Here is a 56107-nt window from a genome sequence, read left to right as displayed (position 1 = left end):
TGGTCGCCCGGCGTCCGTCCAGCAGGCCGGCGGCGGCCAGCACGAACGCCCCGGTGCAGATCGACATGATCCGCGCGCCCCGCTCGTACGCCGACCGCAGCGCCTCGGCCACCTCCGGCTCGATGGTGCCCGTGGTGAGCGCCGCGCCGTCGTGGATGCCCGGGACGATCACCGTGTCGGCGGTGTCGAGCAGCTCCAACCCGTGGTCCGGGAGCACCTGGAAGCCGGCGGTGCTGCGGACCGGCCGGCCGCCCGGGGTGCACACCCGTACGTCGTAGCGGTACTGGTCGTCGACACCGCGGGCGGTGCTGAAGACCTGGGACGGGGTGCCGAGGTCCAGGCCGACGACCTGGTCGAGGGCGAGGACGGCGATCCGGTGCGGGCCACTGCTCATGGCCCGATTATTGCGCACGATGGCTTTCCGGCCACTCGTCGCCGCCGGGGGCGCAACCCAGACTGGTCGCGTGAGCAAGACACGTCGCCTGCACCCCGCCTGGCTCGTGGCCGGTGTCGCCTTCGTGGCGCTCGTCGGCGCGGCCGGTTTCCGCGCCACCCCGTCGGTGCTGCTGCACCCGCTGCACGCCGAGTTCGGCTGGCCGCTCGCCACCATCTCCGCGGCCGTCTCGGTGAACCTGCTCCTCTACGGGCTCACCGCGCCGTTCGCCGCCGCGCTGATGGACCGGTTCGGCATCCGTCGGGTCGTCTCGGTGGCGCTGCTGCTGGTCGCCGCCGGCAGTGGCCTGACGGTCCTCATGACCGCGAGCTGGCAGTTGCTGCTGTGCTGGGGCGTCCTCGTCGGCCTGGGCACCGGCTCGATGGCGCTCGCCTTCGTGGCGACCGTCACCGGACGCTGGTTCGTCCACCGGCGTGGGCTGGTCACCGGGGTGCTGACCGCGGGCGGGGCCGCCGGGCAACTGATCTTCCTGCCGCTGATCGCCGTACTGGTCCGCGACCACGGCTGGCGTACGGCGGCACTCGTCGTGGCCGGTGCCGCCCTGGCCGTCGTACCCCTGGTGGTGTGGCTGCTGCGCGAACACCCGGCGGATCTCGACCTGCCCGCCTACGGCGCGACCGAGGTCGTCGCCGCGCCGCCGGCGACCGGTGGCGCGGCGACCCGGGCGATGGGCGCGCTGGCCGCCGCCGCCCGCACCCGGCCGTTCTGGCTGCTGGCCGGCGGGTTCGCGATCTGCGGGGCGACCACCAACGGCCTGGTGGGTACGCACTTCGTGCCGGCCGCGCACGACCACGGCATGGCCGAGACCACGGCGGCGGGCCTGCTCGCGCTGGTGGGGCTCTTCGACATCGTCGGCACGATCGCCTCCGGCTGGCTCACCGACCGGGTGGACAGTCGCCTGCTGCTCGGCGCCTACTACGCGCTGCGCGGGCTGTCGCTGCTGGTGCTGCCCAGCCTGTTCACGGGCACCGCCGAGCCGAGCATGCTGGTGTTCATCGTCTTCTACGGGCTGGACTGGGTGGCCACGGTGCCGCCGACGGTGGCGCTGTGCCGGGAGTACTTCGGCAGCGGCGGTGCGGTCGTCTTCGGTTGGGTGTTCGCCGCCCACCAGTTCGGTGCGGCGCTCGCGGCCACCGGCGCGGGGCTGGTCCGCGACCAGCTCGGCGACTACGCGGTGGCCTGGTACGCGGCCGGCGCGCTGTCGATCGGCGCGGCGGGTCTGTCGCTGCTGCTGCGCCGACGGCCCGGTCGACCGGTGTCGGAGGCCGTCCTGACCGCCGCGACCGCTCCCCGGGCGTGGAGCTTCCGGGGCTGAGTCAGCTCACCGTCCACTGCTGGGTGGCCCGGCCGTCGCAGGGCCGCTGCCGGATGTCGTCCCCGGCCTCGGCGCCGTCGTCCTCGGCCTGCGCGCACTTGCCGCTGTGCACCGCCACCAGCAGGATCGGGCCGGCGCCGGTGGGAGTCAGCCGCCACTGCTGGTTGGCCTGACCGTGGCAGGGGAACTGCATCATCCGCGCACCGTCGTCGCCGCTGCCGCCCTCGACGTCGAGGCACTGCCCGTGGGCGGCGTTGGTCATCGTCACCGCGCCCGTCCCGACCGGGTTGAGCACCCACTGCTGCTCCGGGCCGCCGGTGCAGGCGGCCAGCTCGGCCTCGGCCTTCTCGTCGTCGCCGTCGAGCCCGAGGCAGAGCCCGGCGGGTGACCGCAGCACGTGCGAACCGCTGGTAGGAACCGCCGGGGTGGCCGACGGGGTCGGGGACGGCTCGACCGAGGGCGTCGGGCTCGGCTCGGCCGCCGGGGTGGTCGGCTCGACCGCGCCGGTCGGGGTCGCGACGGCCGCCGGCACCACCGGCTCGTCGTCGCCGTCGAGCAGGCCGGTGGCGAAGACCACGCCGAGGAGTACGCCCACCAGCCCGACAGCCAACGCCACCCGCAGCAGCGGATCGGCCAACGGTCCGGGGTCGGCACGGCGTCGGCCACCGTAGACGGTGCCGACGGAGTCGGGGCGTTCCTCGGGCGCGGGCATAGCCGCCATCCTCACCCAGGGCGGCGTGCGGGAGCCAGCCGGACGACGGCGGCAGCGCTCAACGGGCGGGCTGCGGATCGGTGACGTCGGCCACAGTGGCGTCGAGGGCGGCGATCACGGCGTCGGCGTCCACCGCGACGGCGAGACCCCGCTCGCCCGCGCCCAGGGTGATCTGCCGGCCGCGCAGTCGCTCGTCGGCGATCACCGGCCAGGGGGTGCTCGCGCCGAACGGGGTGATGGTGCCGCGCTCGTACCCGGTGGCGGCCAGCGCGCCCGCCGCGTCCGGCATGGAGATGCGCTGCACTCCGAGCAGGGCACGCAGCTTGGGCCAGGAGACGACCCGGTCGCCGGGGGTGAGCACGAACAGGTGGTCGTCCGCGGCGCGGCGGACGACGATCGTCTTGACCACGTCCGGGATGGCCACGCCACGGGCGGCGGCGGCCTCCGCGAGGCTGCCGACCGCGCCGTGACTGACCAACCGGTACGGCAGTCCGGCGGAGTCCAGGGCGGCGATCGCGGGCGACGGCATGACCGCCACGGTAACCGTCGGACCTGCCGTCGGACGGGAAACGGCAGGCGAGGACATCCCACGATTTCCCGGGTGCAGGCGTAAGGTGATCACATGCGCGCTGAGCGTGTGGATCACCCCATTGACCATGATGAAGCGGTGGACACGCTGCGGCGGTCGTACGCCGCGGTGCCCACGGGCGAGCCTGTCCGGCTGGCCAAACGCACCTCCAACCTGTTCCGCCCCCGATCCGCTCCCCGCACCCCGGGCCTCGACGTGAGCGGCCTCAACGGGGTGCTCTCGGTCGATGAGGCCGGGCGTACGGCCGACGTGCAGGGCATGTGCACGTACGAGGACCTGGTCGACGCCACCCTGCCGCACGGGCTGATGCCGCTGGTGGTGCCGCAACTGCGCACCATCACCCTGGGCGGCGCGGTGACCGGCCTGGGGATCGAGTCGACCTCCTTCCGCAACGGCCTGCCCCACGAGTCGGTCCGCGAGATGGACATCCTCACCGGCTCCGGCGCGATCGTCACCGCGCGCCCGGACGGCGAGCACGCCGAACTGTTCCGGGCGTTCCCCAACTCGCTGGGCAGCCTCGGCTACGCGACGCGGCTGCGTATCGAGTTGCAGCCGATCGGCCGGTACGTGGCGTTGCGCAACATCCGGTTCACCCGACTGGAGGCGCTCACCGACGCGATCGCCGAGGTGACCGCCACCCGGTCCTGGGCCGGCGAGCAGGTCGACGCGCTGGACGGGGTGATGTTCAGCCCCGGCGAGGCGTACCTGGTGCTGGGGCGCTTCACCGACACGGCCGACCCGCCCAGCGACTACACCGGCCAGGAGATCTACTACCGGTCGCTGCGCCGGCGCACCCGCGACGTGCTGACCGCGTACGACTACCTCTGGCGCTGGGACACCGACTGGTTCTGGTGCTCGGCGGCGTTCGGCGCGCAGCATCCGGTCGTCCGCCGGCTCTGGCCGGCGCGCTACCGGCGCAGCGACGTCTATCACCGACTGGTCCGCCTCGAACACCGGCACCAGGTGGCGGCCCGGATCGACCGGCTGCGCGGCCAGCCGGCCCGGGAGCGGGTCGTGCAGGACGTGGAGATTCCGCTGGACCGCACGGCCGACTTCCTGCGCTGGTTCGCTGCCAACGTGGGGATGACCCCGGTGTGGCTCTGCCCGCTGCGGTTGCGCGAGCCGGAGGGTCCCGGTTCCGCGCGGTCGTGGCCGCTGTATCCGCTCCACGAGGGGCAGGACTACGTCAACATTGGGTTCTGGGGGAGCGTGCCGATCGCGCCCGGCGCCGCCGACGGCGACGTCAACCGCACGATCGAACGCAGGGTGTCGGAGCTGGGTGGGCACAAGTCGCTCTACTCCGACGCGTACTACGACCGGGACGCCTTCGATCGCCTCTACGGCGGCGAGACCTGGCGCGCGGTGAAAGACCGCTACGACCCGGACCACCGGCTGACGGGACTGTACGAAAAGGCGGTAGCACGAGCATGAGCCTGACCGACCGAGACCAGGGGGCGGCGAGCGTCCCCGCCACCCCGCCGGCGGGGGGCCGGCGCACCGGTCCGACCGTGGCGGACGTCGTCCGCGCGGTCACCGCCGGACCGTTGCCGATCCGCATCACCGGGTACGACGGCAGCGCCGTCGGCCCGGCCGACGCCGGCATCACCCTGGCGATCCGTTCCGAGCGGGGTCTGTCGTACCTGCTCACCGCCCCCGGCGACCTGGGCATGGCCCGGGCGTACGTCAGTGGCGACCTGGCGTTGCAGGGGGTGCACCCGGGTGACCCGTACGAGGCGCTGCGGGTGCTCAAGGACGAGCTGCGGCTGCGCCCGCCGTCGGTGGCCGACGGTGTCGCGCTGGTGCGGGGGTTGGGTTGGGAGCGGCTGTTGCCGCCGCCGGCCCCGCCGCAGGAGGCCCAGCCCCGCTGGAAGCGGGTGATGAACGGGCTGCGGCATTCCCGGGTCCGCGACAGCACGGCGATCTCGCACCACTACGACGTCTCGAACGCCTTCTACGAGAAGGTGCTCGGCCCGTCCATGACGTACACCTGCGCGGTTTTCCGGTCCCCGACCGACACGCTGGAGCAGGCCCAGGCGGCGAAGTACGACCTGGTCGCCGGCAAGCTGGCGCTCAAGAAGGGCATGCGGCTTCTCGACGTGGGCTGCGGCTGGGGCGGCATGGTCCGGCACGCCGCGCGCGAGTACGGGGTCAAGGCGCTCGGGGTCACCCTGTCGAAGGCGCAGGCGCAGTGGGCGCAGGCCGCGATCGAGCGGGAAGGGCTGACCGAGTTGGCCGAGGTGCGACACCTCGACTACCGGGACGCGCCCGCGGAGCAGTTCGACGCCATCTCCTCGATCGGGCTGACCGAACACATCGGCGTGCGCAACTACCCGTCGTACTTCGGGGCGCTGCGGTCGCGGCTGCGTACGGGTGGACGGCTGCTCAACCACACCATCACCCGCGCCGACAACCGGGCGCCGCACCGCTCGGGCGCGTTCATCGACAGGTACGTCTTCCCGGACGGCGAGCTGGCCGGCCCGGGTCGGCTGATCAGCGAGGTGCACGACGCCGGGTTGGAGGTGCACCACGAGGAGAACCTGCGCCAGCACTACGCGCTGACGCTCGCCGCCTGGTGTCGCAACCTGGTGGAGCACTGGGACTTCTGCGTCTCGGAGGTGGGCGCGGGGACGGCCCGGGTGTGGGGCCTCTACATGGCCGGTTCGCGGATGGCGTTCGAGCGCAACGGCATCCAACTGCACCAGGTGCTGGCCACCCACAACGGTCCGGACGGCGCGAACGGCTACCCGCTGCGACCGGACTGGTTGCCCTGATCATCCGCTGAGCGTCAGCTGAGGCTGACTGCCGCCTGAAGCCGCGTCGAGAAAGTCGGCGCGGCTTCTCGCGAAGCGATTGACAAACAAGTTTTGTACGTACAAACTGATTTTGCCATGAGAGACGTCCTGTACCTGGAGCAGATCGAGCAGGCCGAGGTCCTGCTCAAGCCGCAGCGCGTGGAGGTGCTGCGGCAACTGGCCGAACCGCGCACCTGCACCGAGGTCGCGGCCCGACTCGACCAGACGCCACAGCGCGTCTACTACCACGTCAAGCAGCTCGTCGCGGCCGGCCTGGTCGAGCTGGTCAACGAGCGCAAGGTCCGGGGCATCACCGAGGGCATCTACCAGGCCGCCGCCCGGTCGTACTGGCTCTCGCCCCGGCTGGTCGGCCGGATCGGGCTGCGGCGGGCCCGCGACGAGCTGAGCCTGGGCTACCTGCTCGACCTGATGGAGGAGGTCCAGGCCGACATCGCGGCCCTGGACCGGGCGGCGCCCGAGCTGCCCTCGATCGGGGTCTCCGGCGAGATCCGGGTGCCCGCCGAGCAACGCCAGGAGTTCCTGCACGACCTGCAAACCGCACTTCAGGACCTGTTCACCCGCTACGGCGGCAGCGAGGGCGACGCCTTCAAGCTGGCCGTCGCCTGCTATCCGAAAGGGAACGACAATGAGTGAACCGTTGAAGGTGCAGGCCCGCCTCGCCGCGCCCGTGGCGCGCGTCCGCCAGGCGCTGACCGACCCGGCCGAGCTGCGCGTCTGGCTGGCCGAGCACGCCGAGGTCGAGCTGCCCGAGCGGTACGAGTTCTGGGGCCGCTACACGCCCGAAGGTGACGCCCCGCACCAGCGGCTGCTGCACGTCCACGACGACTCGCTGAGCTTCGGTTGGCTGCTCGACGGCGTGGAGACCACCACCGGCTTTCAGTTCGCCGCCGACGGCCCGGACGCCACGGTGCTCACGCTGACGCAGAGCCACTTCGACTTCGCCGAGGCGATGAGCGGCACCAGCATCCGGGGTGTGCTCCAGACGTACTGGGCGCTGTCCATCGCCAACCTGGCCGCCCACCTGGAGGGCAAGCCGCTGCTGCCGCGCACCGACTTCACCTCCGCCGACCTGCGTGGCGAGCTGGTCATCGCCGCCCCCGCCGACAAGGTGTGGGAGTCGCTGACCGACTCCGAGCAGGCCAGCGCCTGGTTCGGCTACCCCATCGGGATCGAGCCGTGGGTCGGCGGCCGGTACGCCATGGGCGGTTTCGAGGCCGGGTACGCCGCCAAGATCGTCGACCTGGAGCCCGGCCGGCGGATGTCCGTCGACTGGGGGCCGACCGGCGTCACCAACTGGGAGCTGGCCGAATCCGGTGGTCGCACCACGCTGACCTTCGTGCAGAGCGGCTTCGACGAGACCAACCCGCCGTACGGCGCCTGGAGCGGTACGGTCGCGGGGCTGTTCGAGCTGCGCCGCTTCCACGAGATGACGGCCTGGCAGCCGATCTGGCTCGCCGAGGAGGTCCCCGGCCTGGACCCCCAGCCCACCTTCTGACCGTCCGGCCTTGATCGTGATCGTGCTCGATCAGGGATGTAGTGGCCTCGTTTGCGCCGGAGGCCACCACATCCTGGATCGAGCACGATCTTGTGTGCGGGGAGAGATGGCTGCCGGCAGGGCGGCTCACGCGATGGCGGCGATGTCGCCGTCGTCGAAGTAGATGGCCTGGTGAAGTCGACCGCCGAGGGCGATGGCATACCGGGCCACCACCTCCTGACCGGAAATCCGGCCCTGCTCGATCTGGGAGATCCGCCCCTTGGTCACCCCCATCCGCTCGGCCACCTGCTGCTGAGTGAGGCCGCGTGCTCGTCGTACCTCGGCGAGGCGGTGCCCCACGACCTGCGCGAGCATTTCCTGCTTTCCCGCTTCGACGGCTTCCTCGCCGCCGGCCCGCTGTACGTACTCCGACCGGATGTCCGACCACCGCACATGTCCACTCATCGCCGGCCCCCCTCCTGCTGCGCGCGTTCCTTCAAGTAGATCTCGTAGCGTTGTTCGGCGAGCGGGATGGCCTGCTGATACCAGCTCTGCCACTGGCCTGCCTTGTCGCCCGCGACCAGCAGAATGCTGGCGCGCCACGGGTCGAAGACGAAGAGTATGCGGACGGTGCCGGGTCGCAGCTCCTTGAGGTTCGCCAGCGTCGACCCGCTGATCGTGTCGACCAGAGGGCGGCCCAGGCCGGGTCCCACGTCGGCGAGCGCGTCGATCGCCTGAACGACCCGGACGAAAGTCGCCTCGTCCAGGCTGTCGATCCAGGCGCGGACCTCGTCGACGACGAAGACCTCCCACTCATCCTGCGACATCCGGGAAGTATACCAATCGCTATACCGTGCTGCGCCGCTGTTGTAGTGATCGGTGGGCCGGGGTCGGTGACTTTTCGGGGTGGAGTGGGTACTGCCGGGCGATGTTCTTCATCTTTGGTCTGCGTACCAAGGTCGACCGGTCCGGTGTCGTGCAGGAGGTGTGCCGTCACTGCGGCAACCACGCCGCACAGGTGATCACCCGCCGGTCGACGAAATTCACCCTCTTCTTCATCCCGCTCATCCCGATCCGCACCAGGTACGCGCAGCAGTGCACGTTCTGCGGGGCGCAGTACGAGATCGCCAAGTCCGACGCCCAGCGCCTTCCGGTCGGCTGAGCCGCAGATGGCCCGCTTCCTGTGCTGGTTGATCGGCCGACCGTCGTCGTCGGCCGTACCCGTGGTGCACACCGCCGCCCGCCCGCCGTGCACCCCCGGCCGGCGTCGCCGCCGACCCGTGCGCCGCCCGCTGGCCGGCACCGCGTTGCCCCGCTCACCCTGGAACCGCTCCGCCGGCCGCTGACCCGACCCGTCGGCCGGCGCGGAACGCTGGCCGGCACGAACGCCCGGGAAGACCGCACCGACCTGGATGTTCGGCTCTGGCGGCGGTCCGGGGCGCTGGCTAGGCTTTCGGGGTTTGCCGTGGACCGGTCCGCCGACTGTGCACACACGACGAAGAGCCGGAGCGACCGTGTCGCGACAGGACGTGAAGCAGGCCGGGGGGCAGCTCAAGCCCATCGGCCCGATTGTCGCGGTTGCGGTCCTGGTCGTGGAGGCCGGCTGGTTGGCCGCCGCGCTGCCCGGCGCCGCGTTGGTCAGCGACGTGGGCGCGCTGCTGGTGGCCGGCTGGGCGACGGTCGCGTGCGCGAAGGTGGCCCGCCGACACCCGGCCCCGCTGCGCAGGTTCTGGACGCTGCTCGCCGTCACCATGGCGCTCGCCGCGCTGGGGCGGGGGATCTGGACGGTGCAGCGGCTCGTCGGGGACGACCTGCCGCACAACGCACTGATCGGGGTGGTCTTCAGCGCCGGCATCCTCACCGGCACCGCCGCCCTGCTCAGCTCCCCGTCCGGGCCACGCACGGCGGTCGGGCGGGCCCGGACGCTGCTGGACGGTGTGATCGTCGCGCTGGCGCTGGTACCGGTCGGCTGGGTGCTGGTGTTTCGGGGGGTGGCCTCCGCCGAGCTGGCCGATCCGGCGCGCACGCTGGGGCTGCTCTACCCGATGTTCGACCTGATGCAGCTCACCATCCTGGTGGCGGTGGCCGGTCCGGCGCGTCCGCTGTGGCGGCCGATGAGCGTGCTCGCGGCGAGCCTGACCATCCGGGTGGTCGCGGACGTGGTGTACGTCTCGCTGGTCGCTCGTGGTGCGTACGCCGCCGGTCACCTCATCGACCTGTGCTGGCCGCTGAGCTATCTGCTGATCGGCCTGGCCACCGGGAGCGGTCCGCCGCCGGACTGCGACGGCACCGACGAGACCGCCGAGTCCCCGCTGCCGCCGTGGTGGCGGGTGGCGCTGCCGTACCTGCCGGTCGGTGGGGCGATCATCGCGGTGCTGCTGGCCCGCCGGCCGACCGGCCAGACCCCGCCGTTGGTCTTCGTGACCATGATGGCGCTGCTCGCCGCCCTCGCCGTACGCCAGGGGCTGGCCGCCAACGAGAACCTGCGCCTGGTGGCGCGACTGCGCCGGCTCGCGTACGGCGACCAGCTCACCGGCCTGCCGAACCGGCTGCTGTTCAACCGGATGCTGCGGCTGGCCCTGCGGGACGGTCGGCCGGTGGCGGTCCTGCTGCTCGACCTGGACGGGTTCAAGCAGGTCAACGACCGGTTCGGGCATGCCACCGGTGACGCCCTGCTGACCGGGCTGGCGGCCCGGATGCGGGCTGCCGTGGACGGCGACGGCACGATCGCCCGCCTCGGTGGCGACGAGTTCGCGGTGCTGGTCGAGAGGGACCGGCCGGTGTCGCCGGAGCACCTGGCCGAACGGTTGCTGGACGCGCTGCGCCCGTCCGAGGGGGAGGAGGGTGTGGGTGTGCACCCGTCGGCGAGCATCGGCATCGCCGAGTACGGGCCGCAGCACGCCTCGCACAGCGACCTGCTGCGCGACGCCGACATCGCCATGTACGCGGCGAAGGCCGCCGGTAAGTCCGCGTACCGGACCTGCACGCCGGCGCTGCGTGAGTCGGCCGTGTCCCGGGCGGAGCTGATCGCCGATCTGCGCCGGGCCGTCGACGAGGAGCAACTGCACCTGGAGTTCCAGCCGATCGTCGACCTGGCGACCGGTGCGGTCCGCAGCGCCGAGGCGTTGGTGCGCTGGCGGCACCCCCGACTGGGGATGTTGCCGCCGGCGCGGTTCCTGCCGCTGGCCGAGGAGACCGGCCTGATCCTCCCGATCGACCGTTGGGTGATCCACGAGGCGTGCCGGGCCGCGGCGACCTGGCGGGCCCGCGCGCCGGAGGCGACCGTCGCGGTGAACATTGCCGCGGCCCACCTGCGCCGGCCGGACCTCATCGCCACGGTCACGGCGGCCACCGCCAGCGCCGGGCTGGCACCGCGGGCGTTGACGCTGGAGCTGACCGAGTCGGCGTTGATCGAGGGGACCGACGCGGTGTTGGAGCGGCTGCACCAGCTCCGGGAACTGGGCATCCAGATCGCCATCGACGACTTCGGCACGGGTTACTCGTCGCTGAGCTACCTGCACCGCATCCCGGCCACCGAGTTGAAGATCGACCGTTCGTTCGTGGCCCGCCTCGGCACGGACGAGCGGGCGTACGCCACGGTGGAGATGGTCACCCGGCTCGCCGGCGCGTACGACCTGGCGGTGATCGCCGAGGGGGTGGAGACGGAGCGCCAGCACGACGCGGTCACCGCCATCGGCTGCCCACGCGGCCAGGGCTATCTGTACGGGCGCCCGGACAGCCCCGCCACGGTGGGTCAGAATCGGGCTTGACCCTGACGTAGCGGCAGGCAGGAGCCTGGTTTCCGGAAGGGAGGGGAACCATGGCGTACACGGTGGGTCAGGTGGCGAAGATCGCCGGCGTGACGGTACGGACGCTGCACCACTACGACGAGATCGGTCTGCTCTCGCCGAGCGGCCGGACGTCAACCGGCTACCGCCGCTACGACGACACGGACCTGCAACGGCTGCAACTCGTCCTGTACTACCGCGAGCTGGGTTTCCCGCTTGAGGAGATCACCGCGATCATCGACGACCCGGCGGCCGACCCGGCCGCGCACCTGCGCCGCCAGCACGAACTGCTGACGGTACGGATCAAGCGGTTGCAGGAGATGGTCACGGCGATCGAATTCGCGATGGAGGCGAGCAAGTTGAACATCCAACTGACACCCGAGGAGCGGTTCGAGGTCTTCGGCGACTTCCGGCCGGAGGAGTACGAGGCCGAGGCGGAGCAGCGTTGGGGCGACACCGACGCGTACCGGGAGTCGAACCGGCGGGTCGCCCGGTACACCAAGGAGGACTGGCTCCGTAACAAGGCGGAGAACGAGGACTGGGGTCGGCGGATCGTCGCGCTGCTCACCTCGGGGGTGCCGGCGGACAGCGCGGAGGCGATGGACCTGGCCGAGGAGCACCGGCAGCTGATCAGCCGCTGGTTCTACGAGTGCTCGTACGAGATGCACACCGGGCTGGCCGACATGTACCTGGCCGACGAGCGGTTCACCGCGTACTACGAGAACATCGCGCCCGGCCTGGCCGCCTACGTGAGCGAGGCGATCCACGCCAACGCGATCAGCCGGGCCTGACGCGGCTCACTCCTCGACCGCTCCGTCGGATGGCGTGACCAGGAAGTCGTAGACGGTCCTGGCCATCCGGCGGACGGTCTCGTCCCCGGTCGCCATCGGCCCGGCGGTGAGGAACGCGACGGCGGTCTCCGTGCCGGGGATCAGGTAGTAGCCGACGTCGTGGGAGGCGTCCGGCAGGTCACCGGTCTTGTGGGCCACCGGGACGCCGGGCGGCAGCGCCGCCGGGATCTTGGTGTTGAGGGTCTGCTCGCGCATGAAGCCGATCATCAGGTCCCGGGAGGCGGGGGTGAGGATCTCGCCGTCCCAGACCGCGCCGAGCAGCGACACGACGTCGTCCGGGCTGGTGTAGTTCTCCTCGCCGCGCTGCGCTGCCGCGCTGTCGAGCATCCGCCGGGCCAGGATCGTCGAGCGCTGGTTCATCGAGTCGATCAGCGCGTTGACCGGGGCGAACCCACCCAGGTAGGTGATCAGTACGTTTGCCGCGACGTTGTCGCTGTACTTGATCAGGTATCGCGCGAGCCGGTACAGCGTGACCACCTGCGGGAACGTCTCGAACTGGAGCTGACCGGTGCCGCCCACCACGTCGGCCGGGGTGACCAGCACACCCTCGTCGAGGGAGACCTGTCCACAGTCGACCCGGCGCAGGAGTTCGACCAGGATCCAGAGCTTGATGACGCTCGCGGCCTTCGGGCGCAGCGCGCCGTTGACCGAGACCTGCTGATCGCCGTACCGGCCGGACAGGTCCCGGACGGTGGCTCCGGCCGGGTTGAGGCTGGCGTCGGCGACCACCCGGGCAAGCTGGTTGCTGAGCGGGAACAGTCGGGCGCCCGCGACCGGGTCGGTGGGCGGCTGCGGGCTGGTCACCACCACGCCGGTGAGCGTCGTCGGCGGGCGGTGCCGCTGGATCACCTCAAGCGTGCCCTCGCTGCGCCCGACCAGCGGCACCCGGTAGCGGTAGGCGGTCCCTCCGACGACGACCGCCCCACTGGCCACCCCGGCGGCGACGCGCATGCCCGGGTCGGCGACCCGGCCGGTGTCGCCGTCGCAGGCCCGGTACCGCACGGTGTGCCCGAGCGAGTCGACCGCGAACGCCCCGCCGGGGAACGACAGCCAGGACACCTCGCTGGTCGGCGCCCGCTCCGGGGTCGGCTCCACGCCCGGCTCGTCGCTCCGCCCACCCTCGTCGTCCGGCCCGTCCGTGTCGTCAGGCCCGTCCGTGTCGCTCGGCCCGTCGGCGAGCCCGTCGTCGGCGGCGGGCCCGTCGGCCGCGTACCCCAGGGTTGTCTGGTGGTCACGGCCGGGACCGCCGGCGGTGGCCTGGCCGGTCGTCGCCGCGACGACCAGCGCGACCACCACCGCGAGCAGGGAAGATGAGCGCTTCTTGTCGCTTTTCCTCACGTTTGTACGATAGGAAGCGCCAGCGGTTGGTGGGGCTGCCGGGGCTTGAGTCACCCGTCCGGGAGGGCAGCGGCCGTAGAGGCGTGATGCCCCAGCGGCATCAAGATGACTCAGAGGCATCACGCTCAGCGCCGAACGGCCGGCCCGGTACCGGCCTGCCGACGATCGAGCCTGCCGACCGATCGAGCCGGCTGACGACCGCGTCGGCTGATGATCGAGCCCGCTGGTGATCGAGCCAGGTGACGATCGAGCCGGCTATGTCATCGGTCCCGGCGTGGGTGGCTCGGCGGGCAGGCCGGGTGCCAGGCGGCGCATCGAGGTGAAGGCCGGCACCAGCGCTTCGTACAGCTCGGCGAAGAGCGGCAGCAGCGAGGCGTAGGTGGCGGCGGCGGCCGGATCGGGGCGGATGACCTCCTCGATGCGGACCAGGTCGGCCGCCACGTCGATGCTGGGGATCAGGCCCAGCGCCTGCATCCCGAGCAGCGCCGCGCCGAAGCTCGACCCCTCGCGGCCGGCGGGGAAGCTCACCGGCATGCCGAGCACGTCGGCGAGCATCTGCCGCCACAGGCCGCTGCGGGCGAAGCCGCCACCGGCCCGGATCTCGCGCACCTCGTTGCCGGCCGCGCGCACCGAGGCGAGCACCAGGGCGAGCTGCTGGCAGACCCCCTCCATGGCGGCCCGGACGAGGTGTTCCCGGCGGTGCCCGTGGGTCAGCCCGACGTACGCGCCGCGGGGCAGCGCGCTCCAGTGTGGAGCCCGTTCGCTGTGCAGGTACGGCAGCATGATGAGCCCGCCCGAGCCGACCGGCGCCCGGGCCGCCAGGGCGACCAGGTCCTCCTCGGAGTGCTCGCCCAACTCCGGCGCGAGCGCCGCGCCCGCCCACTTGAGGACGATGCCGCCGTTGTTGATCGCACCGCCGACCGCCCAACGCTTCTCGGTCAGCGCGTAGCAGAACACCCCGCCCAGCGGGTCGACGCCGGGGCGTTCGACCATGACCCGCATCGCGCCGCTGGTGCCGATCGAGCAGGCCACCATGCCGGGGTGCACCGCGCCCAGACCCAGGTTGGCCAGCGGCCCGTCGCCCGCCCCGACCACCACGGGTGTGCGCTGCGGCACGCCGATGGCGGTCGCGGCCCGCGCGGTGAGGCCGGGCAGGACGGCGGTGGTGGCGACCAGTCGGGGCAGCCGCTCCTCGGTGATGCCGGCGATGGTCAGCGCCTCGGCGTCCCACCCGAGGGTGTGGATGTCCATCAGCCCGGTGGCCGAGGCGATCGAGTGGTCGGTGACCAACTCCCCGCAGAGGCGCAGCAGCACCCAGTCCTTGATGCCGACCCAGTGCACGACGCGCTCGAAGAGCTGAGGTTCCTGCTCGGCGAACCAGAGCAGCTTGGGCAGCGGCGACATCGGGTGCATGGGCGTGCCGGTACGCCGGTGCAGCGCCAGCCCAGACGGCACCGCCCGCAGCCGCTCGGCCTGCCGGACGGCCCGGGAGTCGGCCCAGGTCACCGACGGGGTGAGCGGGTCACCGGCCGCGTCGAGGCCGATCAGGCTGTGCATCGCGGAGCAGAACGCGAGGCCGGAGATCGGTGCGGCCACCTCGGACACCACGGTCCGGAGCGACTCGACGACGGCGGCGAGGATCACGTCCGGGTCCTGCTCGGCGTACCCGGGGTGCGGGCCGTCGAGCGGATAACCGACGGAGTGGCTGGCGAGCAGCCGCCCGTCGGTGTCGTACGCCATGGTCTTGGTGCTCGTGGTGCCGATGTCGATCCCGATCACCACACCGGGCGGGGTGTCTGGCGGCATGACCGTCAGTATCGCCCTATCGTCCGGGTTGCTCCACCGTTCGGGTAGTTCGCCCATCCTGGCGTGTCCGGGCGGACCATCACGACTGTTAATCCGAGTGCACCCCAGATTGGTGGCCTACGCGGCGAAGGAGTCGGCGTGGCAAAGACTGATTCGACGGGTTCCACTTGGCGGTACCGCTGGGCGCAGCGGCAGAACGTGCGACGGATCAGCACGTACCGCGGCGCGGAGACGGCCTGGCGGCGACGCGATGACGAGTTACGCCGGCTGCGCGCCCTGGCCGCCGACTTTCACGGTTCCGCCGCCGCCGGCACGGGCCTTCCACTCGAACTCCTCGACGACGAGGTGGTGCTCTGGGCGCTGCCCGCCGCCCAACTGGTCGAGGTGCGACACACGGCGGTGCTGCCCGCGCCGGACCTGACGGTCGCGGTGCCGGCCGCGCCGCTGCGGCCGCGCCGACCCGACGGCGTACGCGTCACCGACGCCGGGATGGCCGTCATCACCAGCCGCCGGTTGGTGCTGCTGGGCGGGCGCGGTCGACGTGACTGGGCGTACGGCCGGATCACCGGCCTGGCCCACGACCCGGCGGCGCCGGTGACCCTGATCCAGGTGCTGGACCGGCGGCGCACCTCCGGACTGTTGCTGCCCACCGACGCGGCGGCGGACTTCCGGTTCAAGCTGACGCTGGCCTTCGCCGACTCGATCGAGCAGCGCGCCGCGGTGCTCGAACAGCTCGACGAGCTGATCGCCGAGCATGACCAGCTCAAACCGTTCCGGCCGGCGGTGGCCACGCCGGGCCAGGCCCGACTTTCGTCCCTCGTGCCCGGTGGCCGACGGTCGATCGCGGTGGCGGCGGCCGCCGCGCTGCTCGTGCCGGCGGCGCTCGTCGACTCGGGCCCGTCGCACCCGACGGGTGGCGCGGAGGTCGCCGTGGCGGCCACGCCGGCCCCGACCGGCAGCGCGTTCCCCGCGCTGCTGCGGCCGGCGATCCCGTCGCCCGCGCCCACCGGCGGGGTCAAGCGGAAGCCGTCGCCACGTCCGTCGCCCAGCGCGACGTCCGGTCCGCGCTGCGGTGCGCCAGAAAATCCCCTGGGGTACGACTTCTGCGGCGGGACGCGGATCCGCCGGCCGGCCGCCGAGGTGTGCGACTGGTTCGACTGCGTGCCGCAGTTCTGGGCCGGTCGGGGCTACCTGGTGCAGTGCCGGGACGGCTCGGTGAGCCTCGGGGGCGGCCGGGCGGGCGCGTGCGCCGAGCACCGGGGCGTCCGGCGGACCGTCACGAAGTAGCGCGTTTGGGCCATAACGATCGTTCAGGTCGGCCAGAATGATTGAGTGGAGATCCGATCCGACGACGGCGCCCGGGTGCGGATTCGCCCGGTCGGCTACCAGCCGGGCATCGACCCGCCCGACGACCCCGACCTGGCCGCGCCGGGCTGGCAGGACTGGCTGCTCATCGAGGTGGACGCCCGCACCGCCGACGGTCAGCTCTGGTCGCACCACTACCCGAGCCTGCTCGTCGAGGAGGCCCGCGCGCTGGGCAGTTGGCTGCACGGTCAGGCGACCGCCGCCCTCGGGCCGAACCCGCCGCCGGCGATGGTCCGCTTCACCGAACCGAACCTGGCCCTGCGCACCCGGGTGATCCGTCGTCGCCGGCTGGAACTGATCGTCGAGTTCTCCGCCGAGTCGCTGCCCCCGTGGATGCGCCGACCGGCCACCGCCATCTACCCGCTGATCCTCACCGTCTCCGCGGACGCGCTCGCCGTCGCCGCCGACCAGTGGGCCGGGCACTGTGCGGCGTACCCGCCGCGTACGTCATCGCGGTTCCCGGTCGACGACCCGCTGCTCGGTCACCTGCCGCGCCGGCGACGCGTGGGCTGACAGCTATTGCTGGCTGACCGCTATTGCATCAAATCAGTTTGATGTAATCTGCGGACGTGACGTCAACCGGCATCAGCACGCCGCCCGAGTTCGCAACCGCGGCCGGGCACCCGGTGCGGTGGCGTCTGCTCAGCGAACTGGCCGGTGGTGACCTCGCCGTGCACGAGTTGACCGCGCGCCTCGGTCAGCCGCAGAACCTCGTCTCGTACCACCTCGGCAAACTCCGCAAGGCGGCACTCGTGACCGCCCGACGCAGCAGCGCCGACGGCCGCGACACCTACTACTCGCTCGACCTGGTCCACTGCGCGGACCTGCTGTCCGGCGCGGGCGCGGCCCTGCATCCCGGGCTGCGGCTCGGCCCGCCGTCGCCGGCCACCCCGGTGACCGGACGAGTGCTGTTCCTCTGTACCGGCAACAGCTCCCGCTCGCAGATGGCCGAAGCGCTGCTGCGGCACCGCACCGCCGGCGCCGTGCGGGCGTACAGCGCCGGGAGCCGACCGAAGCCGGTCCACCCGCACGCGGTGCGCGTCATGTCGGCGCGCGGCATCGACCTGGGCTCGGCCCGGCCCACGCACCTCGACGAGTTCACCGGCCAGCGGTTCGACGTCGTGATCACCCTGTGCGACCGGGTCAAGGAGGTCTGCCCCGAGTTCCCCGGACGCCCGCGCAGCGCGCACTGGAGCATCCCGGACCCGGCCGTGGACCCGGACGGGCTGCCCGCGTTCCACCGGGTCGCCGACGACCTCGCCGGACGCATCGACTTCCTGTTGCACACGCTCGGCACACCAGAAGAGAGGGCATCATGACCAGCCCCATCGATGACAGCACGGTCAGCGTGCGCTACCTCGTCGACGACGTGGCCGCCGCGATCGACTTCTACACCGTCCACCTCGGCTTCACGTCGGCCAGCGCCTTCCTGCCCGCGTTCGCCGACGTGCGGCGCGGCAACCTGCGGCTGCTGCTCTCCGGCCCGGCCAGCTCGGCGGGCCGGGCACTGCCCGACGGCAGCCGTCCGCAGCCGGGAGGCTGGAACCGCATCCACCTGATCGTCGCCGACATCGACGCCGAGGTCGCCCGGCTGCGTACGGCCGGAGTCGCCTTCCGCAGCGACGTGGTCAGCGGACCGGGCGGTCGGCAGATCGTCCTGGACGACCCGGCCGGCAATCCGGTCGAGCTGTTCGAGCCCGCCCAGGGCTGAACCGAGCGCGATAACGAATGCCGCGTGCAGGTCGCGGCGCAGGGCTTGGGTAGGGTGATCGTCGTCAGCCATGAGAGGAGGTGAGCCCGGTGACCACCCACCGTCATTCCTGGGCGCTCCTTTCGGCCGTCCCCCTGCGCTGACCTCTCGCGTCGGGGAGCGCCCTCCTTTACCGGAGGACAAATGTCTGTCTCCTCGTTCCGCATCGACGTCTCCGCTGCGGTTCTCGACGACCTGCGGGCTCGACTGGCCCGTACCCGCTTCACCGACCGCAGCGGTACCCGACCCTGGCAGGGCGGCGTCGATCCCGACTACCTGCGGGACCTGGTGTCCTACTGGCACGACGGGTTCGACTGGACAGCTCGCCAAGCCGAGCTCAACGCGTACCCCCAGCACCTGGCCGTCGTCGGCGGCCGGAAGCTGCACTTCCTGCATGTCCGGGCCGCGCGCCCGGCGGGCGCGCCCACGCCGTTGCCATTGATTTTCAGCCACGGCTGGCCCAGCAGCTTCGTCGAGATGCTGCCGCTGGTCGACCGACTCACCGACCCCCACCGGCCCGGCGGCGCGTTCGACGTGGTGGTGCCCTCACTGCCCGGCTTCGGCTTCTCGGCGACACCGAATGAGCCGGTGACCCGGGCGCTGCTGGCCCGGACGCTGCACGAGCTGATGACCGACGTGCTCGGCTACGAACGCTACGGCGCGTTCGGCGGTGACGTCGGGGGCGTGGTCACCGGTTGGCTCGGCGCCCTCTACCCGGAGCAGGTGGCCGGCATCCACATGATCCATCCACCGTTCCCGGCCAGCTTCGACGCCCACCCGCTGTCGCCCGCCGAGCAGGCGTTCCTGGACGCCGAGGCCGCGTACGACGAGACCGACGGCGGATACAGCGCCATCATGGGCACCCGCCCGGACACTCTCGCAGCGGCGCTCGCCGACTCACCCGCCGGGCTTGCCGCGTGGATCGTCGACAAGTATCGGGACTGGAGCGACAACCACGGCGACCTGGCGAACAGCATCGACCGGGACACCCTGCTCACCATCATCACGCTGTACTGGGTGACGGGCACGATCGGTTCGTCGTTCCGGCAGTACGCCGACTTCGACCACAACACGCCACGACCCGACATCACCGTGCCCGCCGCGTTCACGCTGAGCACCGAACCTTCGCAGGCAAACTTTCCCCGCTCGATCGCCGAGCGGGCCTGCACCGACATCCGGCACTGGAGCGAGCCCGGCCGGGGCGGGCACTTCATGCCGCTGGAGGAGCCGGATCTGCTGGCCGGTGAACTGACGCAGTTCTTCACCTCGCTGCGCCCGTAGTGCTGTCCCGGCGGCTGCTCCGGTTCTCCGCCGGAGCAGCCGCCGGCGTCCGTCAATTCTCTCCTTTGCGGACCAAAGGGATGCATCGATTCGATCGGCGTTGCCTGTCACGTACGTGAGCGGTTGTACCGCGTGTGACCGCTTTGGCATCCTCTCCCTGGCGGCTGGCCTGGGCCGAACGCGAGAACGAGCGGCGTCAGCGCGCGTACCGCGACGCCACCGCCGCCTGGCAGCGCCGCGACGACCACCTGGTTCGGCTCCGCATCGAAGCCGCCGGCTTCATCGGGTGTACGCAACCCCGCGCCGGCCTGCCCGTCGACCTCGACGAGGACGAGCTCGTCTTCCGCGTCCTTCCCGTCGCCACACTTGTCGAGGCCGAGGCGCGGCACGTCCCCGGGCTGCCCACGCCGGGTTCGTGTTCCTTCGCTGAGCCGTCTTCCGAGGCACTGCCACCGGGCCTGCGGGCCGTTGACACCGGCATGGCCGTGGTGACCAGCCGGCGGGTGGCCTTCGCCGGCGACCACCGGCGCGAGTGGCGGTACGCCGACCTGCTCGGCGTCGCCCACCACCCGGACGTGCCGGTCACCCTGCTGCACGACGACGGTCGGCTGTCCGGCCTGCGGGTCCCGGCGAGCGCCGCCGTGAACGTCCGCTTCTACCTCACCCTCGCCGCCACCACCGATCGTGCCGCTCTCGTCGGACAGCTCGACGCCCTGCTGGCCGCGCACCGGGCCGCCCCGCCCGTGCCACTGCCGACGGTCGGGCCGGCCGACGCGCCGCTGACCGCGGTACGCCCCGACCGCCGTGCGCTCGCCGTCGCCGCCGTCGCCACGGTGGTGTTCGCGACGCTGGGCCCCGGCGCGGTGGGACCGACGCCCACCGGGCCGATGCGGGATGCCGGCTTGAGTGCTCCGCTCCGGACGCCTGCTGCCCTGACAACGCCGCGGGCGCTCGCGGTCGGGCCGGCGCTCGTGGTCGGGCCGAATCGTGTGGGCGGGCCGGCTCTTGTGGGCGGGCCGGCTTCTGTGGTCGGGCCGGTGCGTCCTGCGGCGGCCAACCCGTCGCGGCTCGCTGCGAACCCCTCCGTGGTCGTGGTGCCCTCGACGTCGCCGGCTGCTGCCCTCCGCTCGACGTCGCCGGCGGTCGCCGCCGCGCCGTCCACGTCGCCGGCCGTCGCCCTCACGTCGCCGACCGCCGAGGCGTTGCCCTCGGTTGCTCCCACCCCGTCGTCCTCGTCCGACCCGGTGCCGACGGCCCTGCCGACCGGGTCACCGTCGCCCAAGCCCACCGTGACGCCCGACCCCGCGCTGCTGACGGTATGTCTGGACCCGTCGTTGCCGCTTGTGGAACGGCTACTCTGCCCATCGGCCGGCCCTTGATCCTGGTGCCCCTCGACGTGTGACCGCCGTGCCGTTCGGCGCGTGTTGGACGTGCCCCGTGTTGTTCCGTGCCCGTGGTTCGGCGAACGGTGGTCGGATCAGGTGGTGCTGTTCGTATCGCGCAGAGATCTTGGACAGTTTCCGTTGTCAGCACAGTTAGCTGCTAACGGAAACTGTCCAAGATCTCCCGATATTGGGGTCAGGTCGCGGTGTCGAAGTCGGGGAGGGTGAGAGTGCCGTCCGGGCCCAACGTGAAGCCAGGATTCCAGGCGATCTCCCAGACGTGACCGTCCGGGTCGGTGAAGTAGCCCGCGTACCCGCCGTAGAACGTCTCCCGCGCCGGCTGGGTCACCTCGGCACCGGCCTCGGCGGCGGTCGCGATCACCTCGTCGACCTCGGTCCGTGAGCGCACGTTCTGGGCCAGGGTCAGCCCGCCGAAACCGCCGGTGTCCGGGTTGGGCACGCCCGCGTCGGCGGCCAGCTTGTCGCGACTCCACAGGACGAGGGCCAGGCCGCCGGCCTGGAAGAAAACCGTCCCCTCGACCTCCTGACCACGCCAGCCGAGATGCTCGTAGAAGGCCTTGGCGCGCGCCAGGTCCGAGACGCCGAGAGTGATCAGACTGATCCGCTGCTCCATTTCCGTAACCTAACCTGCTGGCAGTCGCTAGGCCGCGATCGCTCTGGCCGTGGCGTAGACGTCGGCGGGTAGGGCGTGCCGGAGTCGCCAGAGAATCCGCATCGGCCGGTCGCCGGTGTGCGACTCGTACGTCATCGTGCCCGCGTAGAGGTACGGCGGTGCGCCCAGGTCGCGGTCGGCGACCCGGGTCTCCCGTACGAAGAGGTGCACGGTCGAGGTGCCCGACGTGTAGCGCTGACCGGTCGCCGACGCCGCCGAGGTGGTGCTCTGCGACTCCCACTGGAAGAGCGTGTCGGTAATGGCCCGGTCGGCGTACATGGTCGTGGGGGAGTAGTGCGCCTCCGACTTGACCAGCGTGACGAAGAACAGGTCGGCCTGGGCGTCGGGCAGCCACTTCACGCCCTCGCGCAGCGAGCCCGGATTGGGCATCCCGAACGCGGCGCACGCCTCGTTGCGGCTGTACCGGGCGTGCACCCGCAGCGGTACCGCACCCGGGGCGGCAGCCGGGGTGACCCGATGGATGCGGTCCCGCAGCACCTCGGCGACCTGCCGTAGCTCGGCGCAGCGCGCCGGCTCCTTCCACAGTCGCGCCAGCCGCTCTTCGCGCGTGGCGAGGGGTGCGGAAGGCCCCCAGAGACTGAAGTGCAGCATGTCGAGCAGGCGACCATTGCCCGCGTACACCTGCTGACCTGGCGCGGGCGGTCCGGCCGCGACCTGGGCCAGCAGCTCGAGCCGGTCGGTGTCGTCGGTGTGCAGCATGCGACCGATGGCGCGGCCCAGCTCGCGATCATCTTCGCCGGGCGCGGACGTCTCGATGCCGGCGAGGCGGCGCAGACCGGTCCAGCCGCCGAGGCTGGCCGACCGGTATACATCCTCGATCTCCAGGCCGGTCTCCCGAAGGAACGTGGCCAGGCTGACGTCGCCGAGGCGCCGCAACTCGGACATTAAGCCGGCCTTGGAGTTGGGCAGCGCCGACTTCAGGTTGGCGAGCACCTTCTCCTTGGCCACCCGGTCCAGCTCGACGTGGCAGCCGCTGGGCAGGCTCGGGAAGTCGTCGCGGACCGCCTCGGTGATCGCCCGCCGGCTCACCCCGGTGAGGGCACGCCAGCGCAGGTCGAAGCGGAAGTTGGCGTGCTGCCCGCCGATGAAGTCGAGCACCGTGAGGCAGGGCTTGTCGTCGTCGAGTCGCAGACCACGACCGAGCTGTTGCAGGAAGATCGTGGCGCTCTCGGTGGGTCGCAGCATGAGGATCGTGTCGACCATCGGCAGGTCGACGCCCTCGTTGAACAGGTCCACCGTGAAGAGCACCCGCAGCTTGCCGGCCTTGAAATCCCGCAACAACCCGGCCCGATCGGTGCCGGCGCGGGACGTCACGGCGGCCGACGCCACTCCGTGCTGGTTGAACCAGTCGGCCATGAACTCGGCGTGTCTGATGCTCACGCAGAACCCGAGCGCCCGCATCCGCCCGACGTCCACCTTGTCGCGGACGGCGTGCAGCACCAGCCGTGCCCGGGCATGGTCGGCGGTGTAGAGGGTGGTGAGTTCGGCAAGGTCGTAACCCTGGCCGCGCTTCCAGGCGACCTGTGACAGATCGACGTCGTCGTGCAGCCCGAAATACTGGAACGGCGCCAACAACTGCCGCTCCAACGCGTCCCACAGATGCAGCTCAACGGCCGTGCGGCCGTCGAACCACCGGCGTACGTCGCCGCCGTCGGCCCGGTCGGGGGTCGCCGTCAGCCCAAGGAGTACGCGCGGACGCAACCGCTCCAACAGCCGCGTGTACGTGGGCGCCTCGGCGTGGTGGAACTCGTCCACGATCACCATGTCGTACGCCTCGGGGTCGACCTCCCGGCGGTGCAGCGACTGGATCGAGGCGAAGACGTGCCTCCAGCCATTCGGCCGCTCGCCCGCCACCAGGATCTCGCCGAAACTGCCGTCCCCCATCACCTGCCGGAACGTCGACAGGCTCTGCCGCAGGATCTGCTCCTGATGCGCGACGAAGAGCAGCGAATCCGCCCGGTTGGCGCGGTGCAGCCGGCGGTAGTCGAGGGCGGCGACGACGGTCTTGCCGGTACCCGTCGCCATCACCACGAGGTTGCGCCACCGCCCGTGCACCAACCGCTCGGCGTCCAGGTCGGCCAGGATCTCCGCCTGATACGGGTACGGGCGCACGTCCAGGTTCGAGATCGCCGTTGGTGCGTCGTTGCGGCGCTCCCCGGTGAGTGCGTGCCGTAGCCGATCGGCGTCCCTGGTCGCGTCGTACGCCTCGAACGCCGGGTCGTTCCAGTAGTCCTCGAACGTCGCCGTGAACGTGTCGATGACGTGTGGCTGCTCGATGTTGGAGATGCGCACGTTCCACTCGACGCCGTCGACAAGCGCGGTCTTCGACAGGTTCGACGAGCCGACGTACGCGGTGGTGGTGCCGTTGTTGCGGCGGAACAGCCACGCCTTGGCGTGCAGGCGGGTGGTCCTCGTCTCGTACGAAACTTTGATCTCGGCGCCGAGTTCGCTGAGTCGGTCGAGCGCTCGCTGATCCGTTGCGCCCAGGTAGGTCGTGGTGATGACGCGGACCCGGCCGCCTCGGGCGATCAGCTCGCGGATGGGCTGCTCGACGATGCGCAGGCCGTACCACTTGATGAACGCGCAGAGCAGGTCGACGCTCTCCGCCGACGCCATCTCGTGGTTGACCTCGTGGCCGATGCGCGGCTGGTGGCGGCCGTTAACCAGCAACGCGCCGGTGGAGAGCGGGGTGCTGGGTCGATCCGGGAAGGTGGGCTGTGCCGGTGGGATCGGCGGGGCGGCGATGGCGTGGAGCAACTGCTTGGTGTCGGTGACCTGGTCTTGGTCGGTCGCTGCCTTGGGGCTCAGGGTGGTGATGGCGTCAGCGATCTGGTTCGCCATCGCAATCTGGTGATGGAGCTTGTTGTCGCCGTTGGGGACGGACTGAAGGGCTCGGGCGGTCAGGGTGGCGATGTGCCGGGCGAGGGCGGTGTGCGCGTCAGCCGGGTCGAGGTCGTGGCGTTGGATCAGTGCGGGGTCAACGTGCTGGAGGCGGTTAGCCAGCTCACGGGTGATCAGGTGCTCGAAGACGCCCCGCTCAAAATCCGTCATCGTTACAGCCAATCAGCTAAGGCGCGTAGGCGGCCGGCCTTGACATGGGGCCTCACGTCGTGGTCAGCCTCGTGCCGACCATGCTGCCGGCGAAGAGCTTGCCCACGGTGAAGATCGCCGGCGGATTCCCAATGTGAGTGAAGTGCAGAATCTTGGTTTGCCTGGCTAATTGGCCGTCCAGGCATGGATCAGTCCAGATCAGTCGGATCGATGCGGGCCTTAACTGCTGCGTGCTCGGCCAGTAGATAGAGCAGATTCGAGCCGTCGATCAACTCTAGTGGCTTGCCGGAAGCGAACTCGTATGAAGCGGGGCCATATCCGCTTGTTGTCACCAAGATTCCCTTGGACGCGCCTTCGTTTTGAAGGGTTCCATATAGGTCGCGGACAGAAGAAACGTCTACGGTGTTACGGTACCGCTTGGCCTGAATGACAACCTTGCCACCGAAAATGGGTCGAGGATCGAAGGCAACACAGTCCACGCCGCCGTCCCGCGACGCACGTGTCTGCTTAGTTTCGAGGCCCATCTTGGCGAATAGGTTCTGGATAAGACTCTCGAACTCGTTCGGTGTCAGCCTCAGAAGATTTGGTCGCTGGTCGAGGTCGGCCAACACGTCAACCTCGTCAATGAACCGCTTGTCCACCATGTCGAACTCAAGTACCGGTCGAACCGGGGCAAGGGCCTCGGGTCGCTTCGATACCGAAGCATTCAGGTGTTGGAGACATGCGGCCGGATCGACGCTGCGGAGCGTGAGGGCGGTAAATATTTCACGTGTCGTTCGTAGTGTCACAAGGCAAGGTTGAACGGCGGCGCCAGTGCGCGGGTCGGTTGTGTCAACGATGCCGTTAAAGACGATTGTCTGCACCAGTCCGGCTCGGTCGGACTCAAAGAGTTCGTGGATGGTCCGCAGAGTCACTTGGCTCACGATGCTTGCATACCGTTCCTTCACTTCTTTCGCTGGCCGTGCCACGGTGCTGATCTCATCACGGACTTTGACGTAGCGGTACTCTCGCACTGATGGAATTACGTCTATCGTCGGCAAATGGTACTCTACTACGAGCTGCCGGGATTCGGGCACGTATGCTAGTCGATAGTGCTGAGGGAAATCGTCAGGGTAAACCGAGTTGCCGAGCACCATCCCGAAGTAATCCACTACTGCGGCGGGGTCTCCGGCGGCAACTGCGGCTGCAAATCGATCGACCTCGGCGTTGTGTGCCTTCGTCTGGGCATCAACTTTTGCCTGGTCCTGTTGGTATCGCTGATAAGCGAGAGCCAGCCGGCGCTCCCGTTCGGCCTCTGCGGCTGCGTGCTGTGCCTGAGCCTGCCCGAAGGCATGATGCGCCTGGGCAAGTTGTTGCTGATACTTGGCCTGACCACCGAATAGCTTCCCGATCCCCGAGGGGGCAAGCGGTTCGAAACGTCGCCAATCCGGTGGTGGCAAAGGAGTGCCGAGGGGCCCCGGCTGGAAGGGTGGGTGTTTTACAGATTTGCGAAGCCGCCGAAAATCAATGTGATCGTCCACGTCAAGTGTGGCCAGCAGCAAGACATCGAGCTCGTCTATGCGCGCCTGTAGGTCAGAGTTGTTAGCCGCGACCTCGGCATTGCGCGCCTCCGCGTAGAGTCGCTTGCGCTCTCGTTCATTAGCTGCGGACGCACGCTCTGCGGCCTTCCTGGCGCGATCTGCCTCACGGCGGAGGTGTTGCTGATGCCGGTAGGCGGCGGCCTGGGCCTGCCTCTGTGCACGCTCATGGCGAGCTTGCGCTCGCTGCATTTCCTTGAGGATCCCCACGCCATTCCTAAGGTCGCGACGACTGCGGTTCGGACACCATAGCCAGCAACCGGGCGTTCCGACACCCGCCGTGCGGCTGAAACCAAAATTTTCGGACCGAACCTTATGTCCTTCCTTGTTCGTGTTCATTGGCGTTCTCGGTGTCGGATCCCGGACAGATGCATCCGCATGATGCGGGCCACGGGCAGCCCTGGTTGCTGCACTTGGCTGGCGTATGACTCGATGTTCGACCTGCCAGTCAAGTTTGCGCGGAGTGGCGTTATTGCCAGCCGCGGACAGGCTGCCGACTTACTCCGTGCCTTGTACCCATGGTCCCTGGACCATTAGAGTCAGCCACTCGAGAAGGTGCGGCTCCCTGAGGCGTTACGAACCAAGACGTCGAAGATTGGTCCGCCTTCCCAGTCTGGCTGCAACTTGGTGACCTTGCACCAGCCCCAGGAGCGGTACGCGCTCTGAGCGGCGACATTGTCCGGCCGGGCCAGCAGCGTGGTCCGGCGCTCTTTCCGGGCTGACAACAACTCATCGTGCAGCGTTGCAGCGATGCCTCGACGTTGCCAGGCAGGGTGGACCATCAGCTCGCTTATCGCGAATGTGCGCGTCCCATCCTCGTCGGTGAACCCAGGCGGGACGGGGTCATGGATGCCTTCCCACCATCGCGTCTCGGCGGGAAGTGGAAACCCGTAGATGTAGCCGACCAGGCTAACGTTCACCTCGGCGGTGACCAGCTCCCACCCCGCTCGCTGCATGTGCAGGTCGAGCTGACGCCGGTAGCGGTCCTCGCTGTGGAACTCGCCTCCGCCCGCGTAGACCTCCAGATAGAGACTTACGAGCTGGTCCAGGATGTCCGTGGCCTCTCCGGCATCTCGATGGCGGAGTTGCACGCCCTCCATCACACGGTTACTACTTGGTCGTAGGCGTCGACGAATTCGCGGGTCGTTGCGGTGGCATTCCCTGGTGCCGCAAGCTTCGCCCGCACCTGCGCAAGATTCCGGCTCACCCGCCCAGACTTCATCTGGCACACCGCCGGCAGGACGTCCAGGGCGATGCGCGCCGCTTCGTTGGTGTCACCCTGCTGGTACGCCGCGTCGGCGAGGTCGATTGTGTAGAGGACCTGATTGCGCCGATAGCCCGGCGATGGGCTAATAGTGATCGCGCGGAACGACGAAGCGGCGCGTTCGGGTCTACCCAGGGCGAGGTAGGAAAGTCCTTGGATGCCGCTCAATTCCTGCTCGTCCACGAAGTCGACAAACCCCGGATCGTCGTCGTGCGGCCCGCGATCCAGCTCGCGGCGAGCCTTCGTCATCTCCCGGCTGAACCCGCTTGCGTCCCTGAGGACGGCGTAGGCGTGTGCCTTCCGCAGGTGCAGCAACGTGCTGAGTCGAGGCGTGCCCCATCCGGCGGAGACGCGCATCGCCGCCTCGGCGCAGTGCAGTGACTCGCCCGGTTGGCTCTCGCGTAGTAACAGAGACAACAGTGCCAATGCTCTCACCTCCACCCGTGGATCGTCCGCGATGCGGGCGCGCGTGATGGCCTCGTTGAGGAAAGGTCGGGCTTCCGGACGGCGTTCGGCGTCGATGGCGAGCCACGCCGCCTGGATGCCGAGGTCAGCCAGGGCGCCTTGCAGGGCGTCCCCGACCTCTCGGCTGTAGTTCGCCTTGGCGGCCCAGACCGACAGTCGGGCGTGCACCTGGATGGCGACGTCGCAAAGTTGGCCGGCTCCTACTGCGGCATCCGCCTGCCGGAGGTCATTGACCAGCGAGCCGGCCAGCCGCACCTGTTCCGTGCCCATGTTCCCGGGTACGTCGGTGGGGCTTGTGAGCAAGTAGGGATGGCCCGCCGCGGCGAGTCCGGTGAGCGCGGCCAAGATGTTGAAGTGTCTGCGGTCCGTGACGCCACCCCCTTGGCTTGGTGCCTGTTCCACGTTAACTGCCACGGTCGCTGGATCGCCCCGCTCGACCGCCTGCTCGTCGCGACGCACGCAGACCACTTCGCCGTCCGAAGGGCTTGCATCGACCCAGCACTGCTGGCCGGGAAGGCGGAACCAGAGACTGCCCGCCGGTATCCCGAGGACCTTCGCCCAGTGCGCCAGCCGGTCCAGGTGCACGAGCGGCGGGCCGTTCTCCACCCGACTCAACTGCGCCTGCGTGATCCCCAACCACCCCGCCACCACGGTCTGCGGCAACGCGACCCGCCCGTGGTACGGATGGCAGCGGTACGCCCGGATCACCCGCCCCAGATGCCGCTCGGCCAGCGCGAGTCGCACCGGTTCGTGGTCCCAGAAGTTCGCCGGCACCACCGGCGGCGCGCTCAGCCTGTCCCGTTCGGCGGCCTGGCACGGCGTACACCGTCCGGTGTCGTTGTCCCGGGCCAGCCGTCCGCCGCACCGAGGGCAGTTCGCGTGAGTCACCGGCGGCTCCGTCCGTCTCGCCACATCGAGCGTATCCATTGAACACGCTGCGTGGAGCGCTGGTATACGCGCGACGCATATCGTCAGGGGACGGCCGGATGAGCGAACTCAGGACTGGCGCACCGCCCGCAGCGCCTCGATGACCACGCCCCAACGCCCCGGCCCGTTCACCGAGTTCAGCGGCTTGCCGTCGGCCACGATCACGCCGGCGGCGCGCAGAACCGCCAGGTGACCCGCGTAGGCGGGGTGCGCGGCCAACTCCTCCTTGGTGTGCGGGAACGCGATGATCGGCAGCCCCGCGCCCAGCGACTCGTTGAGGACGCCGAGCGCCAACGTGTCGTTGATGCCCAACGCCCACTTGGTCACCGTGTTGAACGTGACCGGGGCGGCCACCACCACATCGGCGGGCGGGTGGGGCTCGGGGTCGCCGGGCATCCGCCACTCCACGCGTACCAGATAGCCGGTTTTCTCTTGCAACGCCGCTCGGTCGAGCCATCGTGCGGCGGTCGGGCTGACGATCATGCAGACCCGCCACCCGTCGGCGATCAGGAGGTCGACCAGCTCGTCGATATTTTCCGCCGGACCCGCGGCGCAGACGACCAGGTACAGCACCGGGCGTTCCGTCATGCCCGCAGTCTGCCCGATTCGAGAGTCGGAGCGTGGAGCGCATACCGATCCCGTATGCCGTCGACGATCACCGTGACATGCCGTTGTGCCTGGTCAGGCGTGACAGTCGCTGCATGGTCCGGGGCGGGTGCTCGGCCTCGGAACTGTGCCGGCCCTCATCGGCGCAGCTCCTCCCGCCCCGGTGCCAGCCCACGATTCAACGACTTGGAGCCGGTATGCCCACCGTGATCGACGACGACCACCCGGCCTGCGCGAGTCTGGCCGCCGCCTGGGCGTCGGTCGACGCGCGTGCCGCCGCCGACTTCTGGTGCACGGTCGAAGACCGCCGGACCGGTCTGCTGCCGCACCGCGACGCGCCACTGTTCTTCACCGCGCTGGGCCGCCTCCTGGCCGGTGGTGACGCCCCGGCGAACCGGGCGGCGCTGCTCCGGGTGCTCGGCCGCGCGTACCGTCACTTCGACCTGCTTCCGCACGCCACCACCATTGGCGACGCGTTGCTCGCCACCCTCGCCCGCCACGCCCAGCCAGTGTGGACGCCACAGCTCACCGTCGTCGCCGAGCGCGCCCTGTGCCGCGCCACGCACGCCATCCGCCGGGCCGCCGCCCACACCGGCAACGGCCGGGCCTGGTGGCATGTCGAGGTGATCGGCCACGATCGGCCGTCGCCCGACATCGCCATCCTGACGGTACGTCCCTTGCGACGCCTGCCCTTCCAGCCAGGTCAGGCCGTGCCGGTCTGCACGCCGCGTCTGCCGGGGCACTGGCGCTGGCTCTCGCCGGCCAACGCCCCGCGCGCCGACGGCACCGTCGAGCTGCACGTCCGTGCCGTGCCTGCCGGCACCGTCTCCCACCGTCTGGTCCATCAGGTACGCCCCGGTGAGCTGCTCTGGCTCGGCCCGCCCGTCGACACCGGCCTGAGCCTCGACCCGGCGGGCACCAACGATCTGCTGCTCGTCGCCGGCGGCACCGGGCTGGCGCCGCTGCGCGCCCTGGTGGAGCAGGTCGCCGCCGCACGGAACGGTCAGGGGGTGACGTTAGTGGTCGGCGCGCGCACGTTCACCGACCTGTACGACGCGATCGCCCTCGACAAGCTTCAGTGCGCTCACGACTGGCTGACCATCGTGCCGGCCTTGTCGGCTGACCCCTGCGCCGAGCCGGCCGAGCAGGGCGGTGCCCTGACCGTCGCCCTCGACCATCACCAGCCCGGCCAGGACATCTACGTCTGCGGCCCACCCGCCATGGTGGCCGACGCGCGGTCACGGCTGTGCGCCCTCAACATCCCCTCGGCCCGCATCCACCTGCCCGAAGGGTTCACCCACTGACTGCCGTGCCTTCTCATTGATCGATCACCATGAGAGGCTTAAACGCCTGAGAGTGTTCGTCTCGGTGCGGGGGGTAAGCGGCGTGCGGGGTGCTGACGGTCCGTCCGGGTGGTCGGTCGAGAAGTTCGGGCTGCCTCTGGCAACCTCCCTGCGCACTCTGGTCCCGGCGGCGCTGGGCCGCGCGGTCGAGCTCGCGCAGGGTGCGCGCGACGCATCGGAGTTGGACACCGACCACGCCTTCGGCCCCGTCCGGTGGAAGCAGCAGTACGAGGTGTTGCACGAGTACCTGCGCGACCTCCCCGACGTGGTCGGTGTCCATCCGCCCGGTGCCCAGGTGCGGGTCACCATCTGTCGGGGGCATCTTCTGTTGCCCTGGCGGTACGCGACTCGGAGCGATGTCGACATGCGCGACGCTCGTCCGGGGCGTGACCTCAACCGGCTGATCCGAGACCTGCTGATCCTCTTCGGGCCTGAGCCGGGTCATGAGGAGGTCACACTCCCGCTGATGCCGCTCACACCGGAGGAGGCTCGTGACCGCTCAGCTCAGCGGGAGGCCGTGGAGCAGTTGACCGACGAGCCGAGGGTGCTGCTCGTCGGGTTCGCCTGCAACTCCGACGACGGTCTGCTCCGGGTCTCGTGGGGCGAGGCCGCTCTGCTCAGCGGCAACGAACTCAGATGGGGCCACGTCGAGGACCTGCCAGTCGCGCGAGCGCGATGACAGCGACACGGGACCGCGAAAAATGATTCAGGTCAGTAGCGTCTGGGCGTGCCCGACATCCCTTCCGGCGATCCGCTGTCCGGCTTCAGCTCCGCGCGTCCCTACACAAGGGACGCCGCCGATGAGGCTCCACGCATGCCCGGCGTTCACGTGGTCATCGAGGACGGCACGGTCGTCTACGTCGGCTCGACGGGAGATCTACGTCGACGTCTTCGCCAGCATCTGACCGGCAATCGGGGCTCATCGGTCCTGCACGAACAGGTCGGCCGATTGCTCGACCAGCGCGGTGCCCGGGCGGGTGCTGCCGACGTCGCAGACTGGCTGTCGCACTGCGACCTCCGCTGGCTGCGGACAGACGCTACGCATGAAGTGAAGGATGCGCTGGTCGCGTCCCTTGGACCTCGTTTCAACAGGCAGGTGCCGAAGGAGTCGGGGTTGCCCGGAGTCTCCGCGAAGCAGCGCCAGTTCGATCGCCTGAAGTCCAGCCGGTACTACGGTGGAGTGCTCGATGCGGTCCGCGCGTATCTGCACGTCGCTGTGCCCGACGCCGCTGACAAGGAGCGGGAATATTGGGCGCTGTCCTGCCTGCCGGCGACCTTTGCCGGCCGACTCGCCGCAGTCAGCATGAAGCGGATGGAGACGTTCGTTCTGGCCGAGCCCGCCGAGCCGGCCGAGCACTCGCTGATCAGTGGCTTCGTCATCGTCAGATGGTCGGCCCTACGCCAGCACTGGCCGACGTTTCAGGCGTTCGTGGACGCCTTCCCCGATCTGGCCATCGGCGACTCCGACTACGCGGACCCTGGGCCGGACCAGGTCCGGGTCGATGGCTGGCATCACGACCTGATGGCCGCTTTCCGCGACGACCGATTCGCCGCGGCCGTGCGTGCTCTCACCGAGCCGCTGCTGAGAGTCCGAACCCTGCACGCCGCTGGACACAACGACCAACTCGCCGAGCAGGTGTTGAACAAGGTACGGCCGGCGCAGCCCGACAACCTGGATAGGTCCCCGGACGACAGCAGCGCCGGCGAGTCGGACGATGCGTCCGAGGGGCGGCGTAGGAGGCTGGCCGAGGTCACCGCACGGCAGGGGCAGGCAGACTTCCGCCGCCGGCTCATGACGGCGTACGGCAACCGCTGCGCGATCACCGGGTGCGATGCTGAGGCCGCGCTTCAGGCGGCACACATCGACCCGTACGACGGACCGGCCACCAATCAGGTGAACAACGGCCTCCTGCTCCGCGCTGACCTGCACAACCTGCTCGACCGAGGGTTGATCTGGATCGACGAGTCGTACGTCGTGCACGTGGCGGCAGGTATCGCGCACTACTCCGGCTACCACGGTCAGCAAATCCGCCTGCCGGAGAGTGCCGATGACCGGCCAGACCTCGAAGCGCTCCTTCGGCACCGACGGGCCGTCGCTCGCATTCCCTGACCCGTGCGACGCCAGAGCCAGTGGGCGGGACAGTCGGGAGTAGGTCCCCGTGAAGCGATATACCTGTGAGTCATAACTGTGACTCACAGGTATATCGCTCGACAGGGCATGGCCCGCCGGACCGGCCGCACTGGCCGGTGCGTGGTCAGGACGACGTGTCGCCGAACTCGCGTACCCCGTCGACGTCGAGCGTGATCCGCCCGTTCTCGGCCCACTGGCCGCTGGCGGCGAGCCAGCTCGGGTCGTCGCGCTCGTCGATGTCACTCCAACTGTGCCGGTGGTGGCGTAGCTGGATCGGTCCGGTCGAGGCACCCGGGGCGAGCGTCCCGCTGGTGAAGGTCAGCTCGACCCAGCCCGGAACCGTGGTGCCCGGGACCGGATAGCCGGGCGGCGTTCCCGGTGGCACGAAGAACACCAGCGTCTGCCGGACCTGGTCGCAGCCCAGCGCGGCCCAGTCGCAGTTGGTCACCAGCGACGTGTTGCCGCCCTCGAAGCGCAGGTGATACCGCACCCGTACGGTGCTCAGGTCAAGTGGTCCGTCGCCGGTGTTGGTGATCCGGAGGACGTACTGGATCTGGTTGTTCGTCGGTGACCAGTCCAGGTTGCGGTAGCTGACCGTGGCGCGGCCGGCGGCGGTGCGGACGGTCGTCGTGGCGGAGCTGTCGGAGTAGCCGCCGGGCGCGCGGGCGGCGACCGCGATCCGGTACGTGGTGCCGGGGGCCAGGTCGGTGAGCGTGAGGGTGGTGGCGGTGGTGGTGCCGAGGAGGCGGTACACGTGGGGGCCGAGCGGCACCTGCACCTCGTAGCTGATCGGGCCGTCGCCGGTCGGTTCACCCGCCCAGGCGGCGGGTGTCCAGGTCAGGGTGAGCTGGTGTGGCTCGTTGGTCAGCACGGTTGGACTGCCGGGGGTGGTCAGCGCCGGGATGTCGTCGGCGCGGGCGGGGGCGGCGAAGGACAGGCTCGCGAGCGCGGCGAGGAGGACGACGGCGGTGGCACGGCGGGAGCGCATGACCCGAATCGTATCCACAATCAATAATGATCAATGCCTATTCCCACGTGGTGGCGCTATGGCTTAATGGGAAACGCATCGGCACCGCCGTGGCGCATTGTCGGAATGTTGTGCCGACTCCACCTGGCGATTAATCGTGGTTTCTTCATACGCTGATTCGACTGCGCCCACATCGCGAGGTGTCGAATGGTCATTCCTCGTCCTGTTCGCACGCTGCTCGCCGCCGTACTCAGTGGTCTTTTGATCGTTTCTTCGGCGCCCGGCCCCGCTCGCGCCGCGGCGGTTGTCGGTCCGGAAATGGCGGCGTATCTGGCCGCGCATCCGGGCGGAAAGGCGATCAGCGACAACGAGATCAGCTACGACGGCGGGATGTTCGTCGTCAGCCTGCGACGGCCGATCGGCACGTTCGTCGCGGCCGACTGCCCCTCGGGTTGGTACTGCTTCTACGAGTGGCCGAACTACGGCTACCCCCGGGGTCGGCTCTCCGACTGCGGCCGGCAGAGCCTCGCCACCTGGCAGTGGCAGTTCCGGGTCGAGTCGGCGCACTACAACCTCGGCAGCGGCTCGGTGTCGTTCTACTACTACGACACCCGGCTCTTCGACATCGGTGCGGCCAACCGGGTCCGTAGCGACGCGGCGCCCTACCGGAACTGGCCGAACTACGTGCAGCGTCGCTGTTGAGGTCCGCCGAGCGGTCAGGCGCAGCCCGGCCCGGCGGTCCGATCGGTCCGCGCCTTGCTGCGGATGAGCACGTACTCGACGATTTGGTTGCCGGCCACCGTCGTCGTCTCGTGGCTCAGCAACTCGCCGGTGTGCGGGTCGAACTGCACCGTCTCCCGGCGGCCCAGGCTGTCGTCGGCGCTGAAGGCCAGGCCGGGTCGGTCGTCCCAGTCCGGGTACACGCCCCGGTCCTGGATGTCGGGCGTCGCGGCCAGCTCGGACAGCAGCGCCGAGACCTGAGCCGGGCTCAGCAGGTGGTAGCGGAAGATGCGGCTGACCACCGTGAGCATCCCGGCGGCGGTGCGTAGCTCCGGCGGCAGTTCGCCCAACTGGTCGGCGAGTTGCCGACGCAGCTCCACCGGGTCGGCCGAGGGCACCGGCGGAATCTCGGAAAGGTCGCCCCGACCGTAGGGGGCCGACATGGGCTTGCCGGAGGGATGGCCGCCCTTCACCACGGTGACGGTCCGACGGCCGGAGAGGGCGGGGGTCCACCACAGCTGTTCGTCCCGGTAGCTGTCCCGATCGACCCCGGGCGCGAGGTCCGCGGGTGACCAGGTCCGCAGACAGGCGACGGTGTACGACCCGTCCGCGACCGTCGCGGTCAGCCCGGCCACCGCCAGCGCGAGGTCCGCGAGACGCCGTCCACCCCCGGTGTACGCCGGGGTGCTGCCCGCCGACGACCGGGCACCGGGTGGGGACTCCGTCGTCGGGGCGACCCCGGTCTCCCCGCGTCCCCGGATCGCGGAGCTGCCGACCGCGACCAACGGGGTCAGCGACACCCCGCCGAGCAGGATGGCCAGGACGGCTCGCCGCAGTTTGGGCGGCAGTCGGCTGATCCGGCTCGGACCCGGCGGCACCACCGAAGGCCCCTCGCCCACTGGGCAGCGGGGTCGCGGGATCGCGTTCGTCCGCGCGGCGACGACGTGCCGAGGTGCCGGCCGGTTGACGCGCCGTTCTCCGTCACGCAGGACCGGCCGGCCCGACCCACCGGCGCGGGACGCGCTGGGGGCGTTCCCCGTCGGTGCGCCCGACCGGTTGCCGGTCGGGGCGTTGCCGGTCGTTGCGGAGCCGGGTCGGCCGCCGTCCGGCTTCGGGGTCGTCCGGTTGCTCGCCGGCGTGCCTCCCAACGCGGCGGGGACACCGGGGTGGCGGTGCGACGTGCCCTCGTCGGTGCCGGCGGCCGGCGAGGGCCGGGACTTCCCGTGCCAGCCGCCGGGTGTCGGCCGCTGCTGGATCGGGATCGTCCCCCAGGGCCACGCCGGCGCTTCCGGGTCGGCGGGAGGTCGGGCCTGGTCGGCAGGAATGCGGTCCAGCGTCACGCCGCGGTTCTGCTGGCTTGGCAGCGGCCCCACCGCGTCGAACCGGGCCGACTGGTCGTTGCTGGACGACGGCCACGCCAGGGCACCGGACAACGGCAGGGTCGGCAGGCCGGCCGACGCGGGCGGTACGAGCCCACGGCGGAACTCCCGGTGGTAGGCGCGTGCCGCGTGTGCGGCCAGTCGGAGGTACCAGGCGCGCCCCTCGGTGCCAGCGTCGTCGTAGGTGCAGCAGATCAGCGCCTGGCTCAGCAGGCTGAGTAGGTACTGTGCCCGCCAGATCGACGCCCAGCCGTTCTCCTTGGCGAGGGCTGACCCGACCGCGCAGCTCGCCCTGATCACCTTGGCGGTCAGGGCGGGTAGCCGCTGCGAGGCGCGACCGGCCGGATCGATCAGCAGGGCGCGCAGGGCGTCGGCCTGGACGGTGCGGGGACTCTCGGCCACGTCGGTCAGGGCCAGATCGAGGAGCAGGCTGCACAGGTCACGGGTGAGCGGCGCGTCGACCGCGAAGCGGTCCATGTCGACGAGGCAGAACTTCTTGACCTGCACGTGGCCGGCGAGCGAGCAGGGGTAGAGGACGTTGCGCCCGTGCAGGTCGCCGTGCGATGCCCCGCAGAGCTGGTCGAGCTGCCCGTCACCGAAGAGAGATCCGGCGGCGACGAAACGGAGCGGGTTGGGCACCACCACACCGCTCGCCGAGTCGTACAGCCACTCGGCGGCGAGATCGCCGAGACCGAGCGCCATGACGGCTGCGTACACCTCGGCCTCGGCGTCGACCAGCTCGCGGCGGACGAACCGGCTGACGGTGGTCGGGGTGATCCGCCGTGCCGGGCGGTGCCACCGCCACACCCCGTCGAGCAGGGCGCGGTAGGCATCCTTGGAGTACTCGTCGTCCACCTCGGCGAGCGGTACGACCTTCTCGGCGCCGCGCGCGATGGCCTGGAACATCAGGTACCGGCCGTCGCCGACCGGGTGCGGCGGGTACGGCTGGGGGACCAGGTGGCGCTCGGCGAACTCCGCGTCGAGCCGGAACGCCCGCGCGTGCCGGGCGGTCTCCTCGCGCGCCTGACGGGCCGACAGGAGCTTCACGTACAGCAGTTCGGGGTCCTGGCCGTCGCTGCGCTGCACGATCACCGGGATCAGCTGCGCCCCGCTGCGCCCGCGCAGTCGGATGCCGTTGCTCGGCGCACGGACCGTGGCGTCACGCCCGGTCGCCCAGTCCAGCAGCGCGACCGAGACCGTCGCATCCAATATGTACTCTTCGAACTCGTCGCCGAGGCCGTCGCCCATGTCCGCCGTTGGACCTTCCACGAGTGGTGAAAGTGGACGCGGACGAGCAGGGGTGGCACGTCCGAGTGAGGGATGCGCGGGTGGGCGCGAGCCTCAAGCTACCGCAATTTTCGGGCGAACGCGGTATTAATTCGCAGCCGGTCCCGCATCTACTTAAAGGTAATAAAGCATTACTTTGCGCGTGTGCGGCAGCGCATTCCGTGACATCAAGAAAGGTGGATATAGGATCGTCACGGAAAGGGAGGTGCCGGTGACTGAACGCATGGAACCCCTGCTCCAGCGGCAGCGCCGTCCCGACATGATGGCGCTGCTGCACGCCATGTCGGTCTGCCACCGGCGCGCGCAACGGCTCGACAACCTGCGAATGGCACTCTCCGTCGCGATCGGAGTCGGCGGTGCCGTCGTCGCGGTCACCGGCGTGTCGGCGGTCGGCATCACCGCCGCAGGCGCCCTCTGGGCCGTCGTCAACGCGATCGGGCTCGGTACCTGGTCGACCGGCCAGATCCGCCGGGCCGCCACCCTTCAGGAGATGTTCGACGTACGCCTCTTCGACCTGCCCTGGAACACGGTCGCGGCGGGTGAGCCGCTCGGCCCGGAAGAGGTGAGCCGGCTGGACCGCGCCTACCGGGGCGACGAGCGCTATCTCCGGGACTACTACGAGGTGCCGCACCTGCCCCGCCCGTACGACGTGCTCGCCTGCCAGCACCAGAACCTGGGGTGGGGCGCGCGGGTCCGCCGACGGTACGCGTACACCGTGCTCGCCGGAGTGGCGCTCTGGGCCGCCGTCGGCGTCGTTTTCGCGGTGTCCGCCGAGCTGACCGTCGCCGACCTGCTCACCCAGTGGTTCGTCCCGTCCCTCGGCGTCCTCCTGCTGGGCGTGGAGATCTACCGGGGTCAACGCGACGTCGCCGCCGAGCGGCACCGCGCGCTCGCGATTCTGCAGAGGCAGATAGTCGCCGCCGTGCAGGGCGAGGATCCCGACACCGAGTCCCGGCTGCTCACCCTCGCCCGGCAGACCCAGGATCTGATCTTCCAGAGTCGGCGGGGGCAGGCACGCGTACCCGACTGGTTCTTCCGACGGTTCCACGCCGCCGACCGGGTCGACTTCCAGGCCGCGATGGTGAGCCTCGCCGAACTGCTGGGCGCCCGTCCGCCGGCTGCCCGCACCGACTGAGCAGTCGGGGCCACGGTACGGCGGTACTCGCCTCCCATGCGTTCCCAAGATGCGCGCGCGGCAGATAGGCGCGCGATACCGCGATATGGCGTCAGCGGACGGCGTGCGCGAGTGCCCGACCGTAGCGTCCGAACGGCGCAGGTCTTCAAGCGCCCGACCTGAGGGAGGTAGCCATGCCGAGTCCGTTACCGGGGGAGCAGGCCCCGATCATCGTGCAGCTAGACCGGTGGCGGGCGGGGGTACCGCCGGACGCCTGGCCGGACAGTCTGCCGGCGAGCGGCGAGATCTGGCGACAAGACGTCTTCGCGGTGGCCGATGCGTACCGCACTGGCTCCGCGAGCCCTCGCCAACTGCTGACCGCTGTGCTGGTCTGGGGTTACGGACCCATCGGGTACGGGCCGTGGCGCGCTGCCAGGTCGCTCGACGCCGACCCCGATGGCAAACGCCTGGCGTACGCGCTTGAGGCGGTGTCCGCATCAGCGCCCGACGAGGCGGCGCTGGGCACCGCGTACCGCCGTTTCCGCGATCCCAACCACGCTCGTCTGCCGTGGCTGGGACCGGGACTGTTCACGAAGGTCCTCTACTTCGTCGGCTACCGGCGTGGGCTGGGCGGTGTGCAGCCGCTGATCCTCGATCACGTGGTGGCCGGTCGCCTCCCCGCCCAGGCCGGGGTGACCCGGCGCAACGGTTGGTCGCCCGACGAGTGGCTGGCCTATCTGCGCTGGGCCACCGAGCAGGCGCAGCGCAGGGGCGTCGAGCCGGACGCGGTGCAGTTGGCGGTCGTGCACGACACCGAGGCGGCTAGGACGTAGCGCCGAGGCGGGCGTCGAGGGCGTCGAGGTCAGGTACGAACCAGATGTGCTCGCCCCGGTTCGACTCGTGTACGAGAGCGCGCAGCGCCGAACTTCCCGCGAGCTGCGTCGAGATGTCGCCCACCACGGCGAGCCGCAGCCGGTAGTTGACGAACTTCTGCATCACCTCGCCCGCGAAGCGGGTGCCGAGCGAGAAGAAGCGGGCGTCGAGTCGGTTGGCGGGTACGGCGACCACCTGTGCGCCGAGGAAGGCCGCGCCGATCAGGTCCAGCGCGTCCTGCTCGGTGGCGATCGGCGGGCCGGCGGGGTCGCAGACCAGCACGTGGACCCCGGCGCGTTGCTGCAGCTCGTCAGGCATCGGTGACCTCCCGGTTGAACAGGCCGTTGTCGGCGGTGAGGACGGCGTCGAGCAGGTGCAGCAGTTCGGCGGTGCCGGCGGGATCGCCGATGATGATGATCTTCAGCCGGCGTCGCTGGTCGTCGTGCACGGTCTGCACCCGCAGCGGGTTGGCGGGGTCGTGGCCGGTGTTGGCGCTGGCGAGCACGAGCGTGCCGAGCCGGTCGGCGGCGGCCCGGTCGACGCCGTCGACCTGCACGATGCTCGACACCTCGGCCGCTGCGGTGGTGGTCGCGGCGGCCGGGGTCTGCCCGGTGAGGGCGTTGAGGTCCCTGGCGGCGATCCGGTACTGCTTGCCGATCCGTACCGCCTTCAGCCGGCCGGACCGGATGTAGCCGCGCACGGTGCGCACATGGAGCCCGAGCCGCTCGGCTACCTGCTCGACCGAATACATGTCATCCTTCATCGCTCCCTATCCTAGCCGAACAGGGAATGTTAGGGAGTGATGGGGAAGGTTACCGAACCTGAATCGTTGACGACATCAGCTCCAAAGGGGCTGCGACACACTCCTCCGGCGGCGCACCCGGTGACGTCAGAAGGCGTGAGCTGCGGCGCGGAGAGCAGCGCGAGGATCCCCCGCCTGTCGGATGGGTCCAGTACCGTCTGGAAACCATGGACGCGCGGGGCGGCGACGCCATCATCGGGCGGGATCACCCCGCAGGCCTGCTGCGCGCCGAGCTGGACCGGGCTGCCACCAGCCACGGTGGTCTCGTCCTGGTCACCGGCGAGCCGGGCATCGGTAAAACCACCCTCGTCACCTCGGTGGCGCGGGAAGCCCGCCGACGCGGGGCGCTCGTGCTCGGCGCGGCCTGCTGGGACTCCGACAGCGCCCCCGGCTACTGGCCGTGGGTGCAGGTGCTGCGGGCCCTGCGCCGCTCCGCCGACGACTGGGCGCTCGCCCGCCCGGACGCCGAACCCGCCCTCGCGGCCCTGCTCGGCGAGACCGGCACCGGTGACGTACCCGGCCTCAGCGCCGCCTGGTCGGCCCGCGACGGCCAGGACGTCGCCGACCAGGAGGCGTTCGCCCTGTACGACGCCGTGACCGCCGCGCTGGTCGCCGTCTCCGCGCACCGGCCGGTGGTGATCGTCCTCGACGACCTGCACTGGGCCGACCCGGCCTCGCTGCGACTGCTCGGGTTCGCCGCCCAGCACACCTGGTTCGAGCGCCTGTTACTGATCGGCACGTACCGCGACGCGGAGGTCGAGGCCGCCGACCACCCGTTGCGCCCGCTGCTGCTGCCCCTGGCCGCCAAGGCCACCACGATCACCCTGAGCGGTCTGGCCCGCGACGAGGTGGCCGCGTTGATGGCGCGTACCGCCGGTCGGGAACCCGCTCCCGACCTGGCGGACGAGGTCCACCGCCGCACCGGCGGCAACCCGTTCTTCGTCGAGGAGACCGCGCGGCTGTGGCACGCCGACGGCACCACCGGCGCCATCCCGCCGGGCGTACGGGAAGCGGTGCGGCGGCGGCTCGCCCAGTTGCCCGCCGCGGTGGTCGAGGCGCTGACCGTCGCCGCCGTGCTGGGTCGCGAGTTCCACCGGCAGGTCCTGGCGGCCAGCGCGGCGATACCGGTGGCACGCGTCGACCGGCTGCTTGACGACGCGGTGACCGCCCGGCTCGTGGTCGCCCGGGGTGGCGGACGGTTCACCTTCGCGCACGACCTGGTTCGCGAGACGCTGTACGACGGGCTCAGCACCGAGGACCGGCAGGCCCGGCACGCCGCGGTGGTCCGGGCGGTGGACCCGCCGACGGCGCTCACCGACCGGCTGATCCCGGCCGACCTGGCCCGCCACGCCTACCTGGCCGGCGCGGCGCTGGACCGGGCCCGCGCCGTCGAGTTGCTGACGGCCGCCGGGCGAGACGCGTTCGCCCGGCTCGCCGCCGACGAGGCGGGGGTGCACTTCCGCCGCGCGTTGGAGATCGTCGAGGACCCCGCGCAGCGGATTCGGCTGCTGGTGGACTTCGGCGAGGTGCAGTACCACCATGCCGGCCGAGCCGACGCCGTACGCCTGCTGGCCGAAGCCGCGACGCTCGCCCGTACGCTCGACGACCCGGTGCCGCTGGCCCGCGTCGCGCTCACCGTGCACCGCTCCCGTCAGGTGGACACCACCCACGCGGTCGACACGACGGACCTGGTCCGGGAGGCGTACCAGCGGTTGATCGGCGAGCCCGCCCCCACCGCGTCGGCGGGCACCCTGGTGGCGGATCTGATCACCGCGACGGAGACGATCGCCCGTCGGGGTCGCGACGACGAGGCGCTCACCTTCAGCCTGTGGGCCCGCCACGACACCACCTGGGGTCTGGGCACCGCTGCGGCGCGCGCCGCGCTCACCGCCGAGATCCGGGACGTGGCCCGCCGCTCGGGCGATCGGGAGACCGAGCTGTGGGCCACGTCGCTGCGCTGGGTGGCGTTGCTGGAGCTGGGCGACCCGCACTTCATGGCGGAGTTCACCACCTTCGTGACCGTGGGTCAGCAGGGGGAGTTGGCGCGTCCCCGAATGGCGGCGGCCGTCGACGGCGGGATCATCGCGGCGTTCCGGGGCGACTTCGCCGAGGCGGACGAGCGGTTCCGGGCCATCGTCGACCTCTCCGACCCGGGGCACGCCGAATTCGCCTTCATGGGTCACCACCTGCGCTGGGCCCGGCTGCTATTGCAGGGGCGCTTCGACGAGATCGACGCGCTGCTGCGCGAGTGGGCACCGGCCGACTACCCGTACCGGGAGCTGCTGTCGGCCATCACGGCGGCCGAGCGTGGCGACGACGAGCAGGCGGTGCGGCTGACCGCCGGCATCCAGGCCGCCGGCATCGGCTATCCGCGTCCGGTCTCGCCGCTGTGGCTACGCCTGCGCGCCCAAGCCGCCGCCGCGTCCCGTGATCCGCGGCGCTGCGACGACGCGCGGACCGCGCTCGTCCCGTACCGGGGACAGTGGGCGGTGGGGCTGTTCGGCTGCGACATCAGCGGGCCCATCGACCACTGGCTCGCCGTGGTCGACGCCGCGCAGGAGCGGTGGGACGACGCGATCGCCGGGTTCACCGCGGCCCGTGCCGCCGCCGACCGGATGGGCTCCCGACCCTGGTCGCTCATCGCCCGGGCCGGGCTGGTGAACGCCCTCGCCGGCCGCGACCAACCGGGCGACGCCGCGACGGTGGCGGAGTTGCGCGCCACCACCGTCCGGGAAGCCACCGCCCTCGGCATGCGGCAGGTGCTCCTGCGGCTCGCCGACCCGAGACCAACCCATGTCGAGCCGGGCGACGGCGGGCCAGACCATGCCGCCGGCCCCGGCTACGTCGAGCCGGGCCACTCCTCCGGCCGGGTCGGAGACGCCGGTCCGGGCCAGGCCGCCGGTCCGAGCGAGGTCGTGGGGGCAGGTCAGGTGGTCGGGGGAGGCCAGGCCGTGGGCCGGCGGCAGGTGACGCCGACCGACCCGACGATCGAGGGGTACGCGTTTCGACGCGACGGGCCGGTCTGGCAACTCGCGTATGCGGGTGTGGTGGCGCACCTGCCGGACGCCAAGGGCCTGCAGGATCTGCACCTGCTGTTGAGCCGCCCCGGCAGCGACATCCCGGCGGTGGAACTCCTCGATCCGGCCGCCGGGCCGGTGCTGGTGGCCGCCCGCCGGATGGGCGGCGATCCGGTCCTCGACGACGAGGCGAAGGCCCGCTACCGACGGCACCTGACCCGCCTCGACGACGAGATCGACCGGGCTGCCGCACACGGCGACACGGCGAAGGTGAGCGCGCTGGACGCCGAGCGGGACGCGCTGCTCGGTGAGTTGCGCGCCGCGGCGGGGCTGGCCGGCCGCAGTCGACGGCTGGGCGACGAGGCCGAACGCGCCCGCAAGACGGTCACCGCGCGGATCCGCGACACGTTACGCAAGCTCGACGACCGCCATCCCGCGCTCGCCAACCACCTGCGCGATTCGGTCTCCACCGGCACCACCTGCCGCTACCTCCCCCAATCCCGCCCACCCTGGCACCTCTAACCCCCGCCCCCACGCCCTCCCACGCCCCCACCCCCACCCGCGCCCCGCTCCCATCCTCGCGATCTTGCAGTTTCGGTTGTCGACTCGGGTGCTCTCGTGGCTTATGTCGCCACAGAAAGTGCAAGATCGCCGGGTGGTCGCTGCGGGGTCGTGTCGATCATGGAGTTGTGGTGCCCTGTTTGGTTAATTACGGGGTCCTTTGTCGCCCACCACAACTTCATGATCGACGGGGCGGGGTGGGGTGGGGCGGGAGCGGGGAGCGGGGGCTAGCGGCGGTTGTAGCGGTGCATGGTCAGGGTGCCGAAGATGACGACGAAGCCGGCGCTCCACACCAGGAGCCACATCGTGGCGGACGGGTTCGAGTCACCGGACATGACGGCGCGTACCGCGGCCACCAGCTGCGTCACCGGGTTGACCTTCACGAACGCCTGGAGCCAGCCGGGCATGGTGCTCGGCTCGACGAAGACGTTGCTGAGGAAGGTCAACGGGAACAGCACCATCATGCTGACCCCCATCACCGACTTCTCGCTGCGAAGGATCAGTCCGAAGAACGTCCACACCCAGGAGAACGCGAACGAGAAGACCACCAGCAGCCCGATTCCGGCGGCCACCCCGGCGACCCCGCCGGCGGGCCGGAAGCCGAGCGCCAGCCCGACCCCGAGGATGACCAGGGCGGCGAGGATGTAGCGCAGCACGTCGCCGAAGATCATGCCGACCAGCGCGGCGGGCCGCCAGACGGGCAGCGTGCGGAAGCGGTCGAAGATGCCCTTCTCGATGTCGGTGTTGAGGCCGATACCGGTGTACATGGTGATCATGACGACGCTCGTCACCATGATGCCGGGCAGGAAGAACTGCAGGTAGTCACGCGGGCTGTCCGCGAGGGCGCCACCGAACAGGTACGTGAACATCAGCACCATGATGATCGGGAACGCGGTCACGTCGAAGAGCTGCTCCGGCACGTGCTTGATCTTCAGCAGGGCCCGCCAGCCGAAGGTGAGCGACGCGCCCAGCGCGCTCGGCCGGTCCGGTCGGGCGCCCGGCGCGAGGACGGTCGCCAGCGCGTCCGCGGACGGCACGTACACCGACGGCGCCCGTCCGGTGGTACCGGCGGTCGTGGTGGTGTCGCTCATCGGGCTGCCTCCAACTCATCGTCACGCTCGTCGGCTGGTACGGCCGGGTGGTCGGTGAGGGCCAGGAAGACCTCGTCCAGGCTGGGCTGGCCGAGCGAGAAGTCGTCGACGACGATGCCGGCGCGGGCCAGGTCGCCGAGCGCGCGTGCCGCCTGCGCGCTGGCGTCCAGGTCGGTGCCGGCCTCGCCGACCCGGGCGGTCAAGGCCACCGGATCGGCGGCGAGCTGCACCGGCACGTTCAGCGCCGCCCGGAGCACCTGTTCGGCCTGGGGCCGCTGGCCGGGGTCGCGCAGTCGCAGGTGGACCGTGCCGGAGCCGACCGACGACTTCAGCTCGCCCGGGGTGCCCTCCGCGATCACCCGGCCGTGGTCGACGACCGCGATCCGCCCGGCGAGCTGGTCGGCCTCGTCGAGGTACTGCGTGGTGAGCAGCACGGTCGTGCCGTGGGACACCACCGCGCGGACGATCTCCCACACCTGGTTACGGCTGCGCGGGTCGAGGCCCGTCGTCGGCTCGTCGAGGAAGAGCAGGTCGGGAGTGTTCAGGATGCTCGCGGCGATGTCGATGCGTCGCCGCATCCCGCCCGAGTACTTCTTCACCTGGCGGTCGCTCGCCTCGGTCAGCCCGAACGCGGCCAGCAGCGCCGCCGCGCGTTCGCGGGCCGCCGGCTTGCGCAGGCCCAGCAGGCGGGCCAGCAGCACCAGATTCTCCGTGCCGGTCAGGTCCTCGTCGACCGAGGCGTACTGGCCGGTGAGGCTGACCCGGCTGCGGACCTTGTCGGCCTCGGCGACCACGTCGTGCCCGAAGACCCGCGCGGTGCCGCCGTCGGGGCGCAGCAGGGTCGCCAGCACCCGGACCGCCGTGGTCTTGCCCGCCCCGTTCGGCCCGAGCAGGCCGTAGACGGTGCCGGCGGGTACCCGCAGATCCATGCCGGCCAGCGCCCGGGTCTCCCCGAAGGCGCGGGTGAGCCCTTCGGCCTCGATGGCCAGGCCGGTGGCGCGTCTGTTCATCATTCATACCTCTCGTCCGATGGCCGGCGACGTCGTGGTCGGTGTGACCAACGACCCCGCCGTCCTACAGGCGCGAGGTGACGAGCGCCGCCCGCTAGATCGGAACTAGCGGGCGTCGTTCCGGGACGGAATGTCGGTGGGTTCGGCTTGACTGGGGTCGACGAAGGGGACGGAATGACGCAGGTACGCATCGAGCCGTGGCACGAGGATGATCTCGATCTGCTGCGGCAGCTCAACTCACCGGACACGCGCCAACACACCGGCGGCCCGGAGACCGACGAGCAGGTGCTCGCCCGACACGACCGGTACGTGCACTTCGCCGAGGGCGGGCAGGGCGGCATGTTCACCGTGGTGCTGCCGGACGGCACGCGCGCCGGCAGCGTCGGCTACTGGGCCCGTGAGTGGCGCGACCAACCGGTGTACGAGCTGGGCTGGGCGGTGCTGCCCGCGTACCGGGGGCAGGGGCTGGCCACCGTCGCGGTGCGCGCCGCTCTCGACGTGGCTCGCGCACGACGGGACCGGCGCCACGCGCACGCGTACCCGTCCGTCGACAACCCCGCCTCGAACGCGGTCTGCCGCAAGGCGGGCTTCACCCTGCTGGGCGAGACGAACTTCGAATATCCGCCCGGGCAGCTGATGCGGGTCAACGACTGGCAGCTCGACCTGACCGCCCCGCCGGCCGACGGCTGAGGTCGGCGAGGCGGCCGGCGCGGCTCACCAGGTGGTGTCGAGGCGGTGTCGCTGCTCGGCGGTCAACTCCAGTTCCACTGCGGCCAGGCTCTCCTCGAGCTGGGCCACCGAGGAGGCGCCCACCAGCGGAATCGACGGCAGGTCGCCGCCCAGCAACCAGGCGAGCACCACCTGGTTCACCGTCGCGCCGGTCTGCCCGGCCACCTCGCGCAGGGCGGCCAGCCGCCGGGGCGCGCTCGGCAGGTCGTACGCGGCGCTGAGCGGCTTGTCCGCCCGGGTGAACGCCCCCTTGAGCAGTGGCGAGTACGCCACCAGGGTCAGTTCCGGCTCGGCGCGCAGGTAGCTGAGCAGGTCGCCGCCGACACCGCCCGGCTCGCCGTCCGGGTCCAGCTCGCTGACCAGGTCGGTGCGGCTGGGCAGGTAGCTGCGGTGGTACTGGAGCACCTCGTACCCCGGCAGGCCGGCGGCCGCGGCGAGCGAGCGGGCCCGTTCCACCCGCCACGCGCGGTGGTTGCTCGCCCCCAGCAGGCCCACCGTCCCCTCGGCGACCAGTTCGGCGAAGCCCGTGACGGTCTCCGCGAGCGGCACCGTCCGGTCCTCGATGTGCGCGTAGAGCAGGTCCAGCCGTTCCACGCCGAGCCGGTCACGACTGCGCTCCGCCGACTCGCGGATCACCTTCGCCGACAGGCCCTCGGCGTTGTCCAGGTAGCTGGTGCCGGGGGCCAGTGGGCGGGCGCCCAGCTTGGTGGCGATGACGATCTCGGTGCCGATGCCTCGGCTGCGCCGCCACCGTCCGAGCAACTCCTCACTCTGGCCGCCCTGCGAGCCGTCGACCCAGAACGCGTAGTTGTCCGAGGTGTCGATGAAGGTGCCGCCCGCCTCGACGTACCGGTCGAGGATCGCGTACGAGGTGGCCTCGTCGGTGGCGCTGCCGAACAGCATGGCCCCGAGGCTGAGCACGCTGACCTCGCGCCGGGTCGCCGGATCGGTGCCGATCGTGCGGTACCGCATGGGATCTCCTTCCGGGTGCCCTGCCGACGGACACCCGAGGACCACCCTCGTACCTGGAGCGCACTCCAGGTCAAGCGCTCGTCTCACCAGGGGAGCACGCCGTACCCGCCACCGGCGTCCATCTGGAAGCCCCAGAGCAGCCCGCTCGGCCCGTCGGCCGGCAGCGTCGCCAGGTGCACGCTCACCTCGGCGCCCTGCTCGGGCGTACGGAAGCCGCTGTTGCCGTTGAAGTCGGTGGCGCAGTAGCCGGGGTTCGCGGCGTTCACCTTGATCGGGGTGTCCCGCAGCTCCTTGGCGTACATGGCGGTGAGCATGTTCAGCGCCGCCTTCGACGACGGGTACGGCACGGAGGTCAGCGCGAACAGCGCGCCGTCCGGGTCGGTCATCACGGCGATCGAGCCGACCTCGCTGGAGACGTTCACGATCCGCGCGGCCGGCGCCCGCCGTAGCAGCGGCAGCAGCGCGTTGGTGACCGCCACCGGGCCGAAGACGTTCGTCTCGTACAGCCTGCGCATCGTCGCCACGGTCGTCTCGCTGGGCAGCCCTCGGGTGCCGTCGGCGAGCACGATGCCGGCGTTGTTGACCAGCACGTCCAGCCGGCCGTACCCGTCCTCCACGAGTTTCGCGGCGGCGGCCACCGACGCGGCGTCGGTGACGTCCAGCGGCACGAACCGAGCGTCGGCGCCGCCGTCGCGCAGCTCCCGTTCCGCGGCGTGACCCCGCTCGGCGTCCCGCGCGCCGAGCAGCACGGTCATGCCGAGGGCGCCGAGCTGTCGGGCGGTGGCGAGGCCGATTCCCTTGTTGGCCCCGGTGATCAGGGCGGTCATGTTCGTCATGCCGACGAGCCTGCGCCCGCCGACGGCCGGCGGGGAGAGCCGCCGCGAGGCTGGGACCGGCGGTACCACCCTGGCCGACCCGGTAGGCGGCATGCTGGGAGGCATGACGAGCAGCGGCCTGCGACGTGACGAACTGGCGGCGTTCCTGCGCGCTCGCCGCGCCCGCCTGCGGCCCGCCGAGGTCGGCCTCCCCGACGGGGTACGGCGGCGGACGCCCGGGCTGCGTCGGCAGGAGGTCGCCCAGCTCGCCGGCATGTCGATCGACTACTACATCCGGTTGGAGCAGGGCCGGGGGCCGCACCCGTCCCGGCAGGTGCTCGCCGCGTTGGCCCGGGCGCTGCTGCTGAACCGGGACGAGCGGGAGTACCTGTTCCGGGTCGCCGGGGAGAACCCGCCGTCGGCGGTCGGCCCGAGCCGGGAGGTGCCGCCCGGGCTGCGGCACCTGCTCGACGCGATGACCGAGACCCCGGCGTACCTCGTCGACGCCGCGTACCACGTGCTGGCCTGGAACCGGCTGGCCACGCACTTCGTGGGGGATCTCGCGGCCGTGCCGCACGCGGAGCGCAACATGATCCGCTGGACCTTCCGGCAGCCGATGTCCGACGCGCACTGGTCCGACGCCGACGCACGCCGGTTCGTGCACACCACGGTCGCGGACCTGCGCGCCGCCTACGGCCGCTACCCGGCCGATCCGGCGATCCGCGAGTTGGTCACCGAACTGCTCGGCGCCTCGCCGCGCTTCGCCCAGCTGTGGGCCGAGCACGAGGTCGGGGAGCGCCGTCCCGTCGTGAAGCGGGTGGCTCATCCCGACTTGGGGCCGTTGGAGTTCGAGTGCCGCGTGCTGCTGGTGCCGGAGACCGAGCAACGCTTGATCGTCTACGTCGCCACGCCCGACTCGCCGACCCAGGCGGTGTTCCGCCGACTCGCCGAGCGGGTCGACAGCTGACCCGACCACGAACAGCGCGCTGCCCCGGAGTCACCACTCCGGGGCAGCAATACCCGCAGGTCAGCGAGGTACGTAGGCGAAGGTGTCCGGGTTCGGGCCCTGCCGCCCGGCCTCGCCCTTGTCCAGTCCGGTGATCCGCTCCATCGCCGCGTCGTCCAGCTCGAAGTCGAAGATCCCGGTGTTCTCCTCGATCCGCTTCGGCGTGGTCGACTTCGGGAAGATGATGTCGCCGCGCTGTACGTGCCACCGCAGCACCACCTGCGCCGGCGTGCGGCCCACCTGCTCGGCGATGTCGACAACCGTCGGGTCGTCCAGCACCTTGCCCTGCGCGATCGGCGACCACGCCTCGGTGAGGATGTTGTGCTCGCGGCCGTAGGCGCGAACCTCGTCGTTGGTGAAGTACGGGTGCGCCTCGATCTGGTTGACCGCCGGCACCACGCTCGCCTCGTCGGCCAGCCGCTGCAGGTGCGGCACCTGGAAGTTCGACACGCCGATGGAGCGGGCGCGGCCGTCGCGCTGGAACTCCTCGAGCACCTTCCAGGTCGAGACGTAGTCGCCGTCGTACAGGGTCGGCAGCGGCCAGTGGATCAGGAACAGGTCGATGTAGTCCATCTTCAACGCGGACAGCGTCGAGTCGAACGCCTTGCGGGCGTCGTCCGGGCGGTGGAAGCCGTTGTTCAGCTTGCTGGTGATGTACACCGAGCCGCGGTCGAGGCCGGACATGCGGACGGCCTCGCCGACCTCGGCCTCGTTGCCGTACATCTCGGCGGTGTCGATGTGCCGGTAGCCCACCTCGAGCGCCGTGGACACCGCCGCCGCGGTGTCCTTCGGCTCGATCTGGAACACCCCGAAGCCGAGCTGCGGAATGGTGGTGCCGTCGTTCAGGCTGATGTCAGGAATCGTGAGTGCCACTGCGGCTCCTTCGCGTCTTCGTTACCCGTTATCCATACCCGGGCGGTTGGACGATTCACCGCCCAAAGCGGGGTGACGAGCGCAACGGCGATCCGGTTCACCCGGTCGTGTCGAACAACACCGGCCAGGGCCGTGCCGCCGGCAGCGAGGACGACATCCGTGGCGCGGGCGGCGCCGGCTCGGCGGCGGCCAGCACCTCGGCGGCGAGCTGCCCGACCATCGCCGCCGCCGGGTGCGCCGACCGTTGCGGCCAGGCCGCCGAGGTGCGCTTGGTCAGCGACGCGTCGGCGATCGGTCGCCAGGCGATCCGGGGCTCCCGGCGGGCCAGGGTCGCGGGTTCCACCGCGACCCCGCCGCCGGCCAACACCAACCCGAACAGGAACTCCGGATTGCGCGCCGGACGCACCCGCGCCGGCCGCCACCCGTGCCGCCGACAGACCGCGAGCAGGTGGTCGTGCCAGCCCGGCGCGGTGGCCCGGGGCGCGGCCACCAGGTCCAGGTCGGCGAGCGCGGCGAGCGGCACCTCCCGGCCGCGCGCCAGTGGCGAGGCGCGCGGCAGCAACACCCCCAGCGGTACGTCGACGGGGGCGCCGAAGCGCAGCCCGTCCGCGTCGATCGGATGGTGTACGAGCCCCACGTCCAGGCTCCGCTCGCCGAGCATCCGCACCTGCTCGGCGGTGGTCAGCTCGTGCAGCTCCACGTCCAGGCCAGGCGCTCGGGAGGTGAGCTGGTCCAGCAGCGCCCGCAGCGTCACCGCCGGGGTCTCCGGCGGCACACCGGCGCGCAGGACGCCCAGCTCACCCGCGCGGACCTGGACCATGAGGTTGCGCAGCCGGCCCTCCCCGGCGAGCAGTTCCTCGGCCTCGGCGAGCAGCAGACCGCCGGCGGTGGTGAGCCGCACCTGACGGCGGGAACGGTCGAACAGCTCGACGGCCAGCTCCCGTTCCAGCCGTTGGATCGACTGGCTCAACGGCGGCTGGGCCATGCCGAGCCGGTCGGCCGCCCGTCCGAAGTGCAGCTCGTGGGCGACCACCACGAAGTGCCGCAGATGTCGGAGCAGGTCCACGGCCGGACCCTACGCCAGCGGCCGCGCACCGCCACTGGATACCGTGCCGGCGTGGACATGGGGGAGCGGATCGAGGCCATCTTCGCGGACGCCGGGGTGACCGGCAGCCTGCACGTCGTCGATCTGGACGCGGCGGGTCGGGAGGTCGGGCTGCGGGCCGACGAGCAGGTGGTGATCGCGTCGATCTTCAAGATCCTGCTGGTGCTGGAGTTCGCCCGGCAGGTCGACGCGGGTCAACTCGACCCGACCGAACGCGTCCTGGTCGCCGCCGACGACCGGCTCGGCGGGTGGGGCCTGGCCGGCTGCGCCGACGACGCCGAGGTGTCGTTACGGGACCTCGCGTACTTCGCCATGTCGGTCAGCGACAACACCGCCGCCGACCTGCTGCTGCGCCGGGTCGGCCCGGATCTGCTGCCGATGCTCGCCGCCGAGCTGGGCCTCACCCGTACCCGCGTGCTCGGCGGCCCACGGGAGCTGGTCGAGATGATGCTCGCCGACGTGGGGGCGCGTACCGAGGCGGAGTTCGCCCGGATCTTCCCGACCCTGCCGGCGGACGAGGTCCGGGCCATGCGGGTCTTCGACCCGCAGCGCACCACGTCCAGTACGGCGCGGGACATCACCCGGCTGCTCACCCTGATCTGGCGGGACGAGGCCGGGTCTGCGTCGGCGTGCGCGATGGTCCGCGCCTGGATGGCCCGGCAGCTCTTCTGGACCCGCCTGGCCGCCGGTTTCCCGCCCGCCGTGCGGGTGTCCGGCAAGACCGGCAGCCTGCCCGGACTGCACCTGGAGGCCGGAGTTGCCGAGTACCCCGACGGCGGCCGGTACGGGATCGCCGTCTTCGCCCGCGCGGACGACCTCGCCCCGCGCCGGATCGACGTGGACCTGGCCGTCGGACGGGCCGCCCGCATCGCCGTGGAGGCGCTGCGCGGCGACTGATTTTCCGGGGTGTCCAGCGGTGAGTCACCCGCGCTGAGCAGGCTCGATATGCGGTGACGTATCGACGGTGAGGGCGTTCGATCTTGGACCTGACGGTGCTGGCGCTGGTTGGCTCGTCGCCGACCGATCACCCGAACACGGGGAGCAGATCCACATGCCCAACCTCGACCGCCGTCGCTTCCTGCGCGACGCCGCAGCCACCACCGCACTGGTCTCCGCCGGTGGACTCGCCGCCACCTCGACCACCCCGGCCCAGGCCGCGCCCCCGGCCGCCGCACCCGCACCGTCCACCCGTGGGAAGGGGGCGGTCAGCTTCCGCTGGTGGGGTACGGCCGGCTGGCGCATCGACATCGCCGACCGGACCATCCTGGTCGACCCGTTCCTCAGCCGGATCGACACCGGCCTGTTCACGGGCCCGTTCAACACGGCCACCCGGTTGACCGTGCGGACCGACGTCATCGACCCGCGCGTCGAGAAGGCCACCACGGTGCTGGTCACGCACACGCACTGGGACCACTTCATGGACGTGCCGTACATCGCCGGACGCACCGGCGCGCGGGTCTTCGGCACGCTCACCGCGTACCACCTGGGGCTCGCGTACGGGGTGCCGTCGACGCAGCTCAGCGCCGTGAAGGGCGGCGAGGTGCTGGACTTCGGCGACCACACGATCGAGGTGGTCGGCTCGCTGCACAGCCGCAACCCGTCGTACTCGGTGGCCTTTCCCGGGGTGCGGGTCAGCCAGCCGGCGCGGCCGGCGACCATCGCGGACCTGCCCGAGGGCGACACGCTCGGCTACCTGCTGCGCGTCGAGCGCGGCCCGTCGGTCTACTTCACCGGTGCCAGCGACGTCGCCGAGCGCAATCTCACCGGCCTCGCGCCCGACGTGGCGATGGTGGCCATGCAGAACGCCACCACCACCGGCGACTACCTGCCCCGACTGCTGGCCGGGCTGGACTATCCGAAGGTCGTCGTGCCGGTGCACTGGGACAACTTCGAGACCGAGTTGCGCAACCCGCCGGTCGTCGCGCCCGCCGACCGTGAGCGGCTCGACGACATGATCACGGCGGTACGTCGGATCTCGCCGCGCAGCCGGGTGCTGGTCCCCGAGTACGAGACCGCGTACCACTTCTGACCGGTCCCGGGCGGGCGTCCGCGTCCGCCCGGTCAGCCGGCGGCCAGCTCCGCCAGGGCGCGCACCGACTTCCAGTTGCGGGTGGTGCCCACCACGCCGAGCTGCTTCTCCAGGTACGCGTTGGTGAACTTCGTCCGCCCGTAGCCGCCGTCGGGGAAGTGCAGGAAGACCTCGCGGCCGGTCACCGTGAACGCCACGTTCTCGCCACCGGGCACGGTGAGCGCGTCGACCGCCGACTTCTTCGGGGCGGTCGCGAGGAAGGCCACCAGCAACCGTTTCGGGTCGTCGTCGATCTCGGCGTACGGGTTCCCGCCCGCCACCGCCGCCAACTCCCGGCCGCTGCGCACGAGCACCGGCACGGTGAGCCCCAGCTCGTCGGTGAGCGCCCGCTCGATGCCGGCGGCGAGTTTCTCCGCGTCCCGCACGGAGCTGCCGAAGGCCACGTTGCCGCTCTGCAGGTACGTCGTGACGTCGTCGTGGCCGAGGTCGGTGACGATCCGGCGCAGGTCGGCCATCGCGAGGCGGGTGCTGCCGACATTGAGCCCGCGCAGCAGGGCGACGTACCGGGTCATGGCTCCTCCTGGGTATACGGCGGACCGGCTCAGCGTAGGCCGCCCGGCCCGACCAGGCCCGTCTCGTACGCGACGATGACGAGTTGCGCCCGGTCGCGCACCGCCAGCTTCGTCAACAGCCGCCCGACGTGGGTCTTGACCGTGGCGGGGCTGAGGTTGAGGTGGCCGGCCAGTTCCGCGTTCGACAGGCCCCGGCCGATCAGCGTGAGCACCTCGCGTTCCCGCTCGGTCACCCCGTCGAGTTGTCGGGGCAGCGGCCGACTCGGCTCCGGTCGTCGGGCGAACTCGTCGATCAACCGGCGGGTCACCGTCGGCGCGAGCAGCCCCTCACCGGCGGCGACCACCCTGATGCCGGTCAACAGGTCGGCCGGCGGGGTGTCCTTGAGCAGGAAGCCGCTGGCCCCGGCGCGCAGCGCCCCGTAGACGTACTCGTCCAGGTCGAACGTGGTCAGGATGATGACCCGGGTGCCGGCCGTGGCCGGGTCGGCGCAGATCCGTCGGGTCGCCTCGATGCCGTCCATCTCCGGCATCCGGACGTCCATCAGCACGACGTCCGGCCGGTGCTGGCCGGTCAACGTGACGGCCTCGACGCCGTTGCCCGCCTCGGCCACGGTCGTGCAGTCCCCGCTGAGGTCCACCAGCAACCGGAAGCTGCCGCGCAGCAGCGCCTGGTCGTCGGCGATCAGCACGCGGATCACGCCGCCTCCCGGTAGGGGAGACGGGCCGCCACCGCGAAGCCACCGTCGGGGCGTGGACCGGCCCGGAACTCGCCGCCGTGCAGCGCCACCCGCTCCCGCATGCCGATCAGTCCGTGCCCGTGGCCGTTTGTCGACACCGGTCGCCGGCCGTCGTCGGTGACCTCCACCCGCACCTCGTTCGCCAGGACGGTCACCGTCGCTCGACAGGCGGCCGGGGCGGCGTGCTTCACCACGTTCGTCACCGCCTCCTGCACGATCCGGTAGACGGCGAGGCCCACCGACTCCGGCACCCCGGCGACCGGCTCCTCCCGTCGCACGTCGAGCCGCACGTCGACACCGCCGATGGCCGCCTGCTCGGCGAGCACCGGCAGCTCGTCCAACCCCGGCGTCGGGCCGTACGGGGCGCCCTCGCGCAGGACGCCGAGAACCCGACGTACGTCGGTCAACGCGCCACGGCCGGTCTCCTCGATGACCCGCAGGGCGGCGCCCGCCTCCCGGGGGTCGGCCTCGGCGACGTGGTTGGCGACAGCGGCCTTCACCACGATGAGGCTGAGCGTGTGGGCCACCACGTCGTGCAGCTCCCGGGCCACCCGCAGGCGCTCCTCGGTGGCCGCCTGGCGGACCAGGTGATCGCTCTGCCGGGCGGCCAGGGCACGCCGCTCCCGGACCAGCCAGCCGATCAGCCAGGCCGGCGCGACCATGACGAGGGCGTAGGCGACCGCCCCGGTGCGCGACCAGAGGTCGCCGGCGGTCAGCACCAGCGCGACGCTGACCAGGGCGAGGCAACAACCGGCGGCGAGCATCGACCGGCGTGTGGTCGCCGACACGGCCACCGTGTAGAAGGACAGGCCGATGGCGAGGGCCGGCGCGGCAGCGGCGAAGTTGGGAATCACGCCGGTGATCAAGGCGACGGTGGCGACCGCGCTGATCACGGAGGCGACGGTGATCGGCCAGCGTCGACGGACGGCCAACGGCAGCCCGAGGGCCATCCCCACCAGCACGGACACCCAGAGCGGTTCGCGTACGCCGCCGTGCAGCGGCGACTCGAGCGCCGCGTACGGGCAGAGCAACCCGCCGACCGCCAGGGCCAGGACGGCATCCAGGACGTACAGGTCCCTCGGTCGCAGTCGCCGGGACACCAGGTGCGCGATCACCCTGCGAACGCTATCGGCCGACCGCGGCGGGCGCGTCCACCCGTGGGCCGTCATCCTCGGGTACGACATCCGGCCGCCGGACGGGCCCCGGCTCCGCCCACCGGCGGGCCCGAAAGTGTCGGCGCTGGCACGACGCGCGACGCCTGCCGGAGCCGGCACCGTGACGGTCATGACCACAGACACGGTGACCCTGACCGGGTTACGCGCGGTGTACGGCGCTTCCGGCCGGCAGCCGGTGACGGCGCTGGACGGCGTGACGACCAGCTTCGCGAGCGGCACGTTCACGGCGGTGATGGGACCCTCCGGCTCGGGAAAGTCCACCCTGCTGCACTGCGCGGCGGGGCTGGACAGTCCGAC

At 71.0% G+C, this 56107-nt stretch carries 53 protein-coding genes (2 of these 53 only partly in view); 27 read left to right on the top strand and 26 right to left on the bottom strand.

All coding sequences use genetic code 11. The features are described 5' to 3' along the window. Positions 1–394 carry the start of a GlxA family transcriptional regulator gene (locus AC3EN4_RS04760; RefSeq protein ID WP_435204692.1) on the bottom strand. Its footprint begins 596 nt before the window's first position, so only the first 394 of its 990 coding nucleotides appear in the window; it begins with the start codon at positions 392–394; the stop codon falls past the left edge of the window. Between the two features lie 19 nt (positions 395–413). On the opposite strand from AC3EN4_RS04760, the gene AC3EN4_RS04755 reads away from it, so the two are divergent. Next, complete coding sequence (locus AC3EN4_RS04755; protein WP_435204691.1) at positions 414–1769, top strand: MFS transporter; 1356 nt, start codon at positions 414–416, stop codon at positions 1767–1769. A gap of 1 nt (position 1770) precedes the next feature. Here the strand turns inward: AC3EN4_RS04755 and AC3EN4_RS04750 are convergent, their stop codons facing one another. After that, positions 1771–2481: an RICIN domain-containing protein gene (locus AC3EN4_RS04750; RefSeq protein ID WP_435204690.1), complete on the bottom strand. Its 711-nt coding sequence runs from the start codon at positions 2479–2481 to the stop codon at positions 1771–1773. 58 nt (positions 2482–2539) lie between these two features. Further along, positions 2540–3010: an aminoacyl-tRNA deacylase gene (locus AC3EN4_RS04745; protein WP_435204689.1), complete on the bottom strand. Its 471-nt coding sequence runs from the start codon at positions 3008–3010 to the stop codon at positions 2540–2542. 93 nt (positions 3011–3103) lie between these two features. Between AC3EN4_RS04745 and AC3EN4_RS04740 the strand changes: the two genes are divergently transcribed. From AC3EN4_RS04740 to AC3EN4_RS04725, 4 genes are all read left to right on the top strand, one after another. Continuing rightward, a complete protein-coding gene (locus AC3EN4_RS04740; protein ID WP_435204688.1) occupies positions 3104–4501 on the top strand; it encodes an FAD-binding oxidoreductase in 1398 nt (465 codons plus the stop codon). Then, positions 4498–5841, top strand: a complete 1344-nt coding sequence (locus AC3EN4_RS04735) for a class I SAM-dependent methyltransferase (protein WP_435204687.1) — start codon at positions 4498–4500, stop codon at positions 5839–5841. Before AC3EN4_RS04740 ends, AC3EN4_RS04735 begins: the two co-directional genes overlap by 4 nt. 117 nt (positions 5842–5958) lie before the next feature. Further along, positions 5959–6516, top strand: coding sequence for a helix-turn-helix domain-containing protein (locus AC3EN4_RS04730; RefSeq protein WP_355051970.1), 558 nt, complete (start codon positions 5959–5961; stop codon positions 6514–6516). Then, entirely contained in the window at positions 6509–7378 is an 870-nt protein-coding gene (locus AC3EN4_RS04725; RefSeq protein WP_435204686.1) for an SRPBCC domain-containing protein, read from the top strand. Before AC3EN4_RS04730 ends, AC3EN4_RS04725 begins: the two co-directional genes overlap by 8 nt. 126 nt (positions 7379–7504) lie before the next feature. Here AC3EN4_RS04725 and AC3EN4_RS04720 read toward each other — a convergent pair whose 3' ends face one another. Both AC3EN4_RS04720 and AC3EN4_RS04715 read right to left on the bottom strand, forming a co-directional pair. Continuing rightward, complete coding sequence (locus AC3EN4_RS04720; protein WP_435204685.1) at positions 7505–7822, bottom strand: helix-turn-helix domain-containing protein; 318 nt, start codon at positions 7820–7822, stop codon at positions 7505–7507. Then, complete coding sequence (locus AC3EN4_RS04715) at positions 7819–8184, bottom strand: type II toxin-antitoxin system RelE/ParE family toxin (protein WP_435204684.1); 366 nt, start codon at positions 8182–8184, stop codon at positions 7819–7821. Before AC3EN4_RS04715 ends, AC3EN4_RS04720 begins: the two co-directional genes overlap by 4 nt. A 101-nt stretch (positions 8185–8285) precedes the next feature. Here AC3EN4_RS04715 and AC3EN4_RS04710 point away from each other — a divergent pair, with 101 nt between their 5' ends. The 4 genes from AC3EN4_RS04710 (at position 8286) to AC3EN4_RS04695 (ending at position 11936) form a co-directional block, all read left to right on the top strand. Beyond that, positions 8286–8519, top strand: coding sequence for a zinc-ribbon domain-containing protein (locus tag AC3EN4_RS04710; RefSeq protein WP_422738475.1), 234 nt, complete (start codon positions 8286–8288; stop codon positions 8517–8519). A 7-nt stretch (positions 8520–8526) separates the two neighbouring features. Further along, positions 8527–8703, top strand: coding sequence for a hypothetical protein (locus AC3EN4_RS04705; protein WP_435204683.1), 177 nt, complete (start codon positions 8527–8529; stop codon positions 8701–8703). A 168-nt stretch (positions 8704–8871) separates the two neighbouring features. Beyond that, a complete protein-coding gene (locus AC3EN4_RS04700) occupies positions 8872–11127 on the top strand; it encodes a putative bifunctional diguanylate cyclase/phosphodiesterase (protein ID WP_435204682.1) in 2256 nt (751 codons plus the stop codon). A gap of 50 nt (positions 11128–11177) precedes the next feature. Then, on the top strand, positions 11178–11936 hold the full coding sequence (locus AC3EN4_RS04695) for a MerR family transcriptional regulator (protein WP_435204681.1): 759 nt from the start codon (positions 11178–11180) through the stop codon (positions 11934–11936). Positions 11937–11942: 6 nt separating this feature from the next. On the opposite strand, the gene AC3EN4_RS04690 is transcribed toward AC3EN4_RS04695, so the two are convergent. Together AC3EN4_RS04690 and AC3EN4_RS04685 are read right to left on the bottom strand one after the other, a co-directional pair. Continuing rightward, positions 11943–13334 (bottom strand): serine hydrolase, encoded by a 1392-nt coding sequence (locus AC3EN4_RS04690; protein WP_435204680.1) that lies wholly within the window; start codon positions 13332–13334, stop codon positions 11943–11945. Between the two features lie 255 nt (positions 13335–13589). After that, the gene (locus AC3EN4_RS04685; protein ID WP_435204678.1) at positions 13590–15140 is read right to left on the bottom strand and encodes a gluconokinase; all 1551 of its coding nucleotides are present in this window, start codon (positions 15138–15140) and stop codon (positions 13590–13592) included. A 138-nt stretch (positions 15141–15278) separates the two neighbouring features. Between AC3EN4_RS04685 and AC3EN4_RS04680 the strand changes: the two genes are divergently transcribed. From AC3EN4_RS04680 to AC3EN4_RS04655, 6 genes are all read left to right on the top strand, one after another. Next, positions 15279–16427 carry a DUF3761 domain-containing protein gene (locus tag AC3EN4_RS04680; RefSeq protein WP_435204677.1) on the top strand — a complete coding sequence of 383 codons (1149 nt, stop codon included), beginning with the start codon at positions 15279–15281 and terminating at the stop codon, positions 16425–16427. A 45-nt stretch (positions 16428–16472) separates the two neighbouring features. Beyond that, entirely contained in the window at positions 16473–17018 is a 546-nt protein-coding gene (locus AC3EN4_RS04675) for a WapI family immunity protein (RefSeq protein ID WP_435204676.1), read from the top strand. A 56-nt stretch (positions 17019–17074) separates the two neighbouring features. Further along, complete coding sequence (locus tag AC3EN4_RS04670) at positions 17075–17824, top strand: metalloregulator ArsR/SmtB family transcription factor (protein ID WP_435204675.1); 750 nt, start codon at positions 17075–17077, stop codon at positions 17822–17824. Continuing rightward, on the top strand, positions 17821–18216 hold the full coding sequence (locus AC3EN4_RS04665) for a VOC family protein (protein WP_435204674.1): 396 nt from the start codon (positions 17821–17823) through the stop codon (positions 18214–18216). Before AC3EN4_RS04670 ends, AC3EN4_RS04665 begins: the two co-directional genes overlap by 4 nt. 183 nt (positions 18217–18399) lie before the next feature. Further along, positions 18400–19536 (top strand): epoxide hydrolase family protein, encoded by a 1137-nt coding sequence (locus tag AC3EN4_RS04660; RefSeq protein WP_435204673.1) that lies wholly within the window; start codon positions 18400–18402, stop codon positions 19534–19536. 134 nt (positions 19537–19670) lie between these two features. Then, positions 19671–20915, top strand: coding sequence for a hypothetical protein (locus tag AC3EN4_RS04655; RefSeq protein ID WP_435204672.1), 1245 nt, complete (start codon positions 19671–19673; stop codon positions 20913–20915). Positions 20916–21114: 199 nt separating this feature from the next. On the opposite strand, the gene AC3EN4_RS04650 is transcribed toward AC3EN4_RS04655, so the two are convergent. The 6 genes from AC3EN4_RS04650 to AC3EN4_RS04625 all read right to left on the bottom strand — a co-directional run bounded on the left by AC3EN4_RS04650 (position 21115) and on the right by AC3EN4_RS04625 (position 29484). Further along, entirely contained in the window at positions 21115–21552 is a 438-nt protein-coding gene (locus tag AC3EN4_RS04650) for a VOC family protein (protein WP_435204671.1), read from the bottom strand. A 27-nt stretch (positions 21553–21579) separates the two neighbouring features. After that, on the bottom strand, positions 21580–24663 hold the full coding sequence (locus AC3EN4_RS04645; RefSeq protein ID WP_435204670.1) for a DEAD/DEAH box helicase: 3084 nt from the start codon (positions 24661–24663) through the stop codon (positions 21580–21582). A gap of 188 nt (positions 24664–24851) precedes the next feature. Continuing rightward, entirely contained in the window at positions 24852–26579 is a 1728-nt protein-coding gene (locus AC3EN4_RS04640; RefSeq protein ID WP_435204668.1) for a restriction endonuclease, read from the bottom strand. A gap of 200 nt (positions 26580–26779) precedes the next feature. Continuing rightward, a complete protein-coding gene (locus tag AC3EN4_RS04635) occupies positions 26780–27340 on the bottom strand; it encodes a GNAT family N-acetyltransferase (RefSeq protein WP_435204667.1) in 561 nt (186 codons plus the stop codon). Continuing rightward, positions 27340–28857 carry a helix-turn-helix domain-containing protein gene (locus tag AC3EN4_RS04630; RefSeq protein WP_435204666.1) on the bottom strand — a complete coding sequence of 506 codons (1518 nt, stop codon included), beginning with the start codon at positions 28855–28857 and terminating at the stop codon, positions 27340–27342. The genes AC3EN4_RS04635 and AC3EN4_RS04630 overlap by 1 nt, the downstream gene beginning before the upstream one ends. Before the next feature lie 108 nt (positions 28858–28965). Continuing rightward, on the bottom strand, positions 28966–29484 hold the full coding sequence (locus AC3EN4_RS04625; protein ID WP_435204665.1) for a flavoprotein: 519 nt from the start codon (positions 29482–29484) through the stop codon (positions 28966–28968). Between the two features lie 215 nt (positions 29485–29699). Here AC3EN4_RS04625 and AC3EN4_RS04620 point away from each other — a divergent pair, with 215 nt between their 5' ends. From AC3EN4_RS04620 to AC3EN4_RS04610, 3 genes are all read left to right on the top strand, one after another. Then, entirely contained in the window at positions 29700–30806 is a 1107-nt protein-coding gene (locus tag AC3EN4_RS04620) for an FAD-binding oxidoreductase (protein WP_435204664.1), read from the top strand. Positions 30807–30888: 82 nt separating this feature from the next. Beyond that, the gene (locus AC3EN4_RS04615) at positions 30889–31524 is read left to right on the top strand and encodes a hypothetical protein (protein WP_435204663.1); all 636 of its coding nucleotides are present in this window, start codon (positions 30889–30891) and stop codon (positions 31522–31524) included. Between the two features lie 48 nt (positions 31525–31572). Beyond that, a complete protein-coding gene (locus AC3EN4_RS04610) occupies positions 31573–32955 on the top strand; it encodes an HNH endonuclease (protein WP_435204662.1) in 1383 nt (460 codons plus the stop codon). 145 nt (positions 32956–33100) lie between these two features. Here AC3EN4_RS04610 and AC3EN4_RS04605 read toward each other — a convergent pair whose 3' ends face one another. Next, complete coding sequence (locus AC3EN4_RS04605) at positions 33101–33964, bottom strand: cellulose binding domain-containing protein (protein ID WP_435204661.1); 864 nt, start codon at positions 33962–33964, stop codon at positions 33101–33103. Positions 33965–34261: 297 nt separating this feature from the next. On the opposite strand from AC3EN4_RS04605, the gene AC3EN4_RS04600 reads away from it, so the two are divergent. Then, positions 34262–34645: a peptidase inhibitor family I36 protein gene (locus AC3EN4_RS04600; protein ID WP_435204660.1), complete on the top strand. Its 384-nt coding sequence runs from the start codon at positions 34262–34264 to the stop codon at positions 34643–34645. A 14-nt stretch (positions 34646–34659) separates the two neighbouring features. Here the strand turns inward: AC3EN4_RS04600 and AC3EN4_RS04595 are convergent, their stop codons facing one another. Continuing rightward, a complete protein-coding gene (locus tag AC3EN4_RS04595) occupies positions 34660–37290 on the bottom strand; it encodes a hypothetical protein (protein ID WP_435204659.1) in 2631 nt (876 codons plus the stop codon). 250 nt (positions 37291–37540) lie between these two features. Here AC3EN4_RS04595 and AC3EN4_RS04590 point away from each other — a divergent pair, with 250 nt between their 5' ends. Next, positions 37541–38464, top strand: coding sequence for an S-4TM family putative pore-forming effector (locus tag AC3EN4_RS04590; RefSeq protein WP_435204658.1), 924 nt, complete (start codon positions 37541–37543; stop codon positions 38462–38464). A gap of 173 nt (positions 38465–38637) precedes the next feature. Continuing rightward, the gene (locus AC3EN4_RS04585) at positions 38638–39276 is read left to right on the top strand and encodes an 8-oxoguanine DNA glycosylase OGG fold protein (protein ID WP_435204657.1); all 639 of its coding nucleotides are present in this window, start codon (positions 38638–38640) and stop codon (positions 39274–39276) included. Here AC3EN4_RS04585 and AC3EN4_RS04580 read toward each other — a convergent pair. Both AC3EN4_RS04580 and AC3EN4_RS04575 read right to left on the bottom strand, forming a co-directional pair. Beyond that, positions 39266–39634, bottom strand: coding sequence for a DUF4180 domain-containing protein (locus AC3EN4_RS04580; RefSeq protein ID WP_435204656.1), 369 nt, complete (start codon positions 39632–39634; stop codon positions 39266–39268). The two genes, AC3EN4_RS04585 and AC3EN4_RS04580, sit on opposite strands and share 11 nt — an antisense overlap. Continuing rightward, a complete protein-coding gene (locus AC3EN4_RS04575; protein WP_435204655.1) occupies positions 39627–40079 on the bottom strand; it encodes a helix-turn-helix domain-containing protein in 453 nt (150 codons plus the stop codon). The genes AC3EN4_RS04580 and AC3EN4_RS04575 overlap by 8 nt, the downstream gene beginning before the upstream one ends. A gap of 206 nt (positions 40080–40285) precedes the next feature. Between AC3EN4_RS04575 and AC3EN4_RS04570 the strand changes: the two genes are divergently transcribed. Further along, positions 40286–43657, top strand: a complete 3372-nt coding sequence (locus AC3EN4_RS04570) for an ATP-binding protein (RefSeq protein ID WP_435204654.1) — start codon at positions 40286–40288, stop codon at positions 43655–43657. Positions 43658–43923: 266 nt separating this feature from the next. Here the strand turns inward: AC3EN4_RS04570 and AC3EN4_RS04565 are convergent, their stop codons facing one another. Together AC3EN4_RS04565 and AC3EN4_RS04560 are read right to left on the bottom strand one after the other, a co-directional pair. Then, positions 43924–44787, bottom strand: coding sequence for an ABC transporter permease (locus tag AC3EN4_RS04565; RefSeq protein WP_435204653.1), 864 nt, complete (start codon positions 44785–44787; stop codon positions 43924–43926). Further along, positions 44784–45797, bottom strand: coding sequence for an ATP-binding cassette domain-containing protein (locus tag AC3EN4_RS04560; protein ID WP_435204651.1), 1014 nt, complete (start codon positions 45795–45797; stop codon positions 44784–44786). The genes AC3EN4_RS04565 and AC3EN4_RS04560 overlap by 4 nt, the downstream gene beginning before the upstream one ends. Before the next feature lie 174 nt (positions 45798–45971). Between AC3EN4_RS04560 and AC3EN4_RS04555 the strand changes: the two genes are divergently transcribed. Next, on the top strand, positions 45972–46487 hold the full coding sequence (locus AC3EN4_RS04555) for a GNAT family N-acetyltransferase (protein WP_435204650.1): 516 nt from the start codon (positions 45972–45974) through the stop codon (positions 46485–46487). A gap of 24 nt (positions 46488–46511) precedes the next feature. Here AC3EN4_RS04555 and AC3EN4_RS04550 read toward each other — a convergent pair whose 3' ends face one another. Next, positions 46512–47498, bottom strand: coding sequence for an aldo/keto reductase (locus tag AC3EN4_RS04550; protein ID WP_435204649.1), 987 nt, complete (start codon positions 47496–47498; stop codon positions 46512–46514). Between the two features lie 83 nt (positions 47499–47581). Next, entirely contained in the window at positions 47582–48334 is a 753-nt protein-coding gene (locus tag AC3EN4_RS04545; protein WP_435204648.1) for an SDR family oxidoreductase, read from the bottom strand. Positions 48335–48437: 103 nt separating this feature from the next. Between AC3EN4_RS04545 and AC3EN4_RS04540 the strand changes: the two genes are divergently transcribed. After that, the gene (locus tag AC3EN4_RS04540) at positions 48438–49280 is read left to right on the top strand and encodes a helix-turn-helix transcriptional regulator (protein ID WP_435204647.1); all 843 of its coding nucleotides are present in this window, start codon (positions 48438–48440) and stop codon (positions 49278–49280) included. A 60-nt stretch (positions 49281–49340) separates the two neighbouring features. Here AC3EN4_RS04540 and AC3EN4_RS04535 read toward each other — a convergent pair whose 3' ends face one another. Together AC3EN4_RS04535 and AC3EN4_RS04530 are read right to left on the bottom strand one after the other, a co-directional pair. After that, positions 49341–50192 (bottom strand): aldo/keto reductase, encoded by an 852-nt coding sequence (locus tag AC3EN4_RS04535; protein ID WP_435204646.1) that lies wholly within the window; start codon positions 50190–50192, stop codon positions 49341–49343. A 97-nt stretch (positions 50193–50289) separates the two neighbouring features. After that, positions 50290–51258 carry a LysR family transcriptional regulator gene (locus AC3EN4_RS04530; protein WP_435204645.1) on the bottom strand — a complete coding sequence of 323 codons (969 nt, stop codon included), beginning with the start codon at positions 51256–51258 and terminating at the stop codon, positions 50290–50292. A gap of 57 nt (positions 51259–51315) precedes the next feature. On the opposite strand from AC3EN4_RS04530, the gene AC3EN4_RS04525 reads away from it, so the two are divergent. Together AC3EN4_RS04525 and AC3EN4_RS04520 are read left to right on the top strand one after the other, a co-directional pair. Further along, positions 51316–52194: a serine hydrolase gene (locus AC3EN4_RS04525; RefSeq protein ID WP_435204858.1), complete on the top strand. Its 879-nt coding sequence runs from the start codon at positions 51316–51318 to the stop codon at positions 52192–52194. Positions 52195–52348: 154 nt separating this feature from the next. Then, a complete protein-coding gene (locus tag AC3EN4_RS04520; RefSeq protein ID WP_435204644.1) occupies positions 52349–53326 on the top strand; it encodes an MBL fold metallo-hydrolase in 978 nt (325 codons plus the stop codon). Positions 53327–53358: 32 nt separating this feature from the next. Here the strand turns inward: AC3EN4_RS04520 and AC3EN4_RS04515 are convergent, their stop codons facing one another. From AC3EN4_RS04515 to AC3EN4_RS04505, 3 genes are read right to left on the bottom strand one after another with little or no spacing between them, the layout of a single operon-like run. Next, complete coding sequence (locus AC3EN4_RS04515; RefSeq protein WP_435204643.1) at positions 53359–53898, bottom strand: DUF1697 domain-containing protein; 540 nt, start codon at positions 53896–53898, stop codon at positions 53359–53361. Positions 53899–53927: 29 nt separating this feature from the next. Further along, positions 53928–54596, bottom strand: a complete 669-nt coding sequence (locus AC3EN4_RS04510) for a response regulator (RefSeq protein WP_435204642.1) — start codon at positions 54594–54596, stop codon at positions 53928–53930. Further along, positions 54593–55750 (bottom strand): sensor histidine kinase, encoded by a 1158-nt coding sequence (locus tag AC3EN4_RS04505; protein WP_435204641.1) that lies wholly within the window; start codon positions 55748–55750, stop codon positions 54593–54595. Before AC3EN4_RS04505 ends, AC3EN4_RS04510 begins: the two co-directional genes overlap by 4 nt. Before the next feature lie 169 nt (positions 55751–55919). On the opposite strand from AC3EN4_RS04505, the gene AC3EN4_RS04500 reads away from it, so the two are divergent. Further along, positions 55920–56107 carry the start of an ABC transporter ATP-binding protein gene (locus tag AC3EN4_RS04500; protein ID WP_435204640.1) on the top strand. The gene runs 565 nt beyond the window's last position, so 188 of the gene's 753 nt are visible here — the first part of the coding sequence; the start codon lies at positions 55920–55922; the stop codon falls past the right edge of the window.

The sequence above is a fragment of the Micromonospora sp. bgisy143 genome, assembly GCF_057708145.1.
Note: the sequence above shows the minus strand (reverse complement) of the source record. Positions and strands in the feature narration are given on the sequence as shown.

What these genes read in the sequence shown, in the direction of transcription:
- AC3EN4_RS04515 (WP_435204643.1), bottom strand. Translation starts at nt 53,898, where the DNA reads ATGACCCGGTACGTCGCCCTGCTGCGCGGGCTCAATGTCGGCAGCACC.
- AC3EN4_RS04555 (WP_435204650.1), top strand. Translation starts at nt 45,972, where the DNA reads ATGACGCAGGTACGCATCGAGCCGTGGCACGAGGATGATCTCGATCTG.
- AC3EN4_RS04740 (WP_435204688.1), top strand. Translation starts at nt 3,104, where the DNA reads ATGCGCGCTGAGCGTGTGGATCACCCCATTGACCATGATGAAGCGGTG.
- AC3EN4_RS04595 (WP_435204659.1), bottom strand. Translation starts at nt 37,290, where the DNA reads ATGGGCGACGGCCTCGGCGACGAGTTCGAAGAGTACATATTGGATGCG.
- AC3EN4_RS04585 (WP_435204657.1), top strand. Translation starts at nt 38,638, where the DNA reads ATGCCGAGTCCGTTACCGGGGGAGCAGGCCCCGATCATCGTGCAGCTA.
- AC3EN4_RS04570 (WP_435204654.1), top strand. Translation starts at nt 40,286, where the DNA reads ATGGACGCGCGGGGCGGCGACGCCATCATCGGGCGGGATCACCCCGCA.
- AC3EN4_RS04620 (WP_435204664.1), top strand. Translation starts at nt 29,700, where the DNA reads ATGCCCACCGTGATCGACGACGACCACCCGGCCTGCGCGAGTCTGGCC.
- AC3EN4_RS04545 (WP_435204648.1), bottom strand. Translation starts at nt 48,334, where the DNA reads ATGACGAACATGACCGCCCTGATCACCGGGGCCAACAAGGGAATCGGC.
- AC3EN4_RS04705 (WP_435204683.1), top strand. Translation starts at nt 8,527, where the DNA reads ATGGCCCGCTTCCTGTGCTGGTTGATCGGCCGACCGTCGTCGTCGGCC.
- AC3EN4_RS04685 (WP_435204678.1), bottom strand. Translation starts at nt 15,140, where the DNA reads ATGCCGCCAGACACCCCGCCCGGTGTGGTGATCGGGATCGACATCGGC.
- AC3EN4_RS04525 (WP_435204858.1), top strand. Translation starts at nt 51,316, where the DNA reads ATGGGGGAGCGGATCGAGGCCATCTTCGCGGACGCCGGGGTGACCGGC.
- AC3EN4_RS04710 (WP_422738475.1), top strand. Translation starts at nt 8,286, where the DNA reads ATGTTCTTCATCTTTGGTCTGCGTACCAAGGTCGACCGGTCCGGTGTC.
- AC3EN4_RS04625 (WP_435204665.1), bottom strand. Translation starts at nt 29,484, where the DNA reads ATGACGGAACGCCCGGTGCTGTACCTGGTCGTCTGCGCCGCGGGTCCG.
- AC3EN4_RS04750 (WP_435204690.1), bottom strand. Translation starts at nt 2,481, where the DNA reads ATGCCCGCGCCCGAGGAACGCCCCGACTCCGTCGGCACCGTCTACGGT.
- AC3EN4_RS04635 (WP_435204667.1), bottom strand. Translation starts at nt 27,340, where the DNA reads ATGGAGGGCGTGCAACTCCGCCATCGAGATGCCGGAGAGGCCACGGAC.
- AC3EN4_RS04660 (WP_435204673.1), top strand. Translation starts at nt 18,400, where the DNA reads ATGTCTGTCTCCTCGTTCCGCATCGACGTCTCCGCTGCGGTTCTCGAC.
- AC3EN4_RS04645 (WP_435204670.1), bottom strand. Translation starts at nt 24,663, where the DNA reads ATGACGGATTTTGAGCGGGGCGTCTTCGAGCACCTGATCACCCGTGAG.
- AC3EN4_RS04520 (WP_435204644.1), top strand. Translation starts at nt 52,349, where the DNA reads ATGCCCAACCTCGACCGCCGTCGCTTCCTGCGCGACGCCGCAGCCACC.
- AC3EN4_RS04735 (WP_435204687.1), top strand. Translation starts at nt 4,498, where the DNA reads ATGAGCCTGACCGACCGAGACCAGGGGGCGGCGAGCGTCCCCGCCACC.
- AC3EN4_RS04695 (WP_435204681.1), top strand. Translation starts at nt 11,178, where the DNA reads ATGGCGTACACGGTGGGTCAGGTGGCGAAGATCGCCGGCGTGACGGTA.
- AC3EN4_RS04640 (WP_435204668.1), bottom strand. Translation starts at nt 26,579, where the DNA reads ATGAACACGAACAAGGAAGGACATAAGGTTCGGTCCGAAAATTTTGGT.
- AC3EN4_RS04755 (WP_435204691.1), top strand. Translation starts at nt 414, where the DNA reads ATGGCTTTCCGGCCACTCGTCGCCGCCGGGGGCGCAACCCAGACTGGT.
- AC3EN4_RS04745 (WP_435204689.1), bottom strand. Translation starts at nt 3,010, where the DNA reads ATGCCGTCGCCCGCGATCGCCGCCCTGGACTCCGCCGGACTGCCGTAC.
- AC3EN4_RS04550 (WP_435204649.1), bottom strand. Translation starts at nt 47,498, where the DNA reads ATGCGGTACCGCACGATCGGCACCGATCCGGCGACCCGGCGCGAGGTC.
- AC3EN4_RS04730 (WP_355051970.1), top strand. Translation starts at nt 5,959, where the DNA reads ATGAGAGACGTCCTGTACCTGGAGCAGATCGAGCAGGCCGAGGTCCTG.
- AC3EN4_RS04540 (WP_435204647.1), top strand. Translation starts at nt 48,438, where the DNA reads ATGACGAGCAGCGGCCTGCGACGTGACGAACTGGCGGCGTTCCTGCGC.
- AC3EN4_RS04565 (WP_435204653.1), bottom strand. Translation starts at nt 44,787, where the DNA reads ATGAGCGACACCACCACGACCGCCGGTACCACCGGACGGGCGCCGTCG.
- AC3EN4_RS04600 (WP_435204660.1), top strand. Translation starts at nt 34,262, where the DNA reads ATGGCGGCGTATCTGGCCGCGCATCCGGGCGGAAAGGCGATCAGCGAC.
- AC3EN4_RS04720 (WP_435204685.1), bottom strand. Translation starts at nt 7,822, where the DNA reads ATGAGTGGACATGTGCGGTGGTCGGACATCCGGTCGGAGTACGTACAG.
- AC3EN4_RS04715 (WP_435204684.1), bottom strand. Translation starts at nt 8,184, where the DNA reads ATGTCGCAGGATGAGTGGGAGGTCTTCGTCGTCGACGAGGTCCGCGCC.
- AC3EN4_RS04665 (WP_435204674.1), top strand. Translation starts at nt 17,821, where the DNA reads ATGACCAGCCCCATCGATGACAGCACGGTCAGCGTGCGCTACCTCGTC.
- AC3EN4_RS04580 (WP_435204656.1), bottom strand. Translation starts at nt 39,634, where the DNA reads ATGCCTGACGAGCTGCAGCAACGCGCCGGGGTCCACGTGCTGGTCTGC.
- AC3EN4_RS04605 (WP_435204661.1), bottom strand. Translation starts at nt 33,964, where the DNA reads ATGCGCTCCCGCCGTGCCACCGCCGTCGTCCTCCTCGCCGCGCTCGCG.
- AC3EN4_RS04560 (WP_435204651.1), bottom strand. Translation starts at nt 45,797, where the DNA reads ATGAACAGACGCGCCACCGGCCTGGCCATCGAGGCCGAAGGGCTCACC.
- AC3EN4_RS04725 (WP_435204686.1), top strand. Translation starts at nt 6,509, where the DNA reads ATGAGTGAACCGTTGAAGGTGCAGGCCCGCCTCGCCGCGCCCGTGGCG.
- AC3EN4_RS04650 (WP_435204671.1), bottom strand. Translation starts at nt 21,552, where the DNA reads ATGGAGCAGCGGATCAGTCTGATCACTCTCGGCGTCTCGGACCTGGCG.
- AC3EN4_RS04575 (WP_435204655.1), bottom strand. Translation starts at nt 40,079, where the DNA reads ATGAAGGATGACATGTATTCGGTCGAGCAGGTAGCCGAGCGGCTCGGG.